The following is a 57,671-nucleotide window of genomic DNA, read 5'->3' as shown; positions in this document are numbered from 1 at the left end:
AGAGCAGCTCGCGGTGGCTGTGGAAGAGGTTCGCGATGGAGCGGTGCTCCACGACGACGCCCTTGGGCAGGCCCGTGGAACCGGAGGTGTAGATGACGTACGCCGGGTGCCGCGGCAGCGGGTGCGGCAGCTCGCCCGCCCCCGGAGCGGCGCTCTCGTCCGAGAGCAGCGCCTGCGTTTCCGGCGCGTCAAGGATCAGGGTCTCCGGTCCGCCGTCCCCCGCGAGACCCGCGAGCGCTCCGGTGGTGATCAGCAGCGTGGGCGCGGAGTCCCGCAGGATGTGCTCGATCCGCCCCGCCGGATAGCCCGGGTCGATGGGGACGTACGCGCCACCGGCCCGCATCACCGCAAGCAGCGCGACCACGGTGTCGGCCCTGCGGGGCAGCAGCATGGCCACCATCCGCTCAGGACCGACACCCCGGTCCTTCAACAGGCGGGCCAGGCGTGCCGTGCGCCGCTCCAGCTCGGCGAACGTGTACGCGATGTCGCCGCACACCAGCGCCGTGGCGTCCGGGGTGCGCTCCACCTGACGGGTGAACAGCTCGGTCAGCGTCGCCACCGGCGCCTCGACCAGGTCGCCCTTCCAGTCGACGAGCACCTGCCGGCGCTCGTCGGCGGAGAGCAGCTCCAGGCTGCCGAGCGGACGGTCGGGGTTCTCCGTGACGGCCTGAAGGACCCGCAGGAAGCGGGTCGCCATGTTCGCCACGGTCTCGTGGTCGAACAGGTCCGTGCTGTACTCCACGCCCAGGAGCATCCCGTCCCGGCCGTGCTCCTCGGTGATCTCGAAGGCCAGGTCGAACTTGGCCGTACCCATGTCCACCGGCTCCTGCCGGACCGCGACCTCGCCGAGCGCCAGGTCCATCGGCGGCCTCGCCTGGTGGCTCAGCATGACCTGGAACAGCGGGTGCCTGGCCATGGACCGCGCCGGGTTGAGCAGCTCCACCAGCCGCTCGAACGGGATGTCCTGGTGCGCGTACGCGGCCAGGTCGGTCTCCCGGACCCGGGCCACCAGCTCGCGGAAGCCCGGGTCGCCGGACGTGTCCGTACGCAGCACCAGCGTGTTGGCGAAGAAGCCCACCACGTCGTCGACGGCGTCGTCGCTGCGGCCCGCGATCGGCGTTCCGACGGGGATGTCCGAACCGGCACCCAGCCGGGTCAGGAGGGTGCCGAGCGCCGCGTGCAGCACCATGAACACGCTGGCGTCGCAGCGTCGGGCCAGCGCCCGGACGGCCCGGTGCAGCGGGGCCGGCACATCGAGCTCCACGGTCGCGCCGCGCAGGCTCGGCGCAGCGGGCCGCGGCCGGTCCGTGGGCAGCGGAAGCTCCTCCGGCAGCCCCTCCAGCGTCTTGCGCCAGAACTCCGCCTGGCGGTGCAGCAGCCCCTCCGGGTCCGACTCGTCCCCGAGCAGCGCCCGCTGCCACACCGCGTGGTCCGCGTAGCCCACCGGCAGCGGGACGAAGGCGGGGCGCTCGCCCCGGCCGCGCGCGGTGTACGCGTCCGCCAGGTCCCGCAGCAGCGGCAGCGCGGACCAGCCGTCGGCGGCGATGTGGTGCAGCACCAGGATCAGCACGTGCTCCTCGGGGCCGACGGCGAACACCTCGGCCGCGAAGGGCGCTTCCTCGTCGATACGGAACGGGCGGGCGGCCGCCTCCGCGAGCCGGCCCGGCAGCTCCGCCTCGGTGACCGGCGTGACCGCAAGACCCGGCCGCGCGGCCTTGGCGTCGAGGATGACCTGCCGGGGCGTGCCCGCCTCGTCCGGCAGCACCGTCCGCAGCGCCTCGTGCCGGTCCGTCAGGTCGCCGAGGGCGGCACGCAGCGCGTCCGTGTCGAGGGCACCGGTGAGCCGGGCCGCGAACGCCATGTTGTACGCCGGGTTCGGCCCTTCCAGCCGGTACAGGAACCACATCCGCTGCTGCGCGAACGACAGCGGCAGCGGATCCGGGCGCTCCCCGCCCCGCAGCGGCGGCCGGGTGCTGCGCGCGCCCAGGCGCTGCGCCAGCGCGGCGACCGTCGGCGCGTCGAAGACCGTACGCAGCGGCAGCTCCACCCCCATGGTGGAGCGGACCCTGCTGGCGAGCCGCGTCGCGAGCAGCGAGTGCCCGCCCAGGGCGAAGAAGTCGTCGTCGATGCCGACTTCGGGCACCCCGAGGACCTCCGCGAACAGGTCGCAGAGGATCTCCTCCGACGGGTTGCGCGGGCGCCGGCCCGCCACGGCCGGGCCGAGCTCGGGCGCGGGCAGGGCCCGGCGGTCCAGCTTGCCGCTCGGCGTCAGCGGCAGCGCGTCCAGCGCGACGAACGCGGACGGCACCATGTGCTCCGGCAGCGCCGCCGCCAGATGGCGGCGCAGCTCCGCGGGATCGGCCGCGCCGGTCGTGTAGGCGACCAGCATCGGGTCACCGGCCGCCCCCAGGTCGCGGCGGGCCACCACGGCGGCCTCCCGGACACCGGGGTGCAGCGCGAGCACGCCCTCGATCTCACCAGGCTCGATACGGAACCCGCGGATCTTCACCTGGTCGTCGGTCCGGCCCAGGTACTCGATCACCCCGTCCGCGCCGCGCCGGGCCAGGTCGCCCGTACGGTACATCCGGGTGCCCGGCGGGCCGTACGGGTCGGCGACGAACCGCTCGGACGTCAATCCCGGCCGGCCCAGATAGCCGTGGGCCAGCTGAGGACCCGCCAGGTACAACTCGCCGGGCACACCGGCCGGGACCGGGCGCAGCGCCGCGTCCAGGACGTACGCCGAGGTGTTCCACACCGGGCGGCCGATCGGCACGCCGTCGCGGTCCCCGCCGTCGGCCGGGCACGGCCATGCGGTCACGTCCACGGCGGCCTCGGTGGGCCCGTACAGGTTGTGCAGCTCGACCACGCCGCCGAACAGGCCGTGGAAGCCGCGCACCAGGTCGGCGGTGAGCGCCTCACCGCTGCACAGCACCCGGGTCAGGCCCGTGCAGCCCGCCGCCTCCGGCTCGGCGAGGAAGGCGCGCAGCATCGACGGGACGAAGTGCGCCGTGGTGACGGACCGTTCCTGGATGAGCCGCGCCAGGTACTGCGGGTCCAGATGGCCCTGCGGGCGGGCGACCACCAGCGTCGCGCCGGTGATCAGCGGCCAGAAGAATTCCCACACCGACACGTCGAAGCTGGACGGCGTCTTCTGCAGCACCCGGTCGGCGGGGGTGAGGCCGTACTCGCCCTGCGTCCACAGCAGCCGGTTGACGATCGCCGAGTGGGGCACGACGACGCCCTTGGGGCGGCCCGTCGATCCGGAGGTGTAGATGACGTACGCAGGGTCCGCCGGGCGGACGGCGCACGGCGGGGTGCCCTCCGCGGGCGGAAGCGACTCCGATCCGTCCAGGGTGAGGACAGGGGAGGCGTCGGGCAGCAGGCCGCGGGTCGCCGTGTCCGTCAGGACGGCGACCGGCCGGGCGTCGTCGAGCATGAACGCGAGGCGGTCCGCCGGGTAGCCGGGGTCCACCGGCAGGTAGGCGGCACCGGCACGCACCACGGCCGCCAGGGCCACGACCAGCTCGGCGGAGCGCGGCAGCGCGACCGCGACGACCGCGCCCGGACCCGCGCCCTGCCGGGTCAGCCAGCCGGCGACCCGCTCGGCCCGCGCGTCCAGTTCGGCGTAGCTCAGCCGGTCGTCCTCGAAGACCACGGCGGTGGCGTCGGGGGTGCGGGCCACCTGCTCGGCGAGGAGCGCAGTGAGGGTGGTGTCCGGTACGGGGCGGGCGGTGCCGGACGCGGTCAGCAGCCGTGCCTCGTCCGCGCCCAGCAGGCCGACACGGCCCAGCGGCGCGTCCGGCGTGGTGGCGAACGCCTCGAAGGCGCGGTGCAGCCGGTCGGCGACGGACCGCACCTCGTCCTCGTCCAGCGCGTCGGGCCGGTAGCCCAGCTCCAGCCGCAGCCGCGTGCCGGGCAGCACGGTCAACGCGAGGGGATAGTGCACGCCCTCGTCGCCGCCCGCGTCCTCCAGGCGCAGGCCCGGCGCGAGCTCGGTCAACGACTCGGGGTCGAACGGGTAGTTCTCCACCACGGCGAGGGTGTCGAACAGATCCCGCCCGCCGGCCAGCCGCTGCACCTCCGCCAGGCCCATGTGCTGGTGCGGGACGAGGACGGACTGCTCCTCCTGGAGCCGGGCCAGGGCGGCGGCGAACGGCTCCGCCGCGGGCAGCGTGACCCGTACCGGAACGGTGTTGACGAAGACGCCCACCATCGACTCGACGCCCGGCAGGTCGGCCGGCCGGCCGGACACCGTGGTGCCGAAGACGACGTCGCCGCGGCCGAGGGACCTGGCCAGCGTCAGCGCCCAGGCGCCCTGGACGACGGTGCCCAGGGTCAGTCCGCGGGCCCGCGCGACGGCGGTCACCGAGGAGGTCAGCGCGGCGTCCAGTTCGACAACGACCTTCCGCGGCTGCTCGCTCACCGACTCCGACGCGTCGGGCGCGACCAGCGTCGGGCCGTCCAGCTCCGCCAGCGCCGTGCGCCACGCGGCCTCGGCGGCGCCCCGGTCCTGCGCGGCGAGCCAGTCCAGGTAGACGCGCGGGGAAGCCGCCGGAGGCAGCAGGCGGGCGGCGCCTCCCGCGTAGTGGGCGAACAGCTCCTGCACCAGCAGCGGCTGCGACCAGCCGTCAAGCACGATGTGGTGGTTGGTCAGGACCAGCCGGTGCAGATCGTGGCCCAGCCGCAGCAGCGTGAAACGGACCAGGGGCGGCTGCCCGAGGTCGAACCCGCGCTCCGCGTCCAGGACGGTGAGCCGCTCGGTCTCCCGCTCCCGCTCGGCCTCCGGCAGCGCCGACAGATCGGTGAAGCTCCACGGCACGTCCACCCGTGAGGGGATCAGCGCGGCGGCCTTGCCCTGCCGGTTGCGGCGGAACGCGGCCCGCAGGCCCGGCTGGCGGTCCAACAGGGCCTGGGCGGCGGCCCGCAGCCGCGGCTCGTCCACGGGCCCCCGCAGCGTCAGCGCCAGATGGCCCGCGTACACGTCGTGGCCGTCGCCGTCGAGCTCCGTCCGGAACAGCAGGCCCTCTTGGAGCGGGGTCAGCGGGAGGATGTCCTCCAGCTTGGAACGGGCGTTCACGAAAGCCTCCAGTCGGCTTCGAAGTCGTCGATCTCGTCCTGGGTGAGAGAGATCAGGGAGAGGTCGGAAGGCGTCCAGCCGCCCGCGTCGGGCCTGTCGGTGTGCGCCACCAGAGCCGCCAGATACGCCAGCCAGCCGTCCGCGAGCGACCGGACGACGCCCGCGTCCAGGGCCTCGCCCGCGTACGACCAGGTGGCGCTAAGCCGGGGCCCTCCGGGTGCGGCGGCCACATGGACGTCGATCTCCAGGGCGTGTGCGAGCGGCAACGCCGGGTCGACACCGTGGAACAGGCCCTCGTCACCGGCGACCGGCTGCCACGGGCCCTCCCCGTCGCCGGAGCCGAACCGCCCCAGATAGTTGAAGCAGATCTCGGGCACGGGCAGCGCGGCGAGAGCCGGCGCCGTCTCGGGGTTGAGGTGGCGCAGCGCGCCGAACCCGAGACCGCCGTCGCCCACGGCCCGCAGCCGCTCCTTGACCGCCTTCAGCGCCAGGCCCGCCGCGGGACCGCCCGCACGCGCCTCGGCGAGGTCGACGGGGCCGGGGTCCAGCCGCACCGGGTGGACGGTGGTGAACCAGCCGACGGTCTGTGCCAGGTCGACGCCCTCGGCGACCGTCTCCTCGCGGCCGTGGCCCTCCAGCTGCACGCTCACGCCCGCGTCCGCGACTCCCGAAAGACGCCGGTGGTCGGCGACGGCGAGGGCCAGCGCGGTCAGCAGCACGTCCTCGACGTTCGCGTGGAACGCCGCGGGCACCCGCGTCAGCAGCGCCTCGGTCTCTTCGGGCTCCACGGACACGGTGTGCCTGCGGGAGGTCACGGAGGTGTCCCGCGCCGGGTCAAGGGCACGGCCTGCCAGCGGCGTTCCGCCACCGAGGGCGCGGGCCCAGTCGTCGGCCTGCCGGACGGTCTCCTCGCGGCGGGCGTACGCGCGCAGCAGCTCGCTCCAGGCACGCAGCGAGGTGCCGGTGGGCGGGGCCTGTTCGCCGCGCCACGCGGCGTCCAGGTCCGCGCACAGGACGCGCCAGGACACGCCGTCGACCACCAGATGGTGGATGACCAGGACGAGACGGTTCTCCGGCTCCCACCACACCGCCTGCACCATGGCGCCGGACTCGGGACGCAGCCGGTCCCGGGCGGCCGCGGCCTCGGTCGCGGGGTCCGCCTCGGCGCGCCGCAGCACGTCCCCGGCCCGTACGGAACCGGGCGCCGGGGCGTCCAGCTCCCAGGTGCCGTCGGCCGCGCGCACCAGGCGGGCCCGCAGCGCCGGATGCCGGTCGAGCACCGACTGGAGGACGGCGGTGAGTCGTTCGTAGGTCAGCCCGGCCGGGGTGTGCAGGGTCATGCCTTGGCTGTAGGCCGCCACGGACCCGGCGGGAGACACTGCGGTGCCGGCCGAGTCGGCGAGCTCCCGCAGCCACCCCATGATCGGCGTCTCCGGCACCCGGCCCACACCGTCGTCGGAGGTACGGCCCGTCGCGGCCTGCTCCGGCCGCGCGACGGCGGCCAGGGCGGCCGGTGTCTGGTGGCGGAAGACGTCACGGGGGCCGAGCTTCCAGCCCGCCGCGCGGGCGCGGCTCACCAGCTGGAGGGAGATGATGCTGTCCCCGCCGAGCTCGAAGAAGTTGCCGTCGGCGTCCACCGTCTCCTGGCCGAGCAGGGCGGCGAACAGCTCGCAGAACAGCCTCTCGGCCTCGGTGACGGGGGCGCGTCCGCTGCCCTGCCCGGGCAGTTCGGGCACCGGCAGCGCGGCACGGTCCACCTTGCGGTTGGCCGACTGCGGCAGCCGCTCCATGGCCACCCACAGCGAGGGCACCATGTGCTCCGGCAGCAGGGCCGCCGCATGGGCGCGCCACCCGTCGGTGTCGGCCGCGTGGCCCGGGGCGGGCACCACGTAGGCGACCAGGCGGCGCGATCCCGGCAGGTCGTCGCGGGCGATCACCGCGACCTCCGCGACGCTCCCGTGCCGTCCGAGGACCGCCTCGATCTCGCCCGGCTCGATGCGGAACCCGCGGATCTTCACCTGGTGGTCGGCCCGGCCCAGGCACTCCAGCTCGCCGTCGGCGGTCCAGCGCGCCAGGTCGCCCGTGCGGTACATCCGCGCTCCCGGCGGACCGTACGGGTCGGCGGTGAACCGCTCCGCGGTCAGCGCGGGACGGCCCAGGTATCCACGGGCCAGACCGGCGCCCGCGAGGTACAGCTCACCGGTCACCCCGGGCGGCACGGGCCGCAGCCGGTCGTCCAGGACGTACGCCGCGGCGCCCCTGATGGGCCGTCCGATGCGGGGCGCGCCCTCACCGGTGACCCGGGCGACGACCGAGTCCACGGTGCACTCGGTGGGACCGTAGAAGTTGTACGCCGTTGTGGCCGGGTGCGCGCCGAGGTCCCGCCACAGCGAGTCCGGCATGGCGTCCGCGCCGGGTCCCAGCAGGGCGGGCCGGTGCCTGCCCTCGTCCAGCAGGCCGTGCGTGATGAGCTGCTGGAGGTGGGCCGGGGTCAGGTCGAGGTAGTCGATCCGCTCCTTGGCGACGTACGCGGCCACGGCCTCGGCGTCCGGGTACGTCGACTCGTCCAGGACGTGCAGCTCGTGACCGCCCACCATCAGCAGCAGCGGGTCGAGCGAGGCGTCGAAGGCGAACGAGGCGATGTGCCCCACCCGCAGCCGGCGCCCGCCGACCTCGGGCACCTCGGGCGGGAACAGCGTCGAGGTGTGCGCCGCATACAGGTTGGCGAGGTTCGCGTGGGTCACCACCACACCCTTGGGGCGACCGGTGGAGCCCGAGGTGTAGATGACGTACGCGGCGTCACCGGGCCTGGCCCGCGCCAGGGGGACCGGCGCCGCCGGCTCCTCGGCGTCCACGAGGACCACGGGCAGATCCGGCCGGTCGGGGAGTGTCTGTGCCAGCTCACGGGTGGTGAGCAGGCACACGGGCCGCGCGTCCTCCAGGGTCTGCGCGAGGCGCTCCTCCGGGTAGTTCGGGTCCAGCGGCAGGAACGCGGCACCCGACCGCAGGACGCCGAGCAGCGCGGCGACCGTCTCGTGGCGGGGCAGCGCCAGGGCCACGAACCGCTCCGGGGCCGCGCCGTGCGCCGCGACCAGCCGGGCGATCCGGTCCACGCGCGCGTCGAGTTCGGCGTACGTGATCCGCTCGACGGCACCCGGGCGGGAGCCGAGGACCAGCGCGACCGCGTCCGGCGTCTGGCGGACCTGCCGGGCGAACGCCTCGTGCAGCGGCGGCGCCTCCGGCGCGGCCACGGGCGAGGCCAGCAGCGTGCCCCGCTCGGCCTCCGTCAGGATGTCGTGGTCGCCGATCGGCACCTCAGGGCGTGCGACGGCGGCGGACAGCAGCCGCACCAGGCGCCGGGCGAGGACCTCGACCGTGTCCGGGTCGAACAGATCCGCGCTGTACTCGGCGAAGGCGCTGACCTCGTCCGCGTCACCGTCAGGGTCGAACCGCTCGATGAACGTCAGGCTCAGGTCGAACGTCGACGTGCCGGTGGCCACCACGTGCGGCCGGGTCCGCAGACCCTCCACCGGCAGCTCGGAGGCCGTACCGCTCTGGTGCACCACCATCACCTGGAACAGCGGGTGACGGGCCGTGGACCGCGGCGGGTTGAGGATCTCCACCAGCCGCTCGAACGGCAGGTCCTGGTGCTCGAACGCCGCGACGGCCGTGTCCCGTACCCGCCGAAGCAGGGTCTCGAAGGACGGAGCCCCGGACGTGTCGGTGCGCAGCACGAGCGTGTTGACGAAGAAGCCGACGAGGTCGTCGAGCGCCTCCTCGCCGCGTCCGGCCACGGGCGTGCCGACCGGGATGTCCTCCCCGGCGCCGAGCCGGGTCAGCAGGGCGGCCACCGCGGCCTGGTACACCATGAACGGGGTGACGCCGAGCGAGGCCGCGAGCGTGCGTACGCGGCGGGCGAGTTCGGCCTCGACCGTGAACCGGACCATGCCGCCCCGGTTGGACGACTCGGCCGGACGGGGCCGGTCGGTGGGCAGCCGCAGCTCGTCGGGCGCGCCGCCCAGGGCCACCTTCCAGTACGCGGCCTGACGTGCCGTCAGGCTGCCCGGCTCGTCGGCGTCGCCGAGGAGCTGTCGCTGCCAGACGGCGAAGTCGGCGTAGCGCACGGGCAGCGCCGGCCAGTCGGGGGCCCGCCCGGACAGCCGCGCCCGGTAGGCGTCGGCGAGGTCGCGGACCAGGACGGGCAGGGACTGCCCGTCGCCGGCGATGTGGTGCAGCAGGAGGAGCAGCACGTGCTCCTCGGGGCCGGTCTCGAACAGGGTGACCCGCAGCGGCGGTTCCTCGGCGAGCGCGAACACATGCGCCGCCGCGGCGGCCAGTTCGGCCTCCACGGTCTCGGGCGCCGTACGGCGCACCTCCAGCCGGGGGCCGCGCTCCGGCTCCAGCACGACCTGGCAGGGCGATCCGTCGCGGTCCGGGAAGACCGTCCGCAGGCTCTCGTGGCGTACGGCCACGTCGGCGACGGCGTCGGCGAGGGCGGCCGTGTCCAGCGGCCCGCCGATACGCAGCGCGGTGGGGATGTTGTACGCCGGGCCCGGCTCCTCCAGGCGGTGCAGCAGCCACAGCCGCTGCTGCGCGAGCGACAGCGGCGCGGGATCGCCGACGGCTCCGGCGGTACCGGCGGTGAGCGCCGGGCGGGCGGGCTCCTGGCCTTCGGCGCCGTCCAGTACGCGGGCCAGCGCGGCCGGCGTCGGCGCGTCGAACAGCGCCCGCAGGGCGGGCCGGTGGCCGAGCTCCGCCTCGACGCGGGTGACCAGCCGCGCGGCGAGCATCGAGTGGCCGCCGAGGAGGAAGAAGTCGTCGTCCGGCCCGACCGCCGGAAGCTCGAGGACCGCGGCGAACAGCGCGCACAGCGTCGCCTCGCGTGCCGTGGCCGGCTCCCGGCCGGTGGCGCGCTCGTACACCGGTGCGGGCAGCGCCCGGCGGTCCAGCTTGCCGTTGCTGGTCAGCGGCAGCCGCTCCAGGGGGACGATCGCGGCGGGCACCATGTGGGCGGGCAGCGCGGCGGCCAGCTCCTCCCGCAGCCGGTCGGTGTCGGGCGCGGTCGCTCCCTCGGCGGGCACCACATAGGCGACCAGGCGCAGGTCGCCCGGCTGGTCCTCGCGGGCGATGACGGCCGCCTGTGCGACCGCCGGGTCCCGGCGCAGCAGCTGCTCGATCTCGCCGGGTTCGATCCGGAAGCCCCGGATCTTGACCTGGTGGTCGACCCGGCCCAGGTACTCCAGGACACCGTCCGCGCTCCAGCGGGCCAGGTCGCCGGTCCGGTACATCCGGCTGCCGGGGGCGCCGAACGGGTCGGCGACGAACCGCTCCGAGGTCAGCCCCGGGCGGCCCAGGTAGCCGCGGGCGAGCCCGTCACCGGAGACGTACAGCTCACCGGGCGAGCCCGGCGGCACCGGGTGGAGCCGGTCGTCGAGCAGGCGTACGGCCGTGTTGTGCACCGGGGCGCCGATCGGCACGACCGGGCCCGTGTGGTCGGGCCGGCAGGTCCACAGCGTGGCGTCGACCGTGGTCTCGGTGGGCCCGTACGAGTTGAACATGCGGGTGGTGGCCGACCAGCGCCGCATCAGCTCGGCCGGGCATGCCTCGCCGGCGACGATCAGCGTGGCCCCGGCGGGCAGCGACCGCTCGTGCGGCAGCGTGGCCAGCACGCCAGGAGGCAGCGTCAGATGGGTGACGGCGTGCCGCGCGCAGAAGTCGGCGAGCGGCGGCCCCAGCCGCTTGTCGGTGGGGACGACGACCAGTGTGGCGCCGGTGAGCAGGGCCATCGTCCATTCCCACACCGAGGTGTCGAAGCTGAACGAGGCGAACTGCAGCACCCGGCTGCCCGGTCCCGCCCCCAGCTCCTCCCCCATGGTGGAGACCAGGCTCGGAATGCCCTCGTGGGTGACCACGACGCCCTTGGGGCGTCCGGTGGAGCCGGAGGTGTAGATCAGGTACGCGGCGTGGCCCGGCGTCGAGGGGCGCAAGCCGGCCCGCGTGTCCCGGGAGGGGCGGGAGTCGTCGTCGAGGAGGACGACCGGGATCTCGCCCTGCGGGAGACGGCCGGCGGACCGGGAGTCGGTGACCAGCAGGCCGGGCCGGGCGTCGTCGAGCATCAGGGCGATGCGGTCGGCCGGGTACTCCGGGTCGAGCGGCAGGTAGGCGGCTCCGGCCTTCATGACGGCGAGCGCCGCCACCAGGAAGTCGCCCGAGCGGGGAAGGGCCACGGCGACGAACCGCTCGGGTCCGGCGCCCAGCGCGGCCAGTTCGCCGGCCAACTGGTCGGACCGCTCGTCCAGTTCGGCGTAGCTGAGCCGGTGCTCGCTCCCGGAGTCCGTCTCCCAGACGAGCGCGGTGGCGTCGGGGTTCTCGCGGACCCGGTCGCGGAAGAGGTCCGGGATGGTGGCGCGCTCCAGGGCACGCCGGTCGCCGTCCCATGCCGTCAGGACCCGCTCACGCTCCTCCTCGCCGAGCAGGTCGAGGTCGCCGAGGGGTGTGTCGGGGGCGTCCAGTGCCGTCGCGAGCAGTCGCTCGAAGCGCGAGAGCAGACGGCCGACCGTTTCCTCCCGGTACAGGTCGCGTCGGTACGTCGTGTCCAGGGTGAGCGTCCCGGCGGAGTCCAGCACCGCGGACACGGCCAGGTCGAACGCGGCGGTGTTGCCCGGCAGCGGCCGTTCGGCCGGCTGTACGCCGGGCAGCTCGAAGCCCTCCCAGACGTCGCTGCGCAGCGAGAACATGACGTCGAAGAAGACGTGGTGCCCGGCCGTGCGCTCCGGGCGCAGCTCCTGGACGAGAGTGTCGAAGGGGACGCTCTGGTGCGCGTACGCACCCAGGCAGACCTCCCGCACCTGCTGGAGGAACGAACGGAACGTGGTGTCCGGGGTGGCCCGTGTCCGCAGCGCCAGGGTGTTGCCGAAATTGCCCACCAGCCGCTCGGCGCCGGACTCGGTGCGCAGTACCGCGGGGGATCCGACGAGGACGTCGGGTGCGCCGGCGGCGCGGTGGAGCAGCGCGTTGAACGACGCGAGGAGAGCCATGAAGGGGCTGACGCCCTCCGCTCGGCACAGCGCGTGCATGCGCTCGCGCAGCTCGGCGGGGAGCGTACGGACCAGCCTGCCGCCTTCCTCGGCGCGCTCCGGCGAGCGGGGGAAGTCGGTGGGCAGGGGGAGCGGGGCGGGCGGGTCCGCGAGCAGCTCGCGCCAGTGGGCGAGGTCGGCGGCCGTCCAGGGCGCGCGCTGCTGTTCGCGTACGGCGAGGTCGGCGTACTGCAGGGGGAGTTCGGGAAGCGGACGCCCGGTGTAGACGGCGGCGACCTCCTGGAGCAGGACCTGCCAGCTGCCGTCGTCCCAGGCGATGTGGTGGGCGACGAGCACGAGGACGTGTTCGTCCTCGGCGAGCCGCAGGATCTCCAGGCGGACGGGCGTGTCCGCCGACAGGTCGAAGGGGCGCGCCGCCAGCCGGGCCGCAGCCTCGTCCACGGCCGCCTCGCGGTCTGCGGGTGCGAGCGCCGACAGGTCGCTCTCGCCGATGACCGGTTCGGCGTCCGGTATCAGTATCTGGACCGGCTCGCCGTCCTCGCCGGGCCGGTAGACCGTACGCAGGACATGGTGCCGCTCGACGACGGTCCGCAGTGCCTGCCGCAGTCCGGATACGGACAACTCGCCGGAAAGGCGCACCGCTACGCATATGTTGTAGGCGGTGCCGTGCGGCTCCAGCTGGTGCAGCAGCCACATCCGGCGCTGCGCCGAGGACAGGGGAGCCGGCCCCTCTGCCCGGACCGGGGGAGTCTGCGGGGATGTGTCCCCGCTTCCGGGCTGCCTGGCTATTCCGCGGGCAGCCAGTTGACGGCGCAGCAGCTCGCGGCGTCGTTCGTTCGCGTCTGCGCTGTGGCCGATGTTCGCACCCGACAAGAAGGTTCACGTCCCCTCAACCTGACTGATGGGCCGAACCATAACTTAGGATAGCCTTATCTTGCTATTGTGGGCCCGCTCGTCGGGCTGCTGCCTCGGCGGGGAAACCCCAGAGGTGGAGGACCGGCGTTGCGCATCAGAGAACTGGCCCTGGACCTGTCACCGTTGCGGGCCGGCGGCCCCCTCGGCCTCGTTCTCGCCACCCGCGTGCTCGCCCTCCTGTGCATCGGACTCACCTCCGTCGGCGTGGTCGTCCAGGTCTACGAGCAGACCGGATCGTCGGTCCAGGTGGGCGCCGTCAGTCTGGTGCTGGGCGCGGGACTGCTGCTCGGCTTCCTGGTCGGCGGCGTCCTCGCCGACCGCAGGGACCGCAGGGGACTCATCCTCGTCGGCAGTGGCTGGGCGGTCGTCACCTTCGCCGCCCTGTCCGCGAACGCGGCGGCCGACCGGCCCGCGCTCTGGGTCGTCTACGTCGCCGGAGCCCTGTTCGGCTTCACCGAAGGAGTCGCGGAGACCGCCCTCACCGCGGTCGTCCCCACATTCGTGAGCGAAGAGCACATACCGGCCACGGGCGCGCTCGTCACGGTCACCACCACCCTCGGATCGATCGCCGGTCCCATGCTCGGCGGTGTGCTCATCGCCGGACCCGGCCTCGCCACCACCTTCGGCCTCGCGGCCGCCGGCACGGCGCTCACCACCCTGCTGCTGACCCGCCTCGGCCCCATGCCGCCGACGGGCGCGGACGCGCCGCCCCCCACCGGAGGGCAGGAACAGCCAGGCGTACTGGACTCCCTGCGGGAAGGGCTCGCCTTCATCCGGGGCAGCCGCGTCGTCGCCGCCGTGCTCGTCGTGGACCTGTGCGCCGCGCTCTTCGCCACGCCGACCGCCCTCTACCCGGAGTTCGCCAAGGAACGCTTCGGCGGCGGGCCCGAGTTGGTCGGCCTGCTCACCACCGCTCCGATGATCGGCGCGACCGTGGCCTCGCTCGCCTCCGGCTGGACGGGCCGTACGCGCCATCAGTGGCGGGTGCTCTGTGCCACGGTGGCCGTGTGGGGCCTGGCCTGCCTCGGCTTCGGCCTCAGCCCGCTGCTCGGCTTCGGCCTGTTCTTCCTCGCCCTCGGCGGCCTGGCCGACACCTTCTCCGAGATCATGCGCCGCACGCTGCTGATGCGGCACACCCCGGACCCCCTCCAGGGCCGGGTGAGCAGCCTCTGGCTCGCCCAGGCCATGACCGCACCGGCGCTCGGCGGTGTCCTCGCCGGTCTCGCCGCCTCGGCGGCCGGCCCCTCCACGGCCGTCGCCGCGGGCGGCGCCCTGTGCGTCGGGGCGCTGTGCCTCGTCGCGCTGCTCTACCGCCAACTGTGGCGGGAAACCGGCGAGTCCGCCGTACGGGAAGGCGAAGCTGCGAAGGGCGTTCCGGCAGGTGATGTCGGCCCCGGGGGTAACAGTGACGCAACGGCGGCCACCTGAACCTTGATGGCCGGTACTTAGGTATGGCTATCCTTTTCTCCGTGCTTCCGTATTCGCAGAGCCGGTCCGCGGCGTCGCCCGTTCGACCACCCGAGACGGTTCCGCGACGGACCTCCGTACACCTCGTCGCCGTCCCCGTGTGCCTGGTGGTGCTGGGGCTGCTCTGCCTGTGCTCCATCGCCCTCGGCACCAAGTCGATCGCGCCGGAACGCGTCCTCGAACTCCTGTGGAGCCCCGACGGCTCCGAGGAGTCCGGGATCGTCCATCAGATGCGGGTGCCCCGCACCGAGTTCGGCCTCGTCGTCGGCGCCGCGCTGGGCGTGGCGGGAGCCCTGATGCAGGGTCTGACCCGCAACCCGCTCGCCGACCCGGGCCTCCTCGGCGTCAGCGCCGGAGCCTCCCTCGGTGTCGTCCTCACCACCGGTCTGCTCGGCATCACCGCCCCCCAGGGCTACATCTGGTTCGCCTTCGCCGGGGCCCTGGCCGCGATCGCCCTCGTCTACGCTCTCGGCAGCGCCGGAAAGGGCGGGGCGACCCCCGCCAAACTCGCGCTCGCCGGAGCCGCCGTCACGGCGCTGCTCCAGTCCCTCGTCAACGCCGTGCTCCTCTTCGACGCCGCGGCGCTCGGCGACTTCCGCTTCTGGGTCGTGGGTTCGCTGACCGGACAGCCGCCCGGCGTCCTCGTCGACGTACTGCCCTTCATCGCCGTCGGAGCGGTGCTCGCCGCCACCACCGCCCCCGCCCTCAACAGCCTCGCCCTGGGCGAGGGCGTCGCCACGGCCCTGGGGCGGAACGTCGGTCTCGTACGGCTGCGCGGCGCCGCAGCCGCCACCCTCCTCGCCGGAGGCGCGGTGGCCCTGTGCGGGCCTATCGCCTTCGTCGGCCTGGTCATCCCGCAGCTCGCCCGCTCCCTCACCGGCCCCGACCACCGCTGGATCATGCTGTACTCCGCGCTGCTCGGCCCCAGCCTGCTGCTCGCCGCCGACATCGCCGGGCGCCTGATCGCCCGGCCCGACGAACTTCACGTCGGCATCGTCGTCACGGTGATCGGAGCGCCGTTCTTCATCGCACTGGTGCGCCGCCGCCGACTTCGGGAGCTGTGAGCCGTGACCGTCACCGACACCACGCGCGGCGCCGCCGCCGTCCGCAACGCGGGCGGGGTGGTGATCCGGCTGCCCCGGACCAAGGCCTCCTGGATCGTCCGCCCCCGCAGCGTCCTTGTGAGCCTGCTGCTGGCCGGCGCCGTCGCCGCGGCGTTCGTCGTCGAGGTCGCCTTCGGCGAACTCGACCTGCCGCTCCCCGACGTGGTCCGCAGCCTCGCGGGCGGCGGCGACCCGACGACCGCCCTGGTCGTCCACAGCCTGCGCCTGCCGCGGGCGCTGGTGGGACTGCTCTGCGGCGCGGCCTTCGGCGTCGCGGGAGCCGTCTTCCAGACACTGACCCGCAATCCGCTGGCCAGCCCGGACGTCATCGGCGTCTCCGCCGGAGCCGGCACCGCCGCCACCGCCGGACTGCTGATGGGCATCGGCTCCGGGCTCGGCCTGCAGACCCTGGCGCTCGTCGGCGGCCTCGGAGCGTCGGCGCTCATCTACGCCCTCGCCTGGAAGTCCGGCACCACCGGCTACCGCATCGTGCTCGTGGGCATCGGCATCGCCGCACTGTGCACCAGCGCCACCAGCTATCTACTCCTCAAAGCCGGCGTCTACCAGGCCCAGCAGGCCCTGATGTGGCTCACCGGAAGCCTCAACGCGCGCGACTGGGAACACGTCGGCCCGCTCGCCGCCGCCCTGGCCGTGCTGTTGCCGTGCGTGGTGCTGCTCGCGCCGTGGCTCGGCGGACTGCAGTTCGGCGACGAGATGGCCAAGGCGCTTGGTCTGCCGGTGCAGACCGCGCGGATCGCACTGCTCGCCGTCGGCGCCGGCCTGGTGTCGTTCGCGACGGCAGCCGCCGGCCCGATCGCCTTCGTCGCCCTGATCGCGCCTCAGATCGCCCTGCGCCTCGTCGGCACGCCCGGCCCCGCACTGCTGCCGTCCGCCCTGGTCGGCTCCTTCGTGGTCCTCGCGGGCGATGTGGCGGGGCGTCAGCTTCTGCCGGGCACCGAACTTCCCGTCGGCGTCGTGACCGGTGTGCTCGGCGCCCCCTGCCTGCTCTGGCTGCTCGGCAGGTCCAACCGCACCGGTTCAGGAGGGTGACCGTGGAAGAACGACCGCAGGGGCTCACCGCCGAGGGGCTGACCCTGGCGTACGACGGCCGCCACGTGGTGAACGCCCTCGACGTGACGATCCCGGCCGGGCGGGTGACCGCCGTGGTCGGCGCGAACGCGTGCGGCAAGTCGACGCTGCTGCGCGGCCTGTCGCGGCTGCTCACGCCGAAGGAGGGCGCCGTCTACCTGGACGGCCGGCTCATCCACACCATGCGCGGCAAGGAGCTCGCCCGCCAACTCGGCATGCTGCCGCAGTCGCCGGTCGCGCCGGACGGCATCACCGTCCTCGACCTGGTCAAACGCGGACGCAGCCCGCACCAGTCGTGGTGGCGCCAGTGGTCGCCCGACGACGAGCGGGCGGTGTACGAGGCCCTTGAGGCCACCGGCCTGCTGGAGCAGGCCGAACGCAGCGTGGACGAACTCTCCGGCGGCCAGCGCCAACGCGCCTGGATCGCCATGGCTCTGGCGCAGGGCACACCGGTCCTGCTGCTCGACGAACCCACGAACCACCTCGACCTCGCGCACCAGATCGACATCCTCGACCTGGTCGTCGACCTCAACCGTGAGCAGGGACGGACCGTCGTCCTGGTGCTCCACGACCTCAACCACGCCTGCCGGTACGCCGACCACGTCATCGCCATGAAGGACGGGCGGGTCGTCGCCGAGGGTGCCCCGCCCGAGGTGATCGACCGGGAGCTCATAGCCGAGGTCTTCGGTCTGAGCTGCACGGTCATCGAGGACCCGGCAGGAGGCGGCCCGCACATCATCCCGTTCGGCCGTCACCACGGCGGGCGGGCCGGGCAGGAGCCGGCCGTCACCGCCCGCTGACCACCGCTCGCCACGATCCGCACCACCCAACCCCCCGCTCGCCACACCCGCTCCGCTCACCCTGCACGACCTGCGGCACGCCCGCTCGGAAGGACAGTCATGCCCATTTTCAGAACTCCCGCCATCGAGTCCGGTCAGGCCGCCCGGATGGACCGCCGCCGCTTCCTCGCCCTCGGCGGGGCACTGGCCGCCACGGGACTGCTGGCCGCCTGCGGCGACTCCGACAAGGGCAAGGGTTCCGACAAGGCCGCCTCCGGCCCGTGGAGCTTCACCGACGACCGCGGCAAGAAGATCTCGCTGCCCAAGCGGCCCGAGCGGATTGTCGCGCAGTCCCACCCGGCCGCGGCCCTGTGGGACTTCGGCATCAAGCCCGTCGGCATCTTCGGCCCGCAGAAGACCGCCGACGGCAAGCCCAGCCCGCAGATCGGCAACGTCGACCCGTCGACCGCCTCGGTCGGCACGGCGTTCGGCGAGTTCCAGATGGAGAAGCTGATCTCCCTCAAGCCGGACCTGATCGTCACCATCGCCTACGGTCCGATGGTGTGGTACATCCCGGAGGACGTTTACAAGAAGGTCGAGCAGGTCGCCCCGATCGCCGTCATCCAGCTGATGGGCGTGGCCGTGCCGGACGCGGTCAAGCGCTTCGGCGAGCTGGCCGCGGCCCTCGGCGCGGACCCGCAGAGCGCCGAGGTCAAGAAGGCCAAGGCCGACTTCGAGAAGGCGGCGGCGGGCGTCACCGCGGCCGTCAAGGCGAAGAAGGGGCTGTCCGTCGCGGTGGTTTCCGGTACGAAGGAGAACTTCTTCGTCGCCGACCCGGCCTTCCACGGCGACGTGAAGTTCTTCCAGCAGCTCGGTCTCGACATCGTCAAGCCGAAGAAGCCCGAGGCCGGCTTCGAGGCACTCAGCTGGGAGGAGGCCGGCCGGTACAAGGCCGACCTGGTCCTGGAGGACGCCCGTCCCGAGGGCGGCCTGACGCACCAGCAGCTCGGCGCCTACCCGACGTGGAAGGGCAGCCCGGCGGTCAAGGCCGGCCAGGTGTCCGACTGGCAGACGGAGACGCCGTTCACGTACCAGCGCTTCACCAAGGTGCTGAACGACCTCGCCGCCACCGTGACCAAGGCCCGCACCGACGTCGTGTGACGCTCTCCCGGACAACACATCGGCCCCTGCCGCGCAATCCGCGGCAGGGGCCGATGTGTTGTCCGGTTCTACTCGCCGTCGATCAGGCTCTTCGGCCGCAGATCGGTCCAGTTGGCCTCGACATGGGCCAGCGCCTCGGAGCGGCTCACCGGGCCGAGGACCGAGCGCCAGCCGTCGGGCACGGTCTGGAACGACGGCCACAGCGAGTGCTGGCCCTCGTCGTTGACCAGCACGAGGAAGGAGCCGTTCTCGTCGTCGAAGGGGTTGGTCATGGGGTGACGCCTTTCTTGGTGGGACATGCGGGAGGGGTGGTCTCAGGCCTCGTCGGTCTCAGGCCCCGTCGCGTGCGGCGAGGATGCCGCGCAGGGCCCGCTTGTCGATCTTCCCGATCGCCGTGAGCGGCAGGTCCGCGACCGTCTCCACGCGGTCGGGCAGCTTGAACGCGGCCACACCACGCTCCAGCAGGAAGGCCCGCAGCGCCTGGACGGTCGGTGCCGAGGAGCCGTCGGGGACGACCACCGCGCAGATCCGCTCGCCCTCTCCCGCGGGGTCGGGCACGCCGACGGCGGCGCAGCGCCGGACCTGCGGATGGGCCGCGACATGGCTTTCGACCTCCTCGGCGGAGACGCTCTCGCCGTTGCGGTCGATGGTGTCCTTGACCCGCCCCTCCACGATCAGGTGGCCGGAGGGGAGTTGGCGAACCAGGTCGCCGGAGCAGTAGAAGCCGTCGGGGGTGAAGGCGGTGGTGTTGACCTCGGGGGCGCGGTAGTAGCCGCGCAGCGTGTACGGGCCGCGTACCAGCAGCTCTCCGGCCTCGCCGGGCGCGACGGGCCGGCCGTCGGCGTCCACGATGCGCAGCTCGTCGTCGGCGCTGAGCGGCCGGCCCTGGGTGAGGGCCACCGTCTCGGCGTCGTCGTCCGCGCGGGTGTAGTTGAGCAGGCCCTCGGCCATGCCGAACACCTGCTGCACCGAGCAGCCGAGCGCGTCGGGGATGGTGCGGGCGAGGTCGGCCGAGAGCTTCGATCCGCCGGCCTGCAGGACGCGCAGGCTGGAGATGTCCGCGGGGTCCCACTCCGCCGCGTCGATCCACAGCGGGATCAGCGGCGGTACGAGCGCGGTGTGCGTGACGCGTTCGGCCTCGATCAGCGGGAACGCGTCGCCGGGCGCGGGGGAGGGGGAGAGCACGACACGGCCGCCCACCGACAGGGCGCCCAGCATGCCGGGGCAGGCCAGCGGGAAGTTGTGCGCGATGGGCAGGCAGGCGAGGTAGACGGTCTCGTCCGACAGCTCGCACGCCTCGGCGCTGGCGCGGGCGTTGTACCCGTAGTCGTTGTGGGTGCGGGGAATCAGCTTGGGGACGCCGGTGGTCCCGCCGGACACCAGCAGCAGGGCGACGTCCGCCGGGTCGGGGTCCGGGAACCGCCGGGGCTCCGCGTCGACCTTCGCGAGCGGGGTGTACGGGCCCGGGTCGCCGTCGACCAGGACGTGCCGCAGCTCGGGCGCCTGCGCCTGCACGGCGGCGGCCAGTTCCCGGTAGTCGAAGGCGGCGTACTCGTCGGCGATGACGTACGCCACGGCCCCGGACAGCCGGGCCAGGTGGCCGATCTCGGTGAGGCGGTGCGCGGGCAGGGTGAGGGCCGGGATCGCGCCGAGGCGGGCCAGCGCGAAGAACAGGACCGGGAACGCGCCCGTGTTGGGCAGCTGCACCAGGACCCGGTCGCCGGCGCGTATCCCCAGCTCCGCCAGGCCGGCCGCCATCCGGTCGGCCCGCTCGTCCAGCTGACGGTAGGTGAGCCGGTCCCGCCCGGCTACGATCGCGAGCCGGTCGCCGTACCGGTCCGCCCAGTCGCGCAGCAGGGCTCCAAGGGTCCGGCCGTCCCAGTGGCCGGAGGCCACATAGCGGGCCGCGGTCTCCGCGGGCCACGGGGTCAACCCCGAGGGCAGGGGCGAGGGGGGCTCGGTGGCGATAGGGGTCACGTTCGGCTCGACTCTCGTGGCCGGAGGGCGCCTGGCGCTCCTCGCTGGTTTCCGCTCGTCATGGGGCGTGGAGACCAGGGTCGTTCCCGGCATCCACAAATAGGTGTGGTTAGGTTAACCTAACTCCTGTCGTTGCACACCTCCTGTCGCTAAGGGTGCTCCTGGTGTCCATTCCTGGCTGGTTAGGGGCGATTTGAGGACGGTTTGCCGTCCCTCGCGCCGAACGCTCCGGATGCCCACAGCCGTCCGGAACGCGACTCTCATCACGACACGACGTCCCTAGGAAGAAGCCGCTTCATGCTGTCGATCGACGACCTCCGGCGTGTGGTCACGGAGTTGCTCGGCCCCGGTGCCGAAGCCCCCGCCGACCAGGACAACCTCATCGAACTCGGCCTGGACTCGCTCAAGCTGATGAGGATCGCGGACCGCTGCCGACGGACAGGCCTCGACATCGGTTTCGCCGACCTCGCACGGTGTCCCACCCTCGCGGGCTGGGGCGGCCTGCTCGCCGAGGCGGGCGGCGCGGCCGCCGCACCGGCGCCGGACGACAGCCCCGCGGCCGCCACCCCGGTCGCCCCCGCCGCGCCGGCCGCCGCCTCCTCCGAGACCGGGGACGCGGAGCCGTTCCCGCTGGCGCTCATGCAGCACGCGTACTGGGTCGGCCGCGGCGGCTCCCAGGCCCTCGGTGCGGTGGCCGCCCATCTCTACACGGAGTTCGACGGCTCCGGCGTCGACCCCGCCCGCCTCGGTGCCGCCGTCGCGGCCCTGGCGGAGCGTCACCCCATGCTCCGCGCCCGCATCCTCGACGACGGCCGCCAGGTCGTCGGAGCGTGGCCACCCAATCAGCAGGGAGCCGCGCTCCCCGTCCTCGACCTGCGCGACGCCTCCCCGCGGGAGGCCGAGGAGCAGACCGCCCGCCTCCGTGACCAGCTGTCGCACCAGCTGCTCGACGTCGAGGCCGGTCAGGTCTTCGACATCCGCGTCACCCTGCTGCCCGAAGGCCGCACCCGCGTCCACGTGGACGTCGACATGCTCGCCGCCGACGCCCGCAGCTACCGCACCCTCCTCGCCGACCTCGTACACCTCTACGAGCACCCGGAACAGCCCCTGCCGCCCCTGGACTACACCTACGCGCGGTACCTGGCCGAGCGCCGGGCGCAGCCGCCGCGCGACCAGGACGTGCGCTGGTGGCGCGAGCGTCTCGGTGAGCTGCCCGGCGCCCCCACCCTGCCCGCCCGGCCCGAGGCCGAGCGCGGCGCCGCGCACCGCGTGACCCGCCTGCACCACTGGCTCAGCCCCGAACAGCGCGCCCAGCTCACCGACCAGGCACGCCGGCACGCCGTCACCCCGGCGGTCGCCGCCGCCACCGCCTTCGCCGAGGTCCTCGGCGCCTGGAGCGGCGAACCCAGGTTCCTGCTCAACGTCCCGATGTTCGACCGCCGTCCCCTCCACGCCGACGTGGACCGCCTCGTCGGCGACTTCACCAGCTCCGTCCTGTTCGACGTCGACCTGAGCGAGACCCGTACGTTCGCCGAACGGGCCAAGGACGCCCAGGACCGGATGCACCGCGCCGCCGCCCACTCCTCGTACTCGGGCGTCGAAGTGCTCCGCGACCTCTCCCGCGACCAGGGCTCCCAGGTCCTCGCCCCCGTTGTCTTCACCAGCGCGCTCGACCTCGGCGAGCTGTTCGGACACGATGTGGAGCGCTGCCTCGGCGAACCCGTGTGGATCGTCTCCCAGGGCCCGCAGGTCCTCCTCGACGCCCAGATCACCGAGCTGCACGACGGCCTCCTCGTCAACTGGGACGTCCGCGCGGACGCGTTCCCCGACGACGCAGCCGAGACCATGTTCGCCGCGTTCACCGACCTGATAGGCGCGGTGGCCGACGGCACCGCCTGGGACGTTCCCGTGGGGCCGCTCGTCACCGAATCCCAGCTCGCCGTCCGCGCCGAAGCGAACAACACCGACGGACCCCTGCCCCAGCAGCCGCTCCACCAGGCGTTCTTCACCCGCGCCGCCACCGCCCCGGACGCCCCGGCCGTCCTCGCCGCCGACTCGACCCTGACCTACGGTCAGCTCGCCGAGCGGGCGCTCCGCGTGGCCGGGGCCCTGCGGGCACGCGGCGTCGAACCCGGTGACGCGGTCGCGATCCGCCTGCCCAAGGGACCCGACCAGCTCGTCGCCGTCCTCGGCGTCCACGCAGCGGGCGCGCACTACGTGCCGATCGGCGTCGAACAGCCCGCCACCCGCGCCGAGTCCATCCGCGCCCGCGCCGGAGTCAAGACCGTCCTCGCCGACGGCGGCGGCGATGCCGCCACCCTCCCGCTCGCCGAAGCCGCCGCCTGGCCCACACCCCTGCCCGAGCCGGTCCTCGCCGACCCGCGGTCCGTGGCCTACGTGCTCTTCACCTCGGGCTCCACCGGCGAACCCAAGGGCGTCGAGGTCTCCCACCGCGCCGCCGCCAACACCATCGACGACCTCGTCGAACGCCTCGGCCTCGGCCCCGCCGACCGCACCCTCGCGCTCTCCGCCCTCGACTTCGACCTGTCCGTCTTCGACCTCTTCGCCCCCCTGTCGGCCGGCGGAGCCGTCGTCACGGTCGACGAAGAGACCCGCAAGGACGCCACCGCCTGGACCGGACTGGTCCGCCGGCACGCCGTCACCATCCTCAACTGCGTGCCCAGCCTGCTCGACATGCTGCTCACCGCGGCCGAACACGAGCCGATGGGCACCAGCCTGCGTGCGGTGCTGCTCGGCGGCGACTGGGTCGGCGTGGACCTGCCCGTACGGCTGCACGCGCAGGTTCCCGGCTGCCGCTTCCTGGGCCTCGGCGGCACCACCGAGACCGCCATCCACTCCACGATCCAGGAGGTCGTGGGCGGCGAGGTGCCCGCGCGGTGGACGAGCGTCCCGTACGGCACCCCGCTGCGGGGCGTCCGCTGCCGCGTGGTCGACGCCCAGGGCCGCGACTGCCCCGACTGGGTCGCCGGCGAACTGTGGATCGGCGGCGCCGGAGTGGCCGACGGCTACCGCGGCGACGCCGAGCGGACCGCCGACCGTTTCGTCGAGATCGACGGCTACCGCTGGTACCGCACCGGCGACCGCGCCCGCTACTGGCCCGACGGCACCCTGGAGTTCCTGGGCCGCGCCGACGACCAGGTGAAGATCCGCGGCTTCCGCATCGAACTCGGCGAGGTCGAGGCCACGCTCGCCCAGCACCAGGCCGTCCGCCAGGCCACCGCCCTGGTCATCCGCACCGGGCCCACGCCGCGCCTGTGCGCCGTCGTCGCCACCGGCGCCGGGGCCGTACTCGACGAGGACGACCTGAGGGCCACGGCCGCCGAGCGGCTGCCCGCCCACATGCTGCCGGACACCATCGCCGTCCTGGCCGAGATGCCGCTGACCGCCAACGGCAAGACCGACCGCCGCGCCCTGCGCGAACTGCTCGCCGCCCAGGCCAAGGAAGGCGAGCACGAGGCCGCGCGGACCTCGCTGGAGGAGGTCGTCGCCCGCGTCTGGGCCGGTGTCCTCGGCACCGACCGCGTCGGACGCCAGGACGACTACTTCCAGCTCGGCGGCGACTCGATCCTCGCCACCCGGATCACCGCGCGGCTGCGCGAGGCCCTCGACACCGACGACGTGTCCGTCCACGACATCCTCGCGTCGCTCACCGTCGCCGAGCTCGCCCGGACGCTCGCGGCCCGCGACACCGACGGCCGGCTCGAACTCGTCGCCGAGATCTACCTGGAGATCGACTCCCTGTCGGACGAGGAGATCGACGCCCAACTCACCGACGGCGAGCGCGATCCGGAGCGCGCCGATGGCTGAGCCGCTCCCCGGCCCGGCGGCAGGTGCCGCCGACGCCTGGTTCCGGCGGTACGCGCCCCGGCCGGACGCCTCGGCACGCATCGTGTGCTTCGGCCCGGCCGGGGGCGCCCCCGCCTTCTACCGCGACTGGGCCCGGGCCGTGCCCGACGACGTCGAAGTGCTGTCCGTGGTCCTGCCCGGCCGCGAACGCCGGGCTGCGGAGCCCGCGTTGACCGACATGGCGACCCTCGCGGACGCCGCCACCGCCGCGCTGCGTACGGTCCTCGACCGGCCGGCCGCGCTCTTCGGCCACAGCATGGGTGCCTCGGTCGCCTTCGAGGTGACCCGCCGGCTGGAGGCGTCCGGCGGGCCCCGCCCCGCCGCCCTCGTCGTCTCCGGCAGGCCGAGCCCCCGGCGTCTGTTGGAGTGCCCCTCGCCCGTGGCGGAGTACGACGACGACCAGATCGTCGCGTACCTGCGCGGCCTCGGCGGCACCCCGGACGAGCTCCTCGACGCCCCGGAGGCACGGGAGTTGATCCTGCCGCCCTGCCGGGCCGACTTCCAGGTCATCGGCCGGTACGCCCCCGAGCTCCACCCCCGCGTCACCACCCCGCTGCACGTCCTGCTCGGCGACCGGGACGAGTCCGTCCCCGCCTGGGACGCGCCGCGCTGGGGCGAGGCCGCCACCCGGCCGAGCGGGATCCATGTCCTGCCCGGCGGCCACTTCTACCTGGTTCCCGAGCGGACGGCCGTCATCGACCACGTGCTGCGCTCGCTCCACGGGACCGCCGCGCCCGCCGCCGTACCGCCCGCCGACCTGCCCCGCCCCACTGATCCCCACGAGGGAAACCCCCGCCACGCCGGACGAGCCGACTCCGGGAAAGAGAGAGAAGCCGTGACCTTCGCCCCTGCCTACCACGAGCGCCGAATAACGCTGACCGGCGACGCGCTGAGCACCGCGGCGGCACTGTCGGAGACCTCGGCCGACGCCTACGTCCTCTACGAGAACCGGGGTGCCATCGGCTGGGCGGAAGGCGAGTACGGCACGGTCGTCGTCCGCTCCGGCGGGACCACCCTGCGCCTCGGCGACGCCGACCCGGTCGACTTCCCCGCCGACCGCGGTGTGCTCCACGCGCTCGAACAGGCCCTTGCCGCCGTGCGGGTCGAGGGCTGGCGGGCCTACGGCTGGTCCGCGTTCGAGCTGAGCTACCCCCTGCACGGCCTGCCCGCCACGCCCGGTGACACCCCGCTCGCCCACCTCGCCGTACCCCGGCGCGAGGTCAGGATCGAGGACGGCGGCGCCCTGCTGCGCGTGCTGGACCCCGAGGACCTCGACGCGCTGGAGCAGCGGGTGCGTTCGGCCGCCGCTCTCGGCGGAGCGGCCGGCAGCACCCGGCGGGTGACCGCCGACGTGGAGCAGCACGACGCCGACGTCTACCGGGCCTCGGTGGCGGCGGCCGTGGAGGAGATCCGCGCCGGCCACCTCACCAAGGTGATCCTCTCCCGCGTCGTGCCCGTCACCTCGCCCATCGACCTGCCCGCCACGTACCTCGAAGGCCGCCGCGGCAACGACCCCGCCCGCTCGTTCCTGCTGCGCCTCGGCGGCTGGGAGACGGCCGGTTTCAGCCCCGAGATCGTCGCCCGTGTCACGGGCGGCGACGGCCATGTCGTCGCCCAGCCCCTGGCGGGCACCCGCGCCCTGGTGGGCGACCCGGAGGCGGACCGCGGCCGGCGCGCCGAGCTCTACCGCGACGAGAAGGAGGTCTTCGAGCACGCGGTCTCCGTACGCCTGGTGGCGGAGGAGCTGGAGCAGGTCTGCACCCGGGAGTCCGTCGCCGTCGACGACTTCATGTCCATCAAGGAGCGGGGCAGTGTGCAGCACCTTGCCTCGCGCCTGTCCGGTTCCCTCGCCCAGGGCAGGACCGCGTGGGAGGCGTTCGGCGCGCTGTTCCCCGCGGTGACGGCCTCCGGCATACCCAAGGCCGAGGGGTGCGAACTCATCCGCCGCGCCGAGCGCCGGCCCCGCGGGCTCTACAGCGGCGCCGTGCTCACGGTCGACGCGGACGGCACGGTCGACGCCGCGCTGGTGCTGCGCAGCGTCTACCGCCACGAGGGACGGACCTGGATGCGGGCCGGCGCGGGCATCGTGGCGCACTCGACGCCGGAGCGCGAGCTGGAGGAGACCCGCGAGAAGCTGCGCAGCGTCTCGCGCTTCCTGGTCCCGGCGGCCGAAGCCGAGGGAAGGCCCCTCACGTCCGCCCTGGACGAGCAGTCCGCGGCGCTGACCCACTGAGCACGATTGGTAAAGCAAGGCTTACCTAAATATGGTAATGCCGCGCTACGATGGGCTGGTTGTCGGACCGGACACGGCGTCGACAGCCAGCCCGCTCCACCTCCGGCGCTCTCATACGGAAGGCGGTCGGCATGTCCACGGACACGGACACGGACGCGCTCGCCGACGACGGTCACCGGACCGTCTCCGAGCTGGACGAGGCGATCATCGATCTCGTCCGCCGGCGTACCGCCCTGTGCGGGGAGCTGGCGGCCCGGCGACGGGCGGCGGGAGGCCCGGCGATCGAACTCGCCCGCGAGAACGCGGTACTGCGCCGCTATCGCGAGGCACTCGGGCGCGAGGGCACGTCGCTGGCGATGCTCCTGATCGAGCTGGAGCGGCGGTCGAGCCCCGTCCAGATGCCGGCGGCACGTCGCGCGCCCCTGGCCGAACGGCTCGTGCCGGCCGAGCGGCATTGAGCCCTGAACCGAACTCAGTCGTAGAGCGCCGCCATGGTCCGTGTGGACACGGCGACACGCTCCCGCAGGTCTGAGGGTGCGAGCACCTCCACCTCGGGGCCGAGCCGCAACAGCTGCGACTCTGCGTGGGCGAGGCTCTCGATGGGGATGACGGACCGGCGCCAGCCGCCGGCCTCCGGCTCTCCTCCGTTCGCCCCGTCGATCACGGCCTGCGTCGCGAACTCCTGGAGCCGCGCGATACCGGCCGGCGAGATACGTATCTCCGCCTCGCCCTGCCACAACCGCTCCTGCAGCCGCGCCGTATGCGCCTCCCAGTGGCCGGCCAGGTCGAAACGGGCCGGTGGATCGAACGTCTCGTCCAGTGGCTCCAGGGCGAGGATCTGCCCGATCCGGTAGGTCCGCAGATCCCCGTCGGCACCGGCGACGGTGTACCAGCGCCCGGCCTTGAGCACGATCCCGTACGGCTCCAGACGCCGCTCCACCTCCTGCGGGGCGTACCACCGGCGGTAGCGCACCCGGATGGCGCGCCGCTCCCACACCGCGGCCGCCACCGCCGGTAGATGCGGCACCTCGTCCGCCTGCCGGTACCAGCCCGGGGCGTCGAGATGGAAGCACTCCCGGATCCGCCGGACCTGGTCGTGCAGCTGGGCCGGCAGGGCCGCCTCCAGCTTCAGCTCGGCCGCCGTCAGCACCGAGCCCAGCCCCAACTCGGCCGCCGGCCCCGGCAGACCGGCCAGGAACAGCGTCTGCGCCTCGGCCGCGGTCAGCCCGGTGAGCCGGGTGCGGAAGCCGTCCAGCAGGGCGTACCCGCCCGCGTGACCTGCCTCGCCGTAGACCGGCACACCCGCCGCGATCAGCGCCTGCACATCGCGGTAGACCGTGCGCACGGACACCTCCAGCTCCGCCGCCAGCTCGTCGGCGGTCATCCGGCCACGGTTTTGCAGCAGGAGCAGAAGCGAGAGGAGTCGACCGGCGCGCATGGCCGCAAATCTACGCCGGTCCCCTGACACAGGATGTCAGGGGACCGGACCTAGCCTCCGGGGCATGACGAACAACAACTTCGCGTTCTTCACCGGCACATACGACGTCGTCAACCGCTGGCGCAAGGACTTCCTCGACCCCACCGAGGGCGACGACCGCTGGGAGGAGTTCCCCGGCATCACCCGCGCCTCCTGCCACTTCGACGGAGCCGCCAGCTTCGACGAGATCGAGTTCCCGACGAAGGGCTTCGCCGGGCTGACCCTGCGGCTGTTCAACCCGGCGACCGGACAGTGGTCGCTGTACTGGGCCAGCAAGCGCACCGGAACGTTCTTCCCACCCGTCACCGGCAGCTTCGGCGCCGACGGCACCGGCGTCTTCCACGGCGACGACGAGCACGACGGCCGCAAGGTCCGGGCGCGCTTCATCTGGTCCGGCATCACCGCCGACCGCGCTCACTGGGAGCAGGCGTTCTCCGTCGACGACGGGCAGACCTGGATCACCAACTGGCACATGGACTTCACCCGGCGCACAGGGGAAGCGGTACGGGCGACCAGCTGACCGGGCCGGCTCAGATCTTCCCGGTGTGCGCACGGAGTCAAGTGCGCGTGCCGGGGAAGGCTCGCCGCCATCCGGAAGCCCGTGGTTTCGAGTGGTGGCGAAAGGAACCGACATGAGCCGTCCTCTGGAGAAAACGATCAACGCGACACTGCAGTCGGTGGTGGGTGAATGGCATGAACTGCCGTTGCGTCTACGACACGTGCCGCGCGACCCGTTGGCGATCCGGCTGGACTTCCTCGTGACCGCGTACGAACCACCCGTGACCACCTGGGTGTTCAGCCGGGACCTGCTCGCCACCGGGCTCAGCCGGCCCTCGGGAGAGGGCGATGTGCGGGTCCGGCCCCACGGCGAGGACGCGACGGACGTCGAACTCATCTCGGGGCGGGCCCGGTGCCTCGTCAGGATGGCATCGGCCGACGTGCGTGACTTCGTCGTCAGGACGCGGCCCACGGAGGAGCACTGCGCCGGGGAGATCGCCACCGCACTCGACCGGATGCTGACGGAGCTCCTCCCGGGCGACGTCAAGAAGAACGCGGATTCATAGCTGGCACTGAGGCAGCGCCGGCCGCTCCCTGGTGCGTACCGCGGGAAGCCAGGCCGCCGGGGGCATGGAGCCGGGTGGGAGATGGACGCGGAACCAGTGGGTGGACCGCAGGTCCTCCTCGTCGATGATGGGCTGCCCGTCGGGCAACTCGCAGTCCGCGGTGAGGACGTCGCCGTGCCACACCCTGGTCGGTACGACGTTCTCCGCGGTGTAGGGCCGCACGGGATCGATCGCCAGGCCCAGACTGCACCGCGGGTCCCGGTCGACCCGGTCCTGGCAGGCCCGTTCCGCGTTGAACACCCGGACCGTGCCGACGGTCGCGCCCGCACGGCCGGGCGGTGCGGACGAGCTCACCCGTGCCGCGTCCGAGCACAGGCCCGCGCCGGCCATCCCGCACACCGCGGTGGCGAGGACGGCGGCGCGGGCCCGGCCCCGCAGCCGCCCCGCCCCCGTCCCGGCCGTCTCCTGCTGGGCCGCGATCCGGGCGAGCAGGCTCTCGGCGGTGTGGGGGGCGCGCGCCGCGTGGGTCGGGGCGAGGCAGTCGGCGATCAGCGCGCGCCAGAACGGCGGCACGGCGTGGTCCATGCGCAGCGGGGCACGCCCCTCGCCGTACTCCTGGACCGCGGCGCCCCGCGCGACGGGTGTGGCGCCGGAGAACGGCGAGGCGCCCGACGCGAACACCTCGTGGATGACGATGCCCAGGGCCCAGATGTCGGCGGTCGGCCGGACCCGCACGCCGAGTTCGCCGAGGGGCGCCCGCCAGCGCTCGGGCGGCAGGTAGTCCAGGGTGCCCATGGGAGGCGCGTACCCGTGTGTCCCCGTCAGCTCGGTGGCGAGGCCGAAGTCCGAGAGCTTCACGGAGCGGTCCTTGCCCAGCAGGACGTTCTCCGGCTTGAGATCCGCGTGAACCCAGCCCGACCGGTGGAGATGGGACAGCCCCTCGCAGATTCCCGCGATCAGCCGGGCGCGATCGGCCTCCGGCACGCCCGCGTCGATGAGTTCCCGCAGACTGCCGGAGGCCCGTTCCATGACCAGCACGATCGCGCCCTCCAGGGAGGGGCGGTCGGGTGCGGCGAGAACGAACGACTCCCGGAGGCCGATCAGCCGGGGATGCCCGGCCCGGCGCCCGAGCTCGACCTCGCGGCGGGCGGACTCCACGATCCTGCGCGCCTGCCGCGGCGCGAGCCCGGCGGTCGGCATGATCTTGAGCGCGACGTCGGTGGGGCCCGTGGGAGCCCCGCCGGTTCGGTCCGGGTGTGGGCCGGCCGGCCGCGCCGCGTAGACGGTGGACCAGCCTCCGGACCCGATCAGCTGGGTGACCACCCAGTCGCCCACCTGACTGCCGGGTGGGAGCAGGTCTGGTCGGTCGAATTCCGTGGTGTCATCCAGGCCGCGCGGCGGTCTCATCGTGCGGCCGGCCGCTCCCGCCCGCCGGCCCCTGTCAGGGACGGCAGCAGCGCGAGGTGCTCTTCCCGTACGAGCCCGAACCGCAGCGCGAGCCCGACGATCTCCTCCCGCTTGCCGTTGCGGCGGTCGCCCTTGCCGGGTTCGTGCGCGTCCGGGACGCCGATGCGCAGTTTCTCCTCGGCGAGGTAGTCGATGTGCGAGCTGACGGCCCGAGCGGTCAGCGTGCCGCAGGTGACGTGCCCCCTGAGCCGCTCGACGATCTGGGGAGTGGTGGGCACCGCCACCCGGGACTGGTCACGCAGGCGCGGTTCGCAGAGCGCGACAAGGACAAGGAAGTACGTGGCCGTCTCGTCCAGGGAGTACGCGGTGACCGTGCTGGTTCCCCAGGGGGCGCCCATGGCCTCCGGGTCCAGATAGATGTGGTCCGGGGCGAACACCTGGAAGGAGATGGTGACGTCACCGCGGGTGGGCAGCACGACACGGGAGAACTCGAACGGGATGGGAGCCCCGACCCGTCGCGGCGGAACCCTCAGGTACTCCCCTGCCCCCTCCGGGTTCTCCACGAGATAGCTGTGGGTGGTGCTGTGGTTCGTGAGCTGCCAGTGGTCGTCGGTCACGCGAATCTCCCCGGCGAGCCGGGAGATCGCCGGGTCGGCGAGACGCAGCTCCACGGGGACCGTCGTGGAGCCCCGTCCGAAGCGGGCGACCTCGCCGGGGCCGAGCCGTAACGTCACCGCGTCACCGCGCGGTTCGCCGCCGTCGGCGCCACCGCTGCCCTGCGGCAGATGGACGACTACGCCACTCACCGCGCCCCCCGTTCCACGCGTCGCACTTGCCGGACGAGCGGAACGATACTCATCCCTCAGGGGACTTCACCGGCGTACTTCGGCCACTTCGGCCCGAACCGCCCCCAGGGGCAGGCCGCGCGGGGGGAGACGGCCCGCTGCCGGGCGCGGCGCCTCGTTCCAGGTCGCGCAAGGTGGGGAAGGTCACCGCGCGGGGAGGGGAGAAGCCGGGGTCCGGGCAGGTCCGCGGCCCGTACGAAACACCGATTTCCCCGTTCACTTGGCGAGATCCGCACGCTCCGCTCAAAGAGCGGGACTGCCCGACACGAGGGGCGCGACCGCGCGATCGCCGAAGGCCGTCCACGGTCGCCACCCGCCGCTCGGCCGCTCCTGGACGCGGGTCCGCATCCTGCCCGCGACGGTGACGGCGAAGACGTGCATCCGCCCGGCGGAGTCGAGCGCGGCCGTGGGTGTCGCGACGAGCCTGATGCCCGGCTCGCCGAACTCCCCACCGGGAGCCCAGTCCCCGCCCGGAGCGAGCTGCCAGCGGTGGCTGAGCCGGGCGCCGCCGGGCGTCAGGGAGAACGCCTCCAGCCGGCCGTCGGCGTTGGCGGCGAACGCCGGGGCGGCGGCGCTCCAGCCGAACAGCGGCAGCCAGGCGTCCCAGCCGCCGCTCGGCACGGCCTGCCGCCGGGCGAAGGTTCCCACGCCCGACGGCCCGATCGCGGCGACGGTGAGCCGGCCGCTGCCGTCCCTGGCCACCCGAGGCGCGGCGCCGGCCGCGGTGCCGAACGGGTGCCATGCCGCGGCCCAGGGACCACCGGGGGCTTCCTGCCAACGGTGGCGGATCCCGGAGCCGCCGGGGGAGAGGACGAACACCTCCAGCCTGCCGTCGGCGTTCGCCGCGACCACCGGTGGCGCGCCCGCCGCCCCACCGAAGCCGGGCTCCCACGGGTCCCAGGTCAGCGACCCGGGCGACCCCTGCCGTCGCCGCGCGACGGAGGCGCCGCCGGGGCTCAGGGCGAAGGCCTCCAGCCGGCCGCCGGCGCGAGGGCGAAGGCCTCCAGCCGGCCGCCGGCGCCGCGGGCGACGGCAGGGGCGGCGCCGGCCGGGCCGCCGAACTCCTCCCAGGCGTGCCAGCCGCCGTCCGCCCGCTGCACCCGGTGGTGCAGGTTGACGCCGCCCGGGGCGAGCGAGAACACCTCGAGCCTGCCGTCGACGTCGCGGCCGAGTGTGGGAACCGCGCCGGCCGGCCCGCCGAAGGGCTCCCACTGCGACCAGGTGTCGGTGTACGGGTCGAGCTGGACGCGCCGCAGCATCGAGCGGTCGGCGGCATCGAGCGCGAACACCGTGAGCCGGCCGTCCACGTCGAGGCCGGCCACCGGGTTGTCGGAGCTCTGCCACGGCGGTGGCGTGTCCCGCCAGTACAGGGGCGCCACATACAGCCCGTTGCGGAACCAGCCCGCGGCGCTGGCGTGCCACGCCTCCCCGTCGGCGACCACCTCGACGGCGTGCCCGGCCACATGCCCCGCGTATCCGCCGAGTTCGAAGTGGAACGGATCCCGCGAGGCCAGTACGTCGGTGCCCTCGTAACCGCCCCGCGGACCGATGAACAGGTAGAACCAACCGTCCCGTTCGACGACGCACGGCGACTCGGTGACCGAGACGGTCGCGTCCGTGCTCGCGTCGGTGAACGCGACGCCCGGCTCGCTCCAGCGCAACAGATCGGCGGAACGCCGGTAGGCCACGACATGGTGGCCGCCCGCGCCCGAGAGCTCCGTGTAGTACATGACCCACTCGCCGCCGACCCGCAGCACCATGGGGTCACGCGCCGCGAGCCCCCGGAACAGCGGGCCGGACGGTTCGCGGGTCCAGGTGAACAGGTCGGTCGACGTGGCGAGGTTGATCGCGGCACCACTCTCCCCGCCCGCGGCGTAGAACATCCAGAACCTGCCGCCGGCCTCGACGACGTGCGGCGCCCACAGGTGTTCCTCGCCGAAATAGGACCGGTCGACGGTGAGCGCGTCGGCGTGGGTGGCCCACGGCCCGTGCGGGCTCGGCGCGGAGGCGTGCGCGAAGGTGATCTCCGCCGCGCTGTCCGGGGATTCGCCGCGCGGCGCGCTGTCCCCGACGATGCCGAACAGATGCCAGCGGCCGTGAGCCTTGATCAGCGTGTGATCGTTGAGATAGCGCGGGCCGGCGGGGGTGGACGGGTCGTGGACGTACGCGAAGGGGCCCGCGCCGACCCAGTGAGGGGACGCGGCGTCCGCGGAGGCCGCGGCGACGGCCGGGCCGGCGCCCAGGAGCGGGAGCGCGCCCGCCCCGGCGACACCGCGCAACAAGCTCCGTCTGCTGATCGGAAGCATGAGTCCCCTCAGATGGGTCAGTCGACGGCGGGGCCGGCGGTGTCGTTGAGCCAGATCCACTCGGACCAGGTGGCGAAGCCGGTCTGCCACTTGTGGTACGTGCCGGCGTGGCTGGTGCCGAAGACTTCGATGCGGCCGTCGGCGTTGGTGGCTGCGGTGACTTCGGTGCCGCCGGTGCCGAAGGACGCCCAGTCGCTGTAGGGGGCGTTGACGGCGGTCTGCCACCTATGCATGGCGGTGCTGCCGTTCATGGCGAAGACTTCGACGCGGCCGTCGGGGGTGCGTTCGCTGGTGAGCTGTGCGTCGGCAGGGCCGCCGGTGGGTTCCCACTCGGACCAACTGGTGGGACTGGTCTGGTATTTGTGGAACACGCCGACCGGGCCCGAGGCGAAGACCTCCAGGCGACCGTCGGCGTTGTGGTCGACGGTCAGGTCCCGGCCGCCGCCCCCGAAGGTGCCCCACGACGACCATCCGCCGTTGGGGGCGGTCTGGTACCGGTGCTGGAAGGTGGTGCCGTTGAGGGCGAAGACCTCCAGGCGTCCGTCGGGTGCCTTCTCCATTTCCACGCGACTGTCGGCGGGACCGCCGCCCGTGGGCTCCCACTCCGACCAGCCGCCGTTCGGGGCGACTTGATACCGGTGGAAGAGTCCGACCGGGCCGGACGCGTAGACCTCGATGCGGCCGTCGGCGTTGACACCGGCCGCGGTGTCCCGGCCGCCGCCTCCGAAGGCCTCCCAGTTCGACCAGCCGCCGGACGGGCTCAGTTGCCAGCGGTGCTGGAAGGTGGTGCCGTTGAGGGCGAACAGCTCCAGGCGGCCGTCGGCGTTGGGTGCGATGGCGAGTTCGGCGTTACCGGGTCCGCCGAGGGCTTCCCAGGCGGACCAGTTGCCGTTGACCTCCTGCTGCCAGGCGTGGTGGATGCCGTCGGCTCCGGCGGCGAACACCTCAAGGCGCCCGTCCGCCGACCGCGCCGACACGACCCGGCCCGACTCCGCCGGATACACCAACGGCTTGGGCCGCGGACCGCTGCCCGGGGTGCAGGGCAGCACCACGCCACGCTCCGCGAGATAGACCTCGGGGTCGATACCGTACGAGGCGGACCGGTCGCCCCAGATCCGCAGATGGAGGTGGGGACCGGTGGACTGCCCCTCGGAGCCCATCAGGGCGATCTGCTGGCCGGCCACGACACGGTCGCCGACGGAGACGTCCCGCCGGGACATGTGCCCGTACTCGGAGATCCTTCCGTCGGGGTGCTGGACCCGGATCCACTGGCCGTAGCCGGGCTCGTACCCGGAGATGGTCACCTCGCCGTCTCCCACGGCGTAGATCGGCGTCCCCACATTGTTGGCGATGTCGACGCCGTTGTGGCCGCTGTGGAAGTGCTGGGACACGAAACCGGCGGCCGGGCAAGCCACGGCGAGGCCGCCGGTCCGGGCCGCGGCCGGAGTCACGGGCACCAGCGCCGGGAGCAGCAGGGCGGCTGCCGCCGCGAGAACCCAGGCCAGTGCGCGTCGGGAAATTCCAGGAAGCACGAGACGCTCCTCCCCCTCGGGGGTCTCGGGTGATGACGGACCGACAGGTGGAAGCCCCATCGAAGCGGCTAGGTGACCGCGGGGCCGGAGTCGTTCAGCCAGCCCCATTCCGACCAGGTGGCGAACCCGGTCTGCCAGCGGTGATAGACGCCGGCGTGGCTGGTGCCGAACACCTCGATCCGACCGTCGGCGTTGTTGCTCGCACCGATCTCGGTGCCGCCGCCACCGAACGTCTCCCACTGCGAGTACGACGCGTTCGGGCCGGTCTGCCAGGCATGGCTCGCGGTGGTGGCGTTGATCGCGAACACCTCGACCCGGCCGTCGACCGACCGCGAGGTGGTCAGCTCTGCGTTGGAGATCCCGCCGGTGCCCGTCCACTCCGACCACGTGGTCGGACTGGTCTGCCAGCGGTGGAACACACCGTTGGCGTTGGAGGCGAACACCTCCAGCCTGCCGTCCTGGTTGTAGCTGGCGGTGACGTCGTGTCCGCCGCCGCCGAAGTTCTCCCACGCGGACCAGCCGCCGTTGACACCGGTCTGGTACAGGTGCCCGAACGTCGAGTCCGACAGCGCGAACACCTCGAGTCGCCCGTCGGGTGCGTTCTCCATGGCGAGTCGCGCATTGGCCGGACCGCCGCCGACGCCTTCCCAGTTGGCCCACCCGCCGCTGGGTGCGGTCTGCCAGCGGTGGAACACACCGTTGGCGTTGGAGGCGAACACCTCGATACGGCCGTCGGCGTTGTTGCCCGCAGCCAGTCGGTACCCCCCGGTGCCGAAGTTCTCCCAGCCGGACCAGCCCGCACTGGGCGCGGTCTGCCACATGTGGTCGAAGGTGCTGTCCGACAGTGCGAACACCTCCAACCGGCCGTCCGCGTTCGACGCCACCGCCAGCTGCGCATTGCGCGGACCACCCGCGAACCGCCACTGCGACCAAGCGCCGTTCACCTCGGTCTGCCACGAGTGATACACGCCATCGGCGCCGGCGGCGAAGGCCTCCAGCCGCCCGTCCGCTGACCGCCCGGACACCACCCGGCCCGAGGCGTACGGGTGCTTGGGGCCGCCGCTCATACCGGACCACAGCGCGTTGGCGATGAGCACGGCGTCGCCCGCCTCGATCCCGTACAGGTGGCGCAGGTCCTCTCTCGGCTGCTGGACACGCCAGCACACCTCGCCGATCGGCGCGTTGTTCCACGAACCGCCCGGATACAGCCGCTCCATCGCATCCAGGAAGGCGTTGGTGGCGTAGGCCGGGTTCAGCCGCTGCTCGCGGGTACCCCACCAGTCCTGCTGCTGGAACAGCCCGATGCTGGTGTGGTCGACGGCCTGGGAGTAGTTGTTCATGCTGGTTTCCACGATGATCGTGGCAATGGCGATCGCCGCGGCTCGCGGGTTGAGCCCCCGGTCCTTCACCGCCTGGGTGACCATCCGCGCGCAGGACATCTTGTAGGCGTTCAGATAGCCGGCCATCTTCGCGTTCAGCTGCGGGTTGACCTGGTCGGCCATGATGCCGTCGGTGGCCGACGGACCGGCCGGATCACAGGGCGCGGTCGGAATGGCGAAGCCCTGGGGGCCACTGAAATACCGGGAGACGCCGTACCGGTCATCGCCCGGGCGCGGAACAGGCCCTTGTCGGGCGATGGCGACCGAGGCGGTCATCCCGATGACCAACGCCCAGATGCCGGCCACGACGGCCCATCTGGTGAACACGCGGTACAAGCCGGTTCTTCCCACTGTGTGCCTTTCCGTCGTGAACTCCGCTCGTCGGCGGCCGACAGTAGAAGGCACCGATGAAATACCGATGGAGTCGGCCTCCTCGCTTGTTTCATCGGAATGTCATCGGCCACTGCCACTGTCGTGACGCGTAGGCAGACCACATGGGGAGGATCGAATGCGAGCGAAGAGGATGACGGCCGCGTTGGCCGGACTTCTGCTGACAGCCGGGCTTTCAGTGGCACAGGGGTCCACGGCGCAAGCGGCGGCAGCGGCTTCGTGTGAGGGCACCTACACGATCGTTGTCGGTGGCACGGGAAGCTCGTGGAACAACGACGGCTTCACCGGCAACATCCAGCAGCATGTCGGATACCCCACCCAGATTCCCAACGGCGCGAGTGCCCGGGCAGGCGTCAACGAGCTGAACCGGCTGGTCCGCAACCAGCGTGCCGCGTGCCCGGGCCAGCACGTCAAGATGGGCGGGTACTCGCTGGGCGCCGCGGTGGTGCACATCTGGGTCACCGAGAACTGGCAGACGTTCGACAACGTCAACGCCATTCTCATCGCGGACCCCAAGCGCCAGGCACCTCCTGGTGCCAACGGCGGATCCGTGCCGTTCGGCGGTATTGTCGGCGCCCCGCTCGCCGGCGCCGACAAGTTCTTCGGCAACGTGCCGGTCAAGACGATCTGCCACTGGGACTACGTCTGCGACGAGTCCGCCGGAATTTGGACCTACCCGGACAACCACGTCAAGAACTACCCGCACGACTTCAACATGGATCACCACAACGACAGCGCCAACGAGCAGTGGTACAACGGCGCCTGGTATCCGGCCTCCTGGTAATCACGGAAACCTTTCGGCCGGGTGCGTAGCCGAATGAGTCCCTTCACCACCTGCCGGCGGCCGAGCAGAACCGGCTGCCGGCAGGTGGTGAGAGGGCGTCATCGACGTTTCGCCGTTCCGGGGGCGAGACCGAGGCCGGCTTCGTCGCCGCACAGAATCATCTGGTGCGTCCGCCGCAGCACCCGGCTCGGAGGAACCCCCAGCTCGTCGGCGAGACGGCGGCGGGCACGGTCGAACACGGTCAACGCGTCGGCCTGCCGGCCGTTACGGTACAGCGCCCGCATCAGCATCGCCGCCAGCGGCTCGTTCAGGGGGTACGCCGCGGACAGGGCGAACAGCTCGGCGATCGCCTCCGAGTCCTGGCCCAGCCGCAGCTGCCACTCCAACTTCCGCTGCACGAGGGCGATCCTGCACTCGGTGAGCCGCAGCCGCTCCAGTTCGGCGAGTGGCCCGGGTAAACCGGCCAAGGGCTCCCCGCGAAACAGCTCAAGCGCCTGGGCACACAGCCGTACCGCCTCGGCCGGTTCACCCGCTCGATCGGCCGTCCCGATGTCGGTGACCAGCTCCTCCATGCGCGCCACGTCCACGTCGACCGCCCCGGAGACCAGCTGGTATCCGCGCCGGGCATACTCGATGACCGCGTCCGGACCGTCCCCGGCGCGCAGGGCCTTGCGCAATCGGTAGATGTACACCGGCACCACTTTCGCGGCCGGCGGCTCCATCCCCCACACGTCGTCGAGCAGTTCCCGCTGGCTGAGGGCCCGCCCCGCGCACAGCGCCAGCGCCGCCAGTACGGCTTGCTGGCGGACCGGCCCCAGATTGAGCGGCCGCCCGTCCTGCCATGCCTGCAGCGGTCCGAGTACGGAGATCCGTACCTTCGGTCCGGCCGCCCGGCCGGCGGCGGTCCACGGCACCGGACTCACCGACCGCGTACGGGGGCCACGTCCGGGGACGACCAGCCCGCAGTCGAAGGCGTGGACGATGGCGGCGGCTCGGTCCCGCAGCCCGAGCTTCACGAGAATCCGCGCGACGTGCTCGGCCACGGCGTCCTCGCCGATGGCGAGGGCGGCGCCGATCTCGTCGTCCCGCAGGCCGCAGCCGACCGCGGCGAGCACCCTGCGCTCCTCATGCCCGAGCACAGTGGCAGGTGGGCGTTGGGTGGTGGCCGTCGTCGGCATCGCTGCTCCCCGGGCTCCGGAATGGTCGGTCTGACGGGCGCCGTCGACAAGGTAGGCGGGGAAGTGTCGGGCAGGGCATCCGGAACGATCCGGAGTGACACGCGCGACCCGGGCTCCCTCCGCATGGCCTCCGCGCCGAGGCCGAAGACGCCCGGCGTGCGTGGAGTGACGCCCGGCGGGCAGGCGGTCAAGAACACTCGGGTCCGCGCTGACGCCGGCCCCACAAGTTCACGGCGGGCCATGCCGTTTGAGGAGACGACGCCCGGTAACACGAGAGAGGAGAAGTCATGGACGATTCATCGGAAACCGGGACGGAGAGCAAGGCGTCGAAGGCGGAGCAGGAACGGCCGCCACCGATGGCCACGGTGATCCGGACGGCGATGGAGGAGCTCGCTCAGCTGCTGAACCAGCCCACGGAGGCCGTCAGCTCCTGCGAACGGAGCGAGAGTGGCGACTGGCGTCTGACCGTCGAAGTCCTCGAACTGCAACGCGTTCCCGAGACGATGAGCCTGCTCGCTTCGTACGAGGTCGACGCCGACCCCCACGGGCACCTCATCGGCTACCGGCGCGCCCGCCGCTACGAGAGGGGACGGGCGGACCGCCGTTGAGCGCACAGGCCGCCACCTCGGTTTTCGTACGTGCCCGTACCGAGACGAGAGGGAGACCGAGAAGCATGACTGTCGTTCCCACCCAGCCCGCCCCCGCCGCCTCCGGAGGCGGCTCCAGCGGTCTGTACGACGTGCTCGAACTGGTCCTGGACCGCGGCCTGGTGATCGACGCGTTCGTACGCGTCTCCTTGGTCGGCATCGAGATCCTGAAGATCGACATACGCGTCGTCGTGGCCAGCGTCGACACCTACCTCCGGTTCGCCGAGGCCTGCAACCGGCTCGACCTGGAAGCCGGTCCGCGCAAGAACCCCGGCCTGCCGGAACTGGTCGGCGACGTCACCGAATCCGGCGCCCGCGGCAAGACCAAGGGCGCCCTGAGCGGGGCCGCGCAGACCATCTCCGACGCCTTCCACCAGGCACGCGACGAGGCGACGGAGGAGAAGGAGAGCAGCGGCTCACGCCGGCGCACCTCGACCCGTCGGGAGGACAAGGAATGAGCACGTACGTCTACGGCATCGCCCCCGCCGACCGGAAGCTTCCCGACCACATCGAGGGCATCGGCGACCCCCCGCGGCCCGTACGCGTCGTGCGCAGCGGCGACCTCGTGGCCCTGTGCAGCGACGCGCCGACCGAGCTGAAGGCGAAGCGCCGCGACCTGTTGGCGCACCAGCACGTCGTGATCCGGGCCGGCCAGGACGGTCCCGTGCTGCCCTTGAGGTTCGGCGGGATCTCCCCCGACGACGCGGCGGTCGCCGCGATCCTCGAGGAGCATCACGACCGCTACGTGGAGCGGCTGAAGGCGCTCGACGGCAAGGACGAGTTCAACGTCAAGGTGCACCACGACGAAGAGGCGGTGCTGCACGTGGTGCTCGCCGCCGATCGCGACCTGAGGGCCCGGCACGCCGCCAACCGTGCGGCAGGCGGCGGGAGTCACGAGGAGAAGCTCGCCTTCGGCGAGCTGGTCGCACGGGCCGTCGCCGAGCAGGAGAAGACCGACGCGGAGCTCGTCGAGCGGACCCTCGCACCGCACGCGGCGGCGATGGTGCGCGGGCCGGAAGGCACCGGCCGACTCGCCAATCTGTCGTTCCTCGTGGAACGCGCAGGACGCCAGGAGTTCCTGGACGCCCTGCGCGCCCTCCACCAGGAGCACGGGCACCTCCTGGCGCAGGCGACGGGGCCGCTGCCCCCGTACAGCTTCGTCGAGGCGGGCTGACTCCATGGGGCTGCTCAAGGAGGTCCTTCTGCTGCCGGCCGCGCCGGTGCGGGGCACCGCCTGGGTGCTGCGGCAGGTCGTCGCGGCGGCGGAACGGGAGTACTACGACCCGGGCGTCGTCCACGGAGAACTGGCCGGCTTGGTGGCGGCGTACGAGGCCGGCGAGATCGACGATGCGGAGTTCGACCGCCGGGAGGACGAACTCCTGGCCCGCCTGGAGGCAGGACGGAGGGGTACCTGATGGCTCACACCGAACGTCTTGTCATCGGCGTCGCCCGGATCATGGGCCGGTCCTCCGCCCGGCTTCACGACCTCGCCGACGGGAACCACGGTCTGGCGGCGCTGACCTTGGCGGGTGCCAGACGGGTGGGGCATGCCCGGGGCACCCTGCACACCGCCGTCGTCGCCGGCACCGAGCGCATCCGGCACCTGAGCGAGCCGGACGGGCGGCGGAGCACGCCTCCCCTCTCCCTGGTGGCGACGGTGCAGGTGGCGGTGCCGGTCAGCGTCGCGTACGAGCGGTGGACCAGCCACTGGTCCGGCAACGGGCGGGACACGAGCGGTCCCGGCTCCCGGCGGCCGGCGCACGTGACCCACCGGACACCGCGGCGGCGTATCGCCTGGAGCCGCGACGGCGCCAAGGGCCTGACCCGGGGCGCCGTGAGCTTCCACGAACTCGCCGAGGACCTCACCTGCGTCGTGCTCGCCGCGGAGTACCGGCCGCGGTGGCTCGGCGGCCGGGCGGGCGGGTCGTGGAGGATCCGCCGCCGGATCGAGCGGGAACTGCGCGACTACGCCGCCTCGCTGATGCTCGAAGCGCGCGATGACGGCGGCCGCACCTCCCGGAGCGAGGCCGTGGGGCCGGAAACGGAGGAGGCCAAGTCATGACGATGCCGTCGGGACTTCCGCGACCGTACGACGAACAGTCGGCCAATCTCGCCGACATCCTCGAACGCGTCCTCGACAAGGGCGTGGTGATCGCGGGGGACATCCGCATCAACCTCCTCGACATCGAACTCCTCACCGTCAAGCTGCGGCTCGTCGTGGCTTCCGTCGAACGGGCCAAGGAGATGGGCATCGACTGGTGGGAGCAGGACCCCGCCCTGTCCTCCCGGGCCCGGCGCGGCGAGCTGGGCCGGGAGAACGAGGAGCTGCGCCGTCGTATCGCCGAGCTGGAGGCGAAGCAGGAGTCATGAAGGACGAACCACTGCTGTACGTGTACGCCGTCGTCCGGTCCTGTCGTGCCGCGGGGCCGCCCGACGGCCCTCCACCCGACGAAACGCTGGGTACGGGGCTGGCAGCCGTCGAACACCGGGGCCTGACCGCCATCGTCGAACCGGTCGCGGCGGCCGACTTCGACGAAGCGCCCTTGCGCGAACGACTGGAGGACCTGGACTGGCTCGCGAGAGTGGCCCGCGCCCATCACGGCGTGGTGGCCGCGGCCGGCCGGCGTGGCACCACCGTTCCCCTGCGGCTGGCGACCGTCTGCCGTGGCCGGCCGGGCGTGCGCCGACTGCTCGAAGAAGGGGAACACCGCCTGTCGCAGACGCTTGACCGGCTGGCGGGGGCCCACGAGTGGGGAGTCAAGCTGTACGTCGACGAGGCACCCGGGAAGAGCGCGTCCGAGAACACCGGAAGCGCGCCGCTCCAAGGGGGTTCCGGGCGCGACTACCTGCGCCGCCGACTGGGGGAACAGCGGGCCCGCCGGAACGTCGACGACACGGCGGCCCGCACCGCGCGAGACCTCCACGAGGTGCTCGCACGCGCGTCGGCGGACGCGGTGCTGCACCCGCCCCAGCAGGTGCGACTGTCCCAGGCTTCCGGCCGGAACGTCCTCAACGCCGCCTACCTCGTTCCTGACGAGAGGCGGCAGGAGTTCCTCGACGCGGTTCCTCCGCCCGAGAAGACGCACCCCGGCCTGCGCGTGGAGATCACCGGCCCCTGGGTGCCCTACTCCTTCACGCGGACCGAGTCCGACGAGGGGCCGGGCCGATGACCGACCAGCGGGAGATCGCCCTGGTCGACCTGCTGGACCGGCTGTTGGCCGGCGGTGTGGTCCTCGCCGGCGACATCACCCTGAGGATCGCCGACGTCGACCTCGTACGCATCGACCTGAAGGCGCTCGTCAGCTCCGTCGGCGACGGCGTGCCCTCCCCGTGGAAGCAGGTGACACCGTGACGACGTGGCCGCGACGCGTGGAACTCGACCCGGACACCGTCGAACGCGACCTGGCGTGCCTGGTCCTGACCGTGGTCGAGCTGCTGCGTCAGCTGATGGAACGCCAGGCCCTGCGCCGGGTCGAGGTGGGCGACCTCACCGAGGAGCAGGAAGAGCGGATCGGTCTGACCCTCATGCTCCTGGAGGACCGGATGACGCTGCTGCGCGATCGCTTCGGACTGGAACCGGAAGACCTCAACCTTGACCTGGGTCCGCTCGGCAAACTGCTGTAATCGGAAAACCGCCTTAAATGGAGTTTGTTCGGGCCTGGCCCGGCTAGACGATGAATATGAGTGCATCGGAGAAGAGCCACGAGAACGCGTCCCGTCGGAACAGTTCGCGTACCACCTCGGACAGCACCGGCACCCGAAGCCGCACAAGTCGCGGCTCGGACGCGGCAAAGAAGACCGTCCACGCGGTGGAGGAAACCGAGGCAGCGGCCACCGGGACGTTGACCGCGCTTCCCGCGCCCATCGCCGAGAAGACTCTCGCGGCCGTCCACGCCGTCCGGGGCACCGGCGACTGGCTGTGGACCGCCGTGCGCACCCGCAAGACGCTCGCCGGCAGCACCGCCGTCAGCGCCGCGGCCGCGCTGACCGGCGCATACGCCATGGGCCGCCGCGCAGGGCTACGCTCCCGCGGCCCGATCTCCCGGCTCACCGGCGGTCGCGTCTGACACGCATTGCGGGGCGGCTCCGGAATCCCCGGAGCCGCCCCCTTTTCTTTTGCACCTGGCTTGCTGAGGGGGCGTCACCTCTCAAATTCCCCCGGACGGCGGGGTCGTACGCCTTGAGGTACGCGTCGAGCGAGCTGCCGGTGCCGGCCGCGTAGCCGGCACCGGCTGCTGCCGTTGGCGTCGATCGTGCCGTCAGACGTCGCTGCGCTGCGAGGTTGCCACCCCGGACAAGTCGACAACCCGCCAACTGCCCTATCAGTTCGGCCAATTCTCCGGCATGGGCCACGGGCATGTCCTGGCCCGGCTGCTGTCATGCCATCATCAGACGGCTGTTACTGCCAAGTAGGCACATCGATGACAGCAGCCACCCCCCATGCACATCGCTCATCGCCGGAGGACACCCCCGTGCGCACTCACACCAGGAGACTCCTGGTCCCCACGCTGATCTCCCTCGCCTTGGCGGCGAGCGGATGCTCCGCCACACCCGTCAGCACCACCGCCACCACCCCCGGAGCGGTATCCACCGCCACCCCGGCCGCCGCGGCGGAGAAAAGCGAACGGCTCGACGTCACACCGGCACCGCAGGGAACGCCCACTGCCGTGGCACGACCGGCGACCAAGGGCGGCGCCGGCACCCGCCAGAGCACCTTCAAGGTCGTCGACTACGACCGGCGGACCGGACACGCGGTCATCGCCGCCCCGCCGGCGGCCTCCCGCGATTCCTCGCCGACCCCGGCCTCGACCCCGACCCCGAGCCCGACCTCCGGGCGATCGGCCGAGCCCCGTGCCGAAGGTCCGGTCAAGACGGGCGACGTCATCGCCAGCGCCCCGGCGCCCGGCGCCCCCGAGGGGGTCCTCGTCGAGGTGACGAAGGTCGTACGCACCACCGGCAAGGCCACGGAGGTTGCCACCAAGCCCGCGACGCTCAGCGCGCTGCTCGCCGACGACAAGGCCGACGGCCGGATACCCGTCGACCCGGCCACGGTCGACGTCGAGCCCTTGGTGAAGGGTGTGAAGTTCTCCTGGGCCAAGCCCGGTGGCGTCCGCTTCGGCCCCAACGGGGCGAAGGTGCCCGTGGGTCAGCTCCGCCTCGACGTAGGCACCACGCTCGCCACGGCCGCCGACGCACCCGTCTCGGCCGCCGCCTCCGTCTCCGGCTTCGTCCAGCTGGCCCCCGAGGTGGAGTTCTCCTACGACGGCAGCGCCCATGGACAGGCGGGCAAGTTCGGGCCCGGCTCGGCGTTCCTCGGCATGTCCGGCGACTGGTCCGCCCAGTGGGCTCTGAAGGGCCGCGCGGCCGCCCAGACCTCCCAGCGCATACCGTTCGCCAAACTGCACGCCGACCCCGTGATCCAGGTCGGCCCCGTGCCCGTCGTCGTCAACCTCGACCTCACCGTCTACCTCCAGGTCGAGGCCGACGGCCGCGTCACCCTCGACGTGAAGCAGGACGTCAAGGGTGACTTCCGCGTCGGCGGCGGCTACACACCCGGCAAGGGCTGGGCCCCGGTCAGCACCTCCGCTGTGAAGAGCACCCCCGTGACGGCCACGGTCACGGCAGCCGGCCGGGCCAAGGCCGCCCTGGGGGCCGAAGCGTCCGTCGGCCTGTACGGCATGGTCGGCCTCACCGCCGACTTCGCCCCGTACCTGCGCGCCGAGGGCGAGGTCCGGGCTTCCGCCTCCACCCCCGCGGACGGCTCCCCGAACGGCTCCCTGGACCTGACTGGCGCCTGGGCGCTCCACGGCGGCTTCGACCTGAGCGGCAACCTCCAGCTTCAGCTCTCGGTCTTCGGTACACCCATATTCCAAAAGCGCATCCCCCTGGGCAGCCTCCACCGCGAATGGCCCCTCGCGAGCGGCCGGGTCAAGCGGTCCACCTGAACCGCACGCGCCCGGACCGAGCCTGCCCGGTCCGGGCGTCAAGCCTGGTGGTGATCGCGGGGGGACATGGCCTCCCCGTCGAGTCGGTCGACGAGGATCATCGCGACATCGTCGGTCAGGGGGCCCGCGGTGTGCCGTATCAGTGCCTGGTGCAGTTCGGCCAGGAACTCCGGCGGGGTCGTGTCGGCGCGGATCCTTTCCATGACTTCCGGAAGGGGGAAGAAGTCGTTGTCGGGATTACGGGCCTCGATCACACCGTCGGTGTACAGCAGCAGACGGTCGCCAGGTGCGAACGGATAGCTCTCGGGTGTGGACGGGGTGCCGGTGGCAAGGTCCTCCAGGCCGAGTGGCGGGAGCGGCGAGGCGGGCAGCAGGTGCTGCACTCTGCCCTGGCGCAGGACCAGCGGAGGGGGATGGCCGCGGTTGACCACTTGCACCACGGGTTCGTCCGGTACCTGGGCCATGAGGGCGGTGGTGAATCCCTCCAGCACCACCTCCAGGTCGCCCGAGATGATGGCCTCGCGTCGCAGCGCAGCCGAGCAGTGGTCCATGACCTCCGTCAGGTCGGCCTCGTAGTGTGCGATCTCCCGGAACGCACCCAGCGCGACGCCGACCGCCCGCATGGCTTTGAGTCCCTTGCCGCGGACGTCGCCGACGATCATCCGAACCCCGTATCGGGTCTGCACCGCCTCGTAAAGATCACCGCCGATCTGCGCCTCCGTCCCGGCCGCGAGGCAGAGGCTGGCGGCCCGTACGGGGCCCAGGTGCGCCGGCACGGGCCGCAGCACGACGTCCTGTGCCGCCAGGGCGATCCGACGGACCTGCTCAAGCTCGCTCCGCCTGCGCGTCTGCACGGCGTCGCTGGTGATGTAACCGGCAACGGACACCAGGCCAATGGCCAGGAAGTTGGTATAGACCTGGAGGGTGGTCCACGCCTGGTTGTAGGTGGCGGTGATCACGCTGACGGTCAGCGCGAGAGCCGCCGCCGAGAGGGTGCCCTTGGGGCCCATGGTCACCGCTGCCAACGCCGGCATCGCCGTGAGGAGGGGGCCGGTATAGATGAAGTGGGCCGGCGTGAGCTCGATCGCCAGCACGGCCAGCGCGATCATGAAGGGCAGAGCCTGCAGCAAGGTGAGGAGGACGGGGCCATGCCCACCCGCTCCTCGCCAAACGGGCGAGCGCGATACCGACCGCATGGGTCCAGCCTGCCCGCCCGGAGCCTGAGGCTCCACTTGTCCCCACCGCTTACTCGGAGACGGCCCTCTCCCAGCCCCGGGCGACCGTCTCCCTCGCCTTGTCCAGTTGCGCGTCTGTCGGGAACCGCGGCGTTCCCTCGACCGTCGGCAGCTGTGCGGCGGCGGCCTCGTCGAGTGTGCCGTCCTTCTTCATGGTGTCCATGAGCACCGGGCGGGCAAAACCCTTGAGCCGGAGGTTCTGGCCCTCCGCGCTGAAGAGGTACTCCTGCCACAGGCGGGCAGCCGCCGGGTGCGGGGCGTTCTTGTTGATCGACAGCGCGTAGTACTGGGCGAAGGCGCCGTCGAAGGGGATCGCGACCTGCCAGTTCACGCCCTTGGCGCGGAGCTCGTCGGCGTGGCCGAGGTTGACGTAGTCCCAGTTGATGCTGATGGGTGTCCGGCCGTCTTCGACCGATGCCGAGCTGGGCTCGGTGGGGTTGAAGTTGCCGATCTTCTTGAGCTCGGCGAAGAAGTCGAGACCGGGTTGGATGTCGTCGAACGACCCGTTGTTCGCCAGCGCGGCCGCGTAGACGCTTGCAAAGGCGGTACCCGACCGGGTCGGGTCGCCCTCGATCGCGACCTTGCCCTGGTAACCGGGCTTCAGCAGATCGGCGAAGGTGCGGGGACAGGGCTTGACGCGGTTGGCGTCGCAGCCGATGGAGATGTAGCCCCCGTAGTTGTTGTACCAGCGGGCCTGCGGGTCCTTCTGACTGATGGGGACCGAGTCGTACGCGGCGACCTTGTACGGCGCGAGCAGGTTCTCCCTCGCTGCTGCCCGCGCGAACGTATCGCCCATGTCGAGCACGTCGGGGGCGGTCGACCGGTTCCCGCTCTTCTTCACGGCCTCGATCTCGTCCTCGCTGTGGCCCTCCGGATTGTCGACGGTGACCTCGATCCCGTACTTCTTCTCGAAGCCGTCGATCAGGTGGCCGTAGCCGGCCCAGGATCGCGGAATCGCGATCGCATTGAGCCTGCCCTCCTGTTTCGCCGCGGCGATGAGCGCCTCCATGCCGCCCACGTTCTCGGCGGCGGTGGCCACCGACGGCTTCTGGGGTTCGGCGGTGGGGGTGTTCTCGCAGGCACTCAGGCCCAGTGCCACGAGGGCGAAGCAGCTGAGGACGGCCGCTGCTCGGGCCCGGGGTGTGGTCACGACGGCTCCAGGGGGTGGGAGTGGTCGTCGAGGCCAGAGTACCCGGCCGTCTCGATGGCGGGATCCCACCCGAGCAAGCCTGTGATCGCGGTCCCACGCCGGAACCACGACCTCTGTGCGCACGGCGAGCCGTGCAGAACCGGGCAGACCGTGCGGGTCGTGCGAGGTGCACGATCCCCTCACAGTGCCGTGTCGTCCCATTGGTCGAGCAGGATCTCGCCGAGCCCTTCCGCCCCGGGCGTGGCGCCGTCGTGGGTGGATTGTTCGGTCCAGATGATTTTGCCTGTGGGCGTGTAGCGGGTGCCCCAGCGTTGGGCGAACTGGGCGACCAGGAAGAGCCCGCGACCACCCTCGTCGGTGGCCTTCGCGCGGCGTAGCCGGGGCGAGGTGCTGCTGCCGTCGGAGACCTCGCAGATCAGGGTGCCTGCGGCGGAGCCGCTGACCGGATCCGTGCGGAGCAGCCGGACGGTGATGGGCTCGGTGCCGTAGCGGATGGCGTTGGTGATCAGCTCGCTGAGGATGAGCTCCGTGCTGAAGGCGATCTGCTCCAGTCCCCACTCCGTCAGTCGGCGGGCGCAGGCGGTGCGCACCGGGGCCACCTCCGCCGGGTCACCGGGCACCTGCCACTCGGCGACCTGCGTGGGGCCGAGCCGGCGGGCGCGGGCCGCCAGCAGCGCGATGTCGTCCCTGGGCCGGTCGGGCAGCAGGGCCTCCATCACCGCCGCGCAGGTGGCCTCAGGGGTGCGGTCGGGCCCGGTCAGAGCACCGCGCAGGACCTCCAGGCCGGCGTCCAGGTCGCGGTCGCGGTCCTCGATCAGGCCGTCGGTGTAGAGCACCAGCCGGGACCCCTCGGGCACGGTCAGCTTGGCGCTCTCGCTGGGCAGGCCGACGCCCAGCCCCAGCGGCGGGGAGACGGGCACCGGAGGGAAGTCCACGGTCCCGTCGGGATGGACCACAGCCGGTCCCGGATGGCCCGCGGTGGCCATGTCCAGCTGCCCGGTCGTGGGATCGTAGACGGCATACAGGCACGTGGCGCCGGTGATCCCCTGCCCGTCCTCCCCTGCGTCGGCCCCGTCGGCGTCGTTCTGGGCCACCAGCTCGTCCAGTCGGCCCAGCAGCTCCTCCGGAGGCATGTCCAGGGCGGAGAAGTTGTGAACGGCGGTGCGCAGCCGGCCCATGGTCGCCGCGGCGTGCAGGCCGTGGCCGACGACATCACCCACCACCAGAGCCACCCGGGCGCCGGACAGCGGGATGACGTCGAACCAGTCCCCGCCCACCCCGGCCTGTGCCGGCAGGTAGCGATAGGCCACCTCAAGGGCGGACTGCTCGGGCAGCCGGCGTGGCAGCAGGCTGCGCTGCAGGGTGACGGCCATGGTGTGTTCGCGGGTGTAGCGGCGGGCGTTGTCGATGCACACCGCTGACCGGGCGGCCAGCTCCTCGGCGAAGGACACGTCCTCGTCCTCGAACGGCGGGGAGTCGTCCGCCCGCCAGAAGCCCGCCATTCCCAGCACCACCCCGCGGGCCCGCAACGGGACCGCGAGCAGGGAGTGGATGCCGTGGTCGAGGATCCACCGGGCATCCGCGGGGTCCAGGGCCCGCCGGCCGTCGAAGGTGCTCAGGTCCCTCACCAGCACCGCTCGGCCGTCGGCCGGTCCTGCGGAGACGGGGTCGCCGGCGACGAACCGGATCAGCTCGCCGACAGGGTGGAGGAGACGGCCCTCCTCCAGACCCGCGACCGCGGTCAGGCGCATCTCGGTGTGCACACCGGAGGACTCCTCGCCGTGCAGGACCGGGTCCAGCAGCTCGATGGTGGCGACATCGGCGAACCGGGGCACCGCCACCTCCGCCAGTTCCTCGGCGGTGCGCTTCACATCCAGCGTGGTGCCGATCCGCACCCCGGCGTCGTAGAGCAGCCGCAACCGTTCGCGGGCCACCTCGGCCCTGCCGGAGAGAGCCCGCAGCTCGGTGGTGTCCCGTAGCGTCACCACGCCGGCGACCGGTCCATGGGGTGCGGTGAGCCGCTTGTTGACCGCCAGGAGACGGTCGGCCGCGAGGTATACCTCGTCAGTGGCCGGCCGGTCGGAGGTCAGCAGCTCGGCGAGGTCCTCCTCCATCCCCACATCGGTGATGCGGCGCCGCTCCGCGTCCGCCGGCAGGCGCAGCAGCCGCCGTGCCTCGTCGTTGGCCAGCATCAGCCGACCCTCACCGCCGATGATCAGCACACCCTCCCGCACGGCGTGCAGGACCGCGTCGTGGTGTTCGTACATCCTGGCCATCTCGGCCGGGCCCAAGCCATGGGTCTGCCGCCTCAACCGGTGGCTCACCAGTCCCGACCCGATGGCGGCGACGGCGAGGGCCCCGGCGACGCTGCCGAGCACGACCGGCAGCTGCTGGTTCACCGTGTGCTGGGCGTTCTCGACCGTGATGGGAGCGGAGACGACGGCGACGACCGAGCCGTCGGCACCCCTGACAGGGACCGCCGAGACCACGGACAGCCCCAGGGACCCGTGGAACGTCCTGGTGAACGCCTTGCCGGCCGCCGCCTCCGCGTAGGGGCCGATGACGAGCTTCCCGATCTCATCCGGGTCGCTGTGGGTGAGGGTGATGCCGTCCAGCCGGTACACGATGATCGCATCGACGCCCGCGGCCTTCCGGGCAGCCTCGGCGTGCGGCTGCAGCACCGCGGTCGGGTCGGGGCTCTCGAGCGCCGCCTCGATACTCGGGGAGTGCGCGAACGTCTGCGCCACGGCAAGCGTCCGGTGCCGGGCGTCCGCCATGCTGTCGCGTCGAGCCTGCACCACGAGAGCCGCCAGCGCCGCGACGACCAGCAGCACCACGAGCACCAGCTGCAGGAGGAAGACCTGCCCGGAGAGGCTGCGCACGCTCAGCAGGGAGCGCAGGCGCCGTGGCTGCCGCACGTCTCTCCTCCCTGATGAGGCTGACCGTGCTCTCGTCGCTCGCGTCGCCCTTGGTGGCCTTGCCCCGGACGAGGACACCGGTCAGGCACCCCATGCCCAGATTGACCCGAAATACTGCGCATACCCCATTCCTATCGCTTCTGGGCCGCTGACCACGAGGTGCCGGGCGGGTCCAGCCGGTCGGTGATGATCAGGAGGTGGTCGAGAAGGGTGCGCAGCGGCTCGGCGAAGGGGCGCGGGCCGCCCAACTGGCCCCGCCGCCGGCTGGGTGAACCGAGGCGGTCACGGCCGGACCGCGTCCAGTCCTCGACGGCGTCCGAGGGCTGGACGCGGTCCGGCCGTGACGCATGCCTGCCGGAGCCGTCAGAGCCGGACCGTCCAACTCACCGTGGACCTCATCGTCCGGGCGATGGCGCGGTCCCGAACCGAGGGCGTACGGTCCTCGGCGGTGAGGGACAGTGTGTGCTTCCGAAGGTCGAGCAGCCGCAGGGCCAGGTCGGACACTCGTACGTCGGTGCGGCCCGCGAGAGACTTCATCTCCCGCCCGTCCAGATACCAGCGGATCCTGAGTTGACGCCCGTCCGCCCCCGTCAGCCGGGGCACGAGGGCTTTGGCGGTGTCGCCCATGCGGAGGGTGCGGTCGGTGGCCGTGACGGGGGAGGCGATGCGCGCCTCGCGGTAGAAGCCGGCGATCATCGCCTCCACTCCGGGCAGATTGAAGGGCTGGCCGAGGGAGCGCATCAGGGAATTCTCGGTGGGGCGCCGCAGCCCAGTGACGTAGTAGCCGCCGCCCTCGTACGCGCCGACGGTGCCGCCGTCGGGAGACTGCTCACCGAGCCAGCGGTGCCACTTGGCGCCCCGGTCGGCCAGGTCGTCGGCGGTGAAGCTGGTGATGTTGGAGTCGGCGGGCTCGGGGCCTACGTACCGCTCGTAGCCGGGGTAGTTGGGGTAGAAGTACTCGTCGGCGAGCTTGCCCAGGGAGTGGCCGGTCTCGTGGATCGCGACCTGGCCGGACTTCTCGTTGCCCGCCGAGGCCGTTGATATGCCCTCGTAGCCGAGGGTCTTGCTGGGCTCGTTGTAGCCCGCGCCGCCGTACTTGGTGCTGTTGGCGAGGACGAGCACCAGGTCGGCCTCGGGCGCCTTCGCCACGTATCCGTCGACCTTGTCCTGGTCGACGCAGAGCAGCCGCTCGATGTCGTCGCACCAGAAGTACGAGCCGAGGGCGGTGTCCCTGAGGGTGTCGGGAGCGGGGTCGCCGGAGACACCGGACTCGTTCGAGACGGCGTCGACCGTCCAGACGTTGAAGAGGTTGCGGTAGGTGGTGTACGGCTCGACGGCCGTCAGCTCGGCCCACTTCTGCTGGGCGTCGGCGTGGAAGCGGGACAGTTCGGCGGCGGTGTAGCCGTCTCCGACGACGACGATGTCGAGCCGGTCGGCGGTGGGGCCGTTGTCGACCATCTTGGCCACCTCGCCGTCGGCGGCCGCCTCGGTCGCCGACAGGCGGGAGGCCGGCCGGTTCCGGCCCTCGGGCGGCACGTGCGTGTGGCCGGACCCGGCGAGCGTCCCGTGTTCCGGCCCGGGTATCTCGACCTCGACTCCGGCCGTGGGGGGTGCCGTCGGGTCCGCAGCGGCGCTTCCGGGTGTGGCGGCGAGTACGGTCGTGAGGACGACGGCCACTGCGGCCGCCATGGCTCCGCGTCGTGCTGAACGCATGAAATCAGCCCCTTGCCAGGCAAGTTAAGCGCGTTAGTAAATGTGTTGAACGAGTCGCTTAACCTAGGGGGAAGGCGAGGGCGTGCGCAATGCCTACTGCTTCTGGATACTGGGAAGTTCACGAACCAGGGGGTCCGCATGGACGATCCGGCCACGATCGGCCACCGAGTACAGCGGCTGCGCAGTCAACGCGGGCTGACACAGCGACAGTTGGCTGAGCCTTCGTACACCCCCGCGTACGTCTCGACGCTGGAGTCGGGCAAGGTCAGGCCCTCGGAGACCGCGCTGCGCTTCCTTGCGGAGCGGCTCGGTACGTCGTACGAGGAGCTGGCCACCGGCCGTCCCGCGCACCTCGCCACGGAGCTGCGGCTCGCTCTCACCGACGCGCACCAGCAGCTGGCCACCGGGACGGCGGACGAGGCCGCCGTGCGCTACCGCCAACTCCTCGCCGACGCGGAGGACCTCGGACTCGTTCCCGAGCAGGCCGAGGCGCTGCTCGGGCTCGGCGACTGTGCCCTGGAGGCCGGTGAACTGGTCGACGCGGGCCACCACTTCCAGGCCGCCGAGCGGCTCCTCGCCGAGGAGCCGCTGCCCCGCCGCGTACGCGCGATCCGGGGCCGTGCCGTCGCACACCTCCTGGCCGGGGAGCTGCGCTACGCCTGCTACCTCCTCGAATCCGCCATCGACGAGCTCGGTGCGAGCGGCCTGGCCGACCCCGAGGCGCTGGTCATCCTGTACGCCGCCGTGATCGGCCCGTACATCGACATGGGTGCCCACGCCCGGGCCGCCCATGCTGCCGAGCTAGCCCTGGCGCTGGCTCCGCAGGTCGACAACCCGGCGCTGGTGGCGGGCATGCACCGGCAGGTGGCTCGCACCTTCCTCGCAGAGGGGCGCACGGCTGACGCCGACGCCTCATTGGCCAAGGCGCAGGCGATCTACCAGCAGCTGAGCTTGCGTACCGATCTCGCGCACTGCCACTGGATGCGCGGCTACGTTCAGGCGCAGAAGGGCGAACTTGCGGAAGCTGAACAGGAGTTGCGCGCCGCCCGGGACATGCTGAACGCCAAACGCGCGGCGCTGTTCACCGCGCAGGTGGAGGTGGAGTTGGCCGATGTCCTCCGGCGGCTCGGACGGCACGGCGAGGCGGCGGATCTGCTCTCTGCATTTCTTGAGCTGGGTGACCGGCACGGCGCGGTGCACGCGGGGGGTGCGCACAGGCTGCTCGGGCTGATCGCCGAGGAGCGGGGGGACATGGAGACCGCCGAGGAGCACTACGTCATGGCGCTGGGGCTGCTGGAGCGCAGCGGCGCGAGCGGCGACCTCGCCGATCTGTGCCGGCTGCTGGGCGACCTTCTGCGCCGCGGCGGCCGCACCGAGGCCGCGCTGGACGCGTACCGCACGGGGCTCGGCCACCGGTCGCTCCCGGGCACGACGACGCTGGGGCCGGCTCCGACGGCACTGGCGTTCCCGCGGCAGTGACGGGTGGTTTCCGTCTGAGGGCAACTCCTCTCCAGGCGACGGACTTCACCGCTCTAGATGAATGATGCGAAGGGCTCGCTGTCGCGCATGACATGAAGCGAGGGAGTCCAAAGATCGGTTGTGACGCCCGACCTAGACTCCCTCGCTACCGCGCTCTACGTGAAGACCGATGACCTGCTGAAGGAATCGCCGCACCTGGCGCCGTGGCGGCCCAGGATCGGCATCGCGCCCCGGCTCAGTGACGCCGAGCTGGTCACCCTCGCCGTGATGCAGGCCCTGCTTGGCTTCACCTCCGAGCACCGATGGATCCGCCACGCCCGCGCCCGGCTGCGGCATCTGTTCCCCTACTTGCCAAGGCAGTCCGGCTGCAACAGGCGGCTACGCAAGGCGGCCGACCTGATCGCCCACGTCAACCGCCTGCTCGCCACGGACACCTCGCTGTGGACCGACACCGTCTGGGTCGTCGACTCCACGCCCGTGGAATGCGGACGTTCACGCGAGACGGTCAAACGCTCCGACCTGGCCGGATGGGCCGAGTACGGCTACTGCGCCAGCCACTCCCGCTTCTTCTGGGGCCTTCGGCTGCACCTCGTGTGCACCCTCCACGGGCTGCCCGTCGCGTTCGCTCTGACCGGCGCGAAAGCCGACGAACGCCAGACCCTTCTCGGCATCCTCGACGCCGAGTCCGACCTCGTCGGCTCCCACCCAGGGCAGACCCTGATCAGCGACCGCCACTACTACGGCGCCGCGTTCGAACGCGAACTCACGCAGTGGGGAATCCGACTGCTGCGGCCGGCCCGCAAGGGCGAGCCCGCGCGGGCCGGGTCCGAGCTGTTCAGGCCGCTGCGCCAGACCATCGAATCGGTCAACCAGTCCTTCAAAGCCCAACTCGACCTCGAACGCCACCAAGGCCGCACTCCCGGCGGTGTCATGGTCCGCGTCCTGCAACGCGTCCTCGCACTCACGGCCGGAATCTGGCACAACGACCACACCGGCCAGCCCGTCATGCGCTCGCTGACCGCCTACGACCACTAACTCCTCGGATCATTCATCTCAGGCGGCAGGGGCCGACGACGGCCTCAGGCCGAGTGGACGCTCGGCGAATGCCTTCTCCGAGTCGACCTCGTAGCAGACGTTGATGCTCGAGTCCCCGAGAGTTGTGTCGGCGAAGCGCTGGACGTCTTCAACGGACTTTGTCTCCCAGAGGCACGTCACGGCGGATCCATCGACGTGCGGGTAGAACTGCAGCACCCGGGTGCCATCCGGCGCTCCGATGCCGTCGATAAGGGCCTGGCCGCGGGGAAACGCTGTCTCCGGGTTCAAGATCTTGTGCTGGACCACGACGTACATGGGGCCCTCCTCGTTTGGTGTCGTGTCGTTCGACGACGCTAGGCGTGCGGAGGTGGACGCCGCGTCGCGCATACTCACCATCCATTGTGGACTGGGATGGTCATTCCTGGCCAAGCGGCTCAGACCGGCTCGAACGCCACCAGGGCCGCACCCCCGGCGGTGTCATCGTCCGTGTCCTGCAGCGCGTCCTCGCACTCGCCGCCGGGATCTGGCACAACGAACACACTGGCCAGCCCGTCATGCGCTCACTGACCGCCTACGACCACTAACCCTTCGCATCATTCATCTAGAAGAACCCGAGCTTCTTCGGCGAGTACGACACCAGCAGGTTCTTCCAGTGCTGGTGGTACACGCCTCGAATGGCTGCTGACCAGCGGAAACGCCCACGATTTGGCCAAGCTGCAGGCGGCTGGTCCGCGTATGGCCCGGATCTTGGTCGGCACGGAGTGGACCCCTGACCGACGGCCCGGAGGCGGCGAGTCGGCACACAAACCAGTGGCGGTGCCGACAGATCTCCACGGAGCATGCCTCGATCCAACGCTGAGGCTGATGCCCTGGTGGCCTTCGCGCGCGAAAGAGTCAGACCACCATGACCACGCCACTGCCAAGTGTTTCTACAGCGTGGCCGCCGCTGCGAAGCACCCGAAGGGTCTCAAGTGGATGTCATGGCGCAGCGAAGGACGAGGTCACCATCAGGGCGCCGCGGACCTGGCACACGCAGCAGCGGCGGCCGGAAATGGCCGCGCCTTGCATGGGCTCGCCCAACTGGGATTCTTCAACGGCGATATCCACAACGCCGAGCGCCTCAACCGCGCTGCTGCACTTGCAGGGTCAGCAACAGCCCGGGAGTGGCGGATTCGTAGGGGATCCCCTCATGAGTTATTTCGTCATTGTCAATGACGCCTGGCATGCCGAGAGCGGAAGCTGCTGTCCGCCGTGCCCAGTTGGGCTGGTCAGTCACCATGCTGCGCCATCAGATCCAGGGACCTCGCCTACTCACGACCTCGGCACGTACGTCATGAAGTTGTCTACTGAGGCGCCTTGACCTGCGGCGATGGGGTCAGTGCCGTACCACGACGAACGCCAGGAAGGTCAGGCACGCACCGGACAGCCTGAAAGAAGTCGAGCGTCGTGTCGAAGGTCTCCGCCGCGACGACGTACACCTGCTGTGGCGGATCCTTTGACGTCACGGACGACGCGCATGTGCGCACAGCCCGGGCTGACACCACGCTCTACACGTCTCTGTTCCGTTACCACGACAACCTGGTGGTTCAACCGACACGTGTGGGGTCAGCCGGCCAGCGCCCACCCTGCTTCACCTCAACAACGCAGGCGGCACAGGGTGGTTCGACAACTACGCTCAGGGCCTCGAGCCCGTCTGGGCCGGCGCACGGCCCTGGACACCGACCCGGAGGGGACCGCCGTATATGGGCAGGACTGAGTACTACAACGACCCCGCCGCTCCGAAGGCGAACACCCTCATCCCCGCCAGCAACCTGCTCGTCGTCGACGACAGCGGCGCGATCCTGCTCCAGCGCCGCCGCGACACGGGCCAGTGGGCCCTTCCCGGCGGCGCCCAGGACATCGGCGAGACGGCGGCCGAGTGCGCGGTACGGGAGTGCCTGGAGGAGACCGGCGTCGTCGCCGAGATCACCGGGTTCCTTGGCGTCTACACCAACCCGCACCACATCGTTGCCTATACCGACGGCGAGATCCGCCAGCAGTACGAGAACACCTACATCGGCCGCCGCGTCGGCGGTGAGCCCACCATCAACGACGAGGCCGACGGCGTCCGCTTCGTCCAACCGGCGGACCTTGACCAGTACGACATCCGCCCCAGTATGCGCCAGCAGATCGGCGACTATCTTGCCGGCACGTACCCCTACCTAGGTTGAGACGCAAAGCTTGCTCCATCACCTGCAGTGATTCACGCACCGGCCACGGCGGTCTGTGCCACGAGGGCCGTTATACGTACCGCGAGCTGGCCCTGCGCGCCTACTGGGACAGTCCCCCGGCTGCGGCTACATGTTCTCTGGCCCGTGCTCTGCACAGTGCAGCGATGAGATGCGGCCCTTCCCCGCAGGACTCGTGCTGGTAGGGGCGGTCATGGGGTTGGCATGGGGTGGGCGTTGCAGTACGACGCCCCGTCCCTGCCCCGGGGCGTCAC

At 72.1% G+C, this 57,671-nt stretch carries 41 protein-coding genes and 2 pseudogenes (2 of these 43 only partly in view); 26 read left to right on the top strand and 17 right to left on the bottom strand.

Annotated features, from left to right (window positions below; translation table 11 throughout):
- Together ACZ7LT_RS07670 and ACZ7LT_RS07665 are read right to left on the bottom strand one after the other, a co-directional pair.
- Positions 1–5,077 carry the 5' portion of an amino acid adenylation domain-containing protein gene (locus ACZ7LT_RS07670; RefSeq protein WP_471235073.1) on the bottom strand. It extends 1,907 nt beyond the left edge of the window, so only the first 5,077 of its 6,984 coding nucleotides appear in the window; its start codon is at positions 5,075–5,077; its stop codon lies beyond the left edge, outside the window.
- Complete coding sequence (locus ACZ7LT_RS07665; RefSeq protein WP_471235072.1) at positions 5,074–12,987, bottom strand: amino acid adenylation domain-containing protein; 7,914 nt, start codon at positions 12,985–12,987, stop codon at positions 5,074–5,076. Before ACZ7LT_RS07665 ends, ACZ7LT_RS07670 begins: the two co-directional genes overlap by 4 nt.
- Before the next feature lie 129 nt (positions 12,988–13,116).
- On the opposite strand from ACZ7LT_RS07665, the gene entS reads away from it, so the two are divergent.
- The 5 genes from entS (at position 13,117) to ACZ7LT_RS07640 (ending at position 18,628) form a co-directional block, all read left to right on the top strand.
- Positions 13,117–14,457: an enterobactin transporter EntS gene (gene entS / locus ACZ7LT_RS07660; protein ID WP_471235071.1), complete on the top strand. Its 1,341-nt coding sequence runs from the start codon at positions 13,117–13,119 to the stop codon at positions 14,455–14,457.
- Positions 14,458–14,594: 137 nt separating this feature from the next.
- Positions 14,595–15,560, top strand: a complete 966-nt coding sequence (locus tag ACZ7LT_RS07655) for a FecCD family ABC transporter permease (RefSeq protein ID WP_471235605.1) — start codon at positions 14,595–14,597, stop codon at positions 15,558–15,560.
- A 3-nt stretch (positions 15,561–15,563) separates the two neighbouring features.
- Positions 15,564–16,649, top strand: a complete 1,086-nt coding sequence (locus ACZ7LT_RS07650) for a FecCD family ABC transporter permease (RefSeq protein ID WP_471235070.1) — start codon at positions 15,564–15,566, stop codon at positions 16,647–16,649.
- Between the two features lie 2 nt (positions 16,650–16,651).
- On the top strand, positions 16,652–17,488 hold the full coding sequence (locus tag ACZ7LT_RS07645) for an ABC transporter ATP-binding protein (RefSeq protein WP_471235069.1): 837 nt from the start codon (positions 16,652–16,654) through the stop codon (positions 17,486–17,488).
- 99 nt (positions 17,489–17,587) lie between these two features.
- Positions 17,588–18,628 carry an ABC transporter substrate-binding protein gene (locus tag ACZ7LT_RS07640; RefSeq protein ID WP_471235068.1) on the top strand — a complete coding sequence of 347 codons (1,041 nt, stop codon included), beginning with the start codon at positions 17,588–17,590 and terminating at the stop codon, positions 18,626–18,628.
- Positions 18,629–18,696: 68 nt separating this feature from the next.
- On the opposite strand, the gene ACZ7LT_RS07635 is transcribed toward ACZ7LT_RS07640, so the two are convergent.
- Both ACZ7LT_RS07635 and ACZ7LT_RS07630 read right to left on the bottom strand, forming a co-directional pair.
- Positions 18,697–18,900 carry an MbtH family protein gene (locus ACZ7LT_RS07635; RefSeq protein WP_471235067.1) on the bottom strand — a complete coding sequence of 68 codons (204 nt, stop codon included), beginning with the start codon at positions 18,898–18,900 and terminating at the stop codon, positions 18,697–18,699.
- 58 nt (positions 18,901–18,958) lie between these two features.
- Entirely contained in the window at positions 18,959–20,605 is a 1,647-nt protein-coding gene (locus tag ACZ7LT_RS07630) for a (2,3-dihydroxybenzoyl)adenylate synthase (protein WP_471235066.1), read from the bottom strand.
- 297 nt (positions 20,606–20,902) lie between these two features.
- Between ACZ7LT_RS07630 and ACZ7LT_RS07625 the strand changes: the two genes are divergently transcribed.
- The 3 genes from ACZ7LT_RS07625 (at position 20,903) to ACZ7LT_RS07615 (ending at position 27,163) form a co-directional block, all read left to right on the top strand.
- The gene (locus ACZ7LT_RS07625; RefSeq protein WP_471235065.1) at positions 20,903–24,433 is read left to right on the top strand and encodes a non-ribosomal peptide synthetase; all 3,531 of its coding nucleotides are present in this window, start codon (positions 20,903–20,905) and stop codon (positions 24,431–24,433) included.
- On the top strand, positions 24,426–26,705 hold the full coding sequence (locus tag ACZ7LT_RS07620) for a salicylate synthase (protein ID WP_471235064.1): 2,280 nt from the start codon (positions 24,426–24,428) through the stop codon (positions 26,703–26,705). Before ACZ7LT_RS07625 ends, ACZ7LT_RS07620 begins: the two co-directional genes overlap by 8 nt.
- A gap of 131 nt (positions 26,706–26,836) precedes the next feature.
- On the top strand, positions 26,837–27,163 hold the full coding sequence (locus ACZ7LT_RS07615) for a chorismate mutase (protein WP_471235063.1): 327 nt from the start codon (positions 26,837–26,839) through the stop codon (positions 27,161–27,163).
- Between the two features lie 14 nt (positions 27,164–27,177).
- Here ACZ7LT_RS07615 and ACZ7LT_RS07610 read toward each other — a convergent pair whose 3' ends face one another.
- Positions 27,178–28,143, bottom strand: coding sequence for a helix-turn-helix transcriptional regulator (locus ACZ7LT_RS07610; protein WP_471235062.1), 966 nt, complete (start codon positions 28,141–28,143; stop codon positions 27,178–27,180).
- A gap of 64 nt (positions 28,144–28,207) precedes the next feature.
- Here ACZ7LT_RS07610 and ACZ7LT_RS07605 point away from each other — a divergent pair, with 64 nt between their 5' ends.
- Together ACZ7LT_RS07605 and ACZ7LT_RS07600 are read left to right on the top strand one after the other, a co-directional pair.
- Complete coding sequence (locus ACZ7LT_RS07605; protein WP_471235061.1) at positions 28,208–28,702, top strand: hypothetical protein; 495 nt, start codon at positions 28,208–28,210, stop codon at positions 28,700–28,702.
- A gap of 112 nt (positions 28,703–28,814) precedes the next feature.
- Positions 28,815–29,246 carry an SsgA family sporulation/cell division regulator gene (locus ACZ7LT_RS07600; protein WP_471235060.1) on the top strand — a complete coding sequence of 144 codons (432 nt, stop codon included), beginning with the start codon at positions 28,815–28,817 and terminating at the stop codon, positions 29,244–29,246.
- On the opposite strand, the gene ACZ7LT_RS07595 is transcribed toward ACZ7LT_RS07600, so the two are convergent.
- The 5 genes and pseudogenes from ACZ7LT_RS07595 to ACZ7LT_RS07575 all read right to left on the bottom strand — a co-directional run bounded on the left by ACZ7LT_RS07595 (position 29,241) and on the right by ACZ7LT_RS07575 (position 37,066).
- Positions 29,241–30,653: a serine/threonine-protein kinase gene (locus ACZ7LT_RS07595; RefSeq protein ID WP_471235059.1), complete on the bottom strand. Its 1,413-nt coding sequence runs from the start codon at positions 30,651–30,653 to the stop codon at positions 29,241–29,243. The two genes, ACZ7LT_RS07600 and ACZ7LT_RS07595, sit on opposite strands and share 6 nt — an antisense overlap.
- Positions 30,650–31,459 (bottom strand): serine/threonine protein kinase, encoded by an 810-nt coding sequence (locus tag ACZ7LT_RS07590; RefSeq protein WP_471235058.1) that lies wholly within the window; start codon positions 31,457–31,459, stop codon positions 30,650–30,652. The genes ACZ7LT_RS07595 and ACZ7LT_RS07590 overlap by 4 nt, the downstream gene beginning before the upstream one ends.
- Positions 31,460–31,741: 282 nt before the next feature.
- A pseudogene (locus ACZ7LT_RS07585) lies at positions 31,742–33,804 on the bottom strand (DUF8189 domain-containing protein).
- A 17-nt stretch (positions 33,805–33,821) separates the two neighbouring features.
- A complete protein-coding gene (locus tag ACZ7LT_RS07580; protein WP_471235057.1) occupies positions 33,822–35,336 on the bottom strand; it encodes a DUF8189 domain-containing protein in 1,515 nt (504 codons plus the stop codon).
- A 68-nt stretch (positions 35,337–35,404) separates the two neighbouring features.
- Entirely contained in the window at positions 35,405–37,066 is a 1,662-nt protein-coding gene (locus ACZ7LT_RS07575) for a PLL family lectin (RefSeq protein WP_471235056.1), read from the bottom strand.
- Between the two features lie 157 nt (positions 37,067–37,223).
- Here ACZ7LT_RS07575 and ACZ7LT_RS07570 point away from each other — a divergent pair, with 157 nt between their 5' ends.
- The gene (locus tag ACZ7LT_RS07570; protein WP_471235055.1) at positions 37,224–37,889 is read left to right on the top strand and encodes a cutinase family protein; all 666 of its coding nucleotides are present in this window, start codon (positions 37,224–37,226) and stop codon (positions 37,887–37,889) included.
- A 98-nt stretch (positions 37,890–37,987) separates the two neighbouring features.
- Here the strand turns inward: ACZ7LT_RS07570 and ACZ7LT_RS07565 are convergent, their stop codons facing one another.
- Positions 37,988–39,067, bottom strand: coding sequence for an AfsR/SARP family transcriptional regulator (locus tag ACZ7LT_RS07565; RefSeq protein WP_471235054.1), 1,080 nt, complete (start codon positions 39,065–39,067; stop codon positions 37,988–37,990).
- Between the two features lie 287 nt (positions 39,068–39,354).
- On the opposite strand from ACZ7LT_RS07565, the gene gvpO reads away from it, so the two are divergent.
- The 11 genes from gvpO to ACZ7LT_RS07510 all read left to right on the top strand — a co-directional run bounded on the left by gvpO (position 39,355) and on the right by ACZ7LT_RS07510 (position 45,659).
- Positions 39,355–39,675, top strand: coding sequence for a gas vesicle protein GvpO (gvpO, locus tag ACZ7LT_RS07560; protein WP_471235053.1), 321 nt, complete (start codon positions 39,355–39,357; stop codon positions 39,673–39,675).
- 65 nt (positions 39,676–39,740) lie between these two features.
- Positions 39,741–40,172, top strand: a complete 432-nt coding sequence (locus ACZ7LT_RS07555; protein WP_471235052.1) for a gas vesicle structural protein GvpA — start codon at positions 39,741–39,743, stop codon at positions 40,170–40,172.
- Positions 40,169–40,888: a GvpL/GvpF family gas vesicle protein gene (locus ACZ7LT_RS07550; protein WP_471235051.1), complete on the top strand. Its 720-nt coding sequence runs from the start codon at positions 40,169–40,171 to the stop codon at positions 40,886–40,888. The genes ACZ7LT_RS07555 and ACZ7LT_RS07550 overlap by 4 nt, the downstream gene beginning before the upstream one ends.
- 4 nt (positions 40,889–40,892) lie before the next feature.
- Complete coding sequence (locus tag ACZ7LT_RS07545) at positions 40,893–41,129, top strand: gas vesicle protein GvpG (RefSeq protein WP_471235050.1); 237 nt, start codon at positions 40,893–40,895, stop codon at positions 41,127–41,129.
- Positions 41,129–41,776, top strand: a complete 648-nt coding sequence (locus tag ACZ7LT_RS07540; RefSeq protein ID WP_471235049.1) for an SRPBCC family protein — start codon at positions 41,129–41,131, stop codon at positions 41,774–41,776. Before ACZ7LT_RS07545 ends, ACZ7LT_RS07540 begins: the two co-directional genes overlap by 1 nt.
- Positions 41,773–42,084 (top strand): gas vesicle protein, encoded by a 312-nt coding sequence (locus ACZ7LT_RS07535; RefSeq protein ID WP_471235048.1) that lies wholly within the window; start codon positions 41,773–41,775, stop codon positions 42,082–42,084. The genes ACZ7LT_RS07540 and ACZ7LT_RS07535 overlap by 4 nt, the downstream gene beginning before the upstream one ends.
- Complete coding sequence (locus ACZ7LT_RS07530; RefSeq protein ID WP_471235047.1) at positions 42,081–42,884, top strand: GvpL/GvpF family gas vesicle protein; 804 nt, start codon at positions 42,081–42,083, stop codon at positions 42,882–42,884. The genes ACZ7LT_RS07535 and ACZ7LT_RS07530 overlap by 4 nt, the downstream gene beginning before the upstream one ends.
- Positions 42,881–43,066, top strand: a complete 186-nt coding sequence (locus ACZ7LT_RS07525; RefSeq protein WP_471235046.1) for a gas vesicle protein — start codon at positions 42,881–42,883, stop codon at positions 43,064–43,066. Before ACZ7LT_RS07530 ends, ACZ7LT_RS07525 begins: the two co-directional genes overlap by 4 nt.
- Positions 43,063–43,338: a gas vesicle protein K gene (locus tag ACZ7LT_RS07520; protein ID WP_471235045.1), complete on the top strand. Its 276-nt coding sequence runs from the start codon at positions 43,063–43,065 to the stop codon at positions 43,336–43,338. The genes ACZ7LT_RS07525 and ACZ7LT_RS07520 overlap by 4 nt, the downstream gene beginning before the upstream one ends.
- A gap of 185 nt (positions 43,339–43,523) precedes the next feature.
- Positions 43,524–43,781 carry a hypothetical protein gene (locus ACZ7LT_RS07515; RefSeq protein WP_471235044.1) on the top strand — a complete coding sequence of 86 codons (258 nt, stop codon included), beginning with the start codon at positions 43,524–43,526 and terminating at the stop codon, positions 43,779–43,781.
- 405 nt (positions 43,782–44,186) lie between these two features.
- Positions 44,187–45,659: a hypothetical protein gene (locus tag ACZ7LT_RS07510; protein ID WP_471235043.1), complete on the top strand. Its 1,473-nt coding sequence runs from the start codon at positions 44,187–44,189 to the stop codon at positions 45,657–45,659.
- 38 nt (positions 45,660–45,697) lie between these two features.
- On the opposite strand, the gene ACZ7LT_RS07505 is transcribed toward ACZ7LT_RS07510, so the two are convergent.
- From ACZ7LT_RS07505 to ACZ7LT_RS07490, 4 genes are all read right to left on the bottom strand, one after another.
- Positions 45,698–46,789, bottom strand: coding sequence for a PP2C family protein-serine/threonine phosphatase (locus tag ACZ7LT_RS07505; RefSeq protein WP_471235042.1), 1,092 nt, complete (start codon positions 46,787–46,789; stop codon positions 45,698–45,700).
- Positions 46,790–46,904: 115 nt separating this feature from the next.
- Positions 46,905–48,044, bottom strand: coding sequence for an ABC transporter substrate-binding protein (locus ACZ7LT_RS07500; protein WP_471235041.1), 1,140 nt, complete (start codon positions 48,042–48,044; stop codon positions 46,905–46,907).
- A 179-nt stretch (positions 48,045–48,223) separates the two neighbouring features.
- Positions 48,224–50,962, bottom strand: a complete 2,739-nt coding sequence (locus tag ACZ7LT_RS07495) for a SpoIIE family protein phosphatase (protein WP_471235040.1) — start codon at positions 50,960–50,962, stop codon at positions 48,224–48,226.
- A gap of 363 nt (positions 50,963–51,325) precedes the next feature.
- Entirely contained in the window at positions 51,326–52,675 is a 1,350-nt protein-coding gene (locus tag ACZ7LT_RS07490) for a M64 family metallopeptidase (RefSeq protein ID WP_471235039.1), read from the bottom strand.
- 138 nt (positions 52,676–52,813) lie between these two features.
- Between ACZ7LT_RS07490 and ACZ7LT_RS07485 the strand changes: the two genes are divergently transcribed.
- Together ACZ7LT_RS07485 and ACZ7LT_RS07480 are read left to right on the top strand one after the other, a co-directional pair.
- Positions 52,814–54,154, top strand: coding sequence for a helix-turn-helix domain-containing protein (locus ACZ7LT_RS07485; RefSeq protein WP_471235038.1), 1,341 nt, complete (start codon positions 52,814–52,816; stop codon positions 54,152–54,154).
- Between the two features lie 120 nt (positions 54,155–54,274).
- Entirely contained in the window at positions 54,275–55,189 is a 915-nt protein-coding gene (locus ACZ7LT_RS07480) for an IS982 family transposase (RefSeq protein ID WP_471235037.1), read from the top strand.
- A gap of 18 nt (positions 55,190–55,207) precedes the next feature.
- Here the strand turns inward: ACZ7LT_RS07480 and ACZ7LT_RS07475 are convergent, their stop codons facing one another.
- A complete protein-coding gene (locus ACZ7LT_RS07475) occupies positions 55,208–55,504 on the bottom strand; it encodes a hypothetical protein (protein ID WP_471235036.1) in 297 nt (98 codons plus the stop codon).
- A gap of 128 nt (positions 55,505–55,632) precedes the next feature.
- On the opposite strand from ACZ7LT_RS07475, the pseudogene ACZ7LT_RS07470 reads away from it, so the two are divergent.
- Both ACZ7LT_RS07470 and ACZ7LT_RS07465 read left to right on the top strand, forming a co-directional pair.
- Positions 55,633–55,773: pseudogene (locus tag ACZ7LT_RS07470) on the top strand (IS982 family transposase); the annotation flags it as partial.
- A gap of 1,158 nt (positions 55,774–56,931) precedes the next feature.
- Positions 56,932–57,399, top strand: a complete 468-nt coding sequence (locus ACZ7LT_RS07465; RefSeq protein WP_471235035.1) for an NUDIX hydrolase — start codon at positions 56,932–56,934, stop codon at positions 57,397–57,399.
- A 268-nt stretch (positions 57,400–57,667) separates the two neighbouring features.
- Here ACZ7LT_RS07465 and ACZ7LT_RS07460 read toward each other — a convergent pair whose 3' ends face one another.
- Positions 57,668–57,671, bottom strand: the 3' end of a protein-coding gene (locus tag ACZ7LT_RS07460; RefSeq protein ID WP_471235034.1) for a caspase family protein. It continues 2,513 nt past the right edge of the window; only the last 4 of its 2,517 coding nucleotides appear in the window; the start codon falls outside the window, past its right edge — the gene reads right to left on this strand; its stop codon occupies positions 57,668–57,670.

Source organism: Streptomyces sp. NPDC039465, from assembly GCF_055639315.1.
This window is presented reverse-complemented; position numbering and strand designations above follow the sequence as displayed.

What these genes read in the sequence shown, in the direction of transcription:
- ACZ7LT_RS07490 (WP_471235039.1), bottom strand. Translation starts at nt 52,675, where the DNA reads ATGCGTTCAGCACGACGCGGAGCCATGGCGGCCGCAGTGGCCGTCGTC.
- ACZ7LT_RS07555 (WP_471235052.1), top strand. Translation starts at nt 39,741, where the DNA reads ATGACTGTCGTTCCCACCCAGCCCGCCCCCGCCGCCTCCGGAGGCGGC.
- gvpO (WP_471235053.1), top strand. Translation starts at nt 39,355, where the DNA reads ATGGACGATTCATCGGAAACCGGGACGGAGAGCAAGGCGTCGAAGGCG.
- ACZ7LT_RS07540 (WP_471235049.1), top strand. Translation starts at nt 41,129, where the DNA reads ATGGCTCACACCGAACGTCTTGTCATCGGCGTCGCCCGGATCATGGGC.
- ACZ7LT_RS07550 (WP_471235051.1), top strand. Translation starts at nt 40,169, where the DNA reads ATGAGCACGTACGTCTACGGCATCGCCCCCGCCGACCGGAAGCTTCCC.
- ACZ7LT_RS07620 (WP_471235064.1), top strand. Translation starts at nt 24,426, where the DNA reads ATGGCTGAGCCGCTCCCCGGCCCGGCGGCAGGTGCCGCCGACGCCTGG.
- ACZ7LT_RS07595 (WP_471235059.1), bottom strand. Translation starts at nt 30,653, where the DNA reads ATGAGACCGCCGCGCGGCCTGGATGACACCACGGAATTCGACCGACCA.
- ACZ7LT_RS07485 (WP_471235038.1), top strand. Translation starts at nt 52,814, where the DNA reads ATGGACGATCCGGCCACGATCGGCCACCGAGTACAGCGGCTGCGCAGT.
- ACZ7LT_RS07530 (WP_471235047.1), top strand. Translation starts at nt 42,081, where the DNA reads ATGAAGGACGAACCACTGCTGTACGTGTACGCCGTCGTCCGGTCCTGT.
- ACZ7LT_RS07605 (WP_471235061.1), top strand. Translation starts at nt 28,208, where the DNA reads ATGACGAACAACAACTTCGCGTTCTTCACCGGCACATACGACGTCGTC.
- ACZ7LT_RS07640 (WP_471235068.1), top strand. Translation starts at nt 17,588, where the DNA reads ATGCCCATTTTCAGAACTCCCGCCATCGAGTCCGGTCAGGCCGCCCGG.
- ACZ7LT_RS07525 (WP_471235046.1), top strand. Translation starts at nt 42,881, where the DNA reads ATGACCGACCAGCGGGAGATCGCCCTGGTCGACCTGCTGGACCGGCTG.
- ACZ7LT_RS07465 (WP_471235035.1), top strand. Translation starts at nt 56,932, where the DNA reads ATGGGCAGGACTGAGTACTACAACGACCCCGCCGCTCCGAAGGCGAAC.
- ACZ7LT_RS07600 (WP_471235060.1), top strand. Translation starts at nt 28,815, where the DNA reads ATGAGCCGTCCTCTGGAGAAAACGATCAACGCGACACTGCAGTCGGTG.
- ACZ7LT_RS07635 (WP_471235067.1), bottom strand. Translation starts at nt 18,900, where the DNA reads ATGACCAACCCCTTCGACGACGAGAACGGCTCCTTCCTCGTGCTGGTC.
- ACZ7LT_RS07615 (WP_471235063.1), top strand. Translation starts at nt 26,837, where the DNA reads ATGTCCACGGACACGGACACGGACGCGCTCGCCGACGACGGTCACCGG.
- ACZ7LT_RS07610 (WP_471235062.1), bottom strand. Translation starts at nt 28,143, where the DNA reads ATGCGCGCCGGTCGACTCCTCTCGCTTCTGCTCCTGCTGCAAAACCGT.
- ACZ7LT_RS07475 (WP_471235036.1), bottom strand. Translation starts at nt 55,504, where the DNA reads ATGTACGTCGTGGTCCAGCACAAGATCTTGAACCCGGAGACAGCGTTT.
- ACZ7LT_RS07545 (WP_471235050.1), top strand. Translation starts at nt 40,893, where the DNA reads ATGGGGCTGCTCAAGGAGGTCCTTCTGCTGCCGGCCGCGCCGGTGCGG.
- ACZ7LT_RS07565 (WP_471235054.1), bottom strand. Translation starts at nt 39,067, where the DNA reads ATGCCGACGACGGCCACCACCCAACGCCCACCTGCCACTGTGCTCGGG.
- ACZ7LT_RS07570 (WP_471235055.1), top strand. Translation starts at nt 37,224, where the DNA reads ATGCGAGCGAAGAGGATGACGGCCGCGTTGGCCGGACTTCTGCTGACA.
- ACZ7LT_RS07625 (WP_471235065.1), top strand. Translation starts at nt 20,903, where the DNA reads ATGCTGTCGATCGACGACCTCCGGCGTGTGGTCACGGAGTTGCTCGGC.
- ACZ7LT_RS07535 (WP_471235048.1), top strand. Translation starts at nt 41,773, where the DNA reads ATGACGATGCCGTCGGGACTTCCGCGACCGTACGACGAACAGTCGGCC.